Genomic DNA, 55,872 nt, shown 5'->3' with positions numbered 1-55,872 from the left:
CCTCGCCCGCGTCGACGCGCTGCGGGACCAGCTGGTCGTGCATGCCGAACGAGACCTGCACCAGCGGGTGCGCGCTCAGCCCGCGCTCCACGCCGAGCCGGGTGACCAGCTCGTCGAACGGCAGCGCGCCCGCCTCGATGCTGCGGGCCAGCGACTCCTGCACCGAGCGCAGGTAGTCCGCCGCGGCCGCGTCGTCGTCCACCTCCAGCAGCACCGGGACCAGGTTGCCCGCCACGGCCACCAGCCGCGCCAGCTCGGCGGTGTCCCGCCCGTACAGGGAGACGCCGACCAGCAGCCGCTCCACCCCAGTCCAGCGGCTCAGCGCCAGGCCGTAGGAAGCAAGCAGCAGTGCGAACGGCGTGATGCCGAGGCCCGCGGCGCGCTGCTCGACCAGCGCCGTCAGCTCACCGCCCAGGTCCAGCGGCACGCGCTCGCCCGCCGGGTCCTGCACGGCCGGGCGAGGTCGGTCGGTGGGCACCTCCAGGACGGTGGGCACGCCGTCGAGGTGCTTGAGCCAGAACTCGGCCAGGCGGTCCCACTCGCCGCTGTCGCGGTCGCGCTCGTGGCGGCGCAGCAGCGCCTCCGTGGTGGGCGCGGGTTCGGTGAGGGGCAGCGGTTCGCCCGCCGCCAGCGCCCGGTAGGAGCCGAACACCTCGTCGAGCAGCAGGCCGACCGCCCACCCGTCGAGCAGGACGTGGTGCGCCACCAGCACCACCGCCTGCCGACCGGCCGCGCCGGTGAGGAACAGGTAGCGCAGCGGCGGCGCGGCGGTGAGGTCGAAGGGGACGCGGCCCTGCTCGGCGGCCGTGGCGCGGACGAACTCGTCGAAGTCCGGTCCGTCGTGCGCGATGTCGACGATGTCGGGCACGACCTCGTCCAGCACGACCGGCACGACCTCGCCGTCCCGCTCGCGCAGCAGCGTGCGCAGGGAGGCGTGCCGGGCCGTGGTGGCCGCGATCGCGCGCCCGAGGACCTCGCGGTCCACCGACCCGGTCTCCACGGTGGCGGTGAAGACCAGGTTGTAGGTCGAACCGCCCAGCACGTTCTCGATCAGCCACATGCCGCGCTGCGTCGGCGTCAGCGAGGGCGTCCGCGCCTCGGGCTCGGTCGCGGCGGGAGCGGCGGGAGCGGCGGGAGCGGGCGCGGCGGCGACCGCGTTCGCGAGCACCGTGTCCAGCGGTGTGGACGAAAGCAGCTCCGCCACCGACAGGCGCAGCCCGAGTCCCTCCTGGGCCATGGCGGCCAGCCGCATCGCCCGCAGGGAGTCACCACCGAGCGCGATGAAGCTGTCGGTGGCGAACCCCGCCTTGCGCGTCGTGGGTCCGAGGACCGACAGGGCGTACTCGTCCAGTGACATGCCGACCTCCGGGTCTTGGTGCTGCTGTTGCTGTCGCTCGGGCGCGGTGCGGCCTGGAGGTGGTCACCGGCGGGCGGGACCGGCCCGACCCACCGGGAAAACCGCCGCTCGTTCACCGCGGGCGGCACGCGAGGAACACGTCGAGCCGTGGAGACGCACTTTCCGCGCCATTGCGCAAAATCTCCTGGCAAGTCGCACAGATCCCCCGCGTCAGGCGAGGCTAAAAGTGCCCGGCGAATGCTGTCAACGTCGTGTCCGGGCAATGCTGCGGGCACTTCGGTCCGCACGAAGCATTCCGCTGAGGACGGTGCGCGCGGTGCCGTTCGGGTACCCGAACTCGTGCCGGACGAGGGGAATCCGGTGCGCAATCGGTCACTAGCATCGGTCCGGGAAAATCGGTCGAGAGCGTTTTCCCGTTGACCTGGAGGGGGATCGCGGTGACGCAGTCGGCGACTTCGACTCGAACGGACACGCTGTACGAGCCGGGCAGCCTGCCGCCGCTGGGCGTGGTGCCCAAGCGCATGTACGCCTCGGTCATCCGGCCCGAGCGCTACGGCCAGCCGATCGACGCCTTCCGGACGGAGGTGGTGGACGTCCCGGAGGTGCCGCCCGGCTTCGTGCTCGTCGCGGTCATGGCCGCGGGGATCAACTACAACAACGTGTGGGCCGCCCTGGGCACCCCGGTGGACGTCATCGGCGCCCGCGCGGCCAAGGGTGACGACGACACCGGCTACCACATCGGCGGTTCGGAGGGCGCGGGCGTCGTCTGGGCGGTGGGCGATGGCGTGCGGCACGTGCGCGTCGGCGACCGGGTCACGCTGTCCGGCTGCCGCTGGGACGAGGAGGACCCGGAGATCCGGCTTGGCCGCGACCCGATGTTCTCCTCGACCCAGCGGGTGTGGGGCTACGAGCTGAACTGGGGCTCCTTCGCCCAGTTCACCCTCGTCGCCGAGTTCCAGTGCCACCCCAAGCCCGCGCGGCTGACGTGGGAGGAGGCCTCGTGCTTCATGCTGTCGGGCGCGACCGCCTACCGGCAGCTGGCGGGCTGGCCGCCGCACACCGTCCAGCCCGGTGACCCCGTGCTCGTCTGGGGAGGCTCCGGCGGACTCGGCTCCATGGCCTGCCAGCTGGTGCGCCAGCTCGGCGGTCGGGCCATCGCCGTGGTGTCCTCGCCGGAGCGGGAGAAGCACTGCGTGCGCATGGGCGCGGTCGGCGTCATCGACCGCACCGAGTTCGACCACTGGGGACCGATGCCCGAAGGCGGGGGACCGGAACTGGAGCGGTGGCAGCGCGGCGTGCGGGCGTTCGGCCGCCGCATCTGGGAGGTGCTGGGGGAGAAGGTGTCGCCCAGGATCGTCTTCGAGCACCCCGGCCGGGACACCCTGCCCACGTCGCTCTACGTCTGCGCGCCCGGCGGCATGGTGGTGCTGTGCGGCGCCACGAGCGGCTACATCGGCGACGTCGACCTGCGCATCCTCTGGATGCGGCAGAAGCGCTTCCAGGGCAGCCACTACGCCAACCCGCGCGACTGCCGCGCCATCGTCGACCTGGTCGACGTGGGCCTGGTCGACCCGGCGCTGGGGCGCACCTACGGCTTCGAGGAGATCGGCTTGGCCCACCAGCACATGCGCGAGGGCACCCAGGAGCCGGGCAACCTGGCCGCACTGGTCGGCGCACCGCTGCCGGGGCTGACCGACCTGGACACCTGACCCGCGACACCGGCCGCCGCCCGCCGCGGCGGCCGATCCCTTCAGCGAGGAGCCAATCTTGGAAGAAGTCCGACAGGTCGGTGTGGTCGGCTGCGGTGTGATGGGCGCGGGCATCGTGGACGTCTGCGCCCAGGCGGGCCTGGACGTGCGCGTCGTCGTGTCCGCCAGGCCATCGGTGGACCGGGCGCGGGCTCGCGTGCTGAAGTCGGTCGACAACCGGGTTCGCAAAGGTCTTCTGTCCGAACAGGACCGCGACGCCCTGCTGGAGCGCGTGTCGTTCACCGACGACTTCGCGGAGCTGCGCGACCGGCAGTTCGTCGTCGAGGCGGTGCCGGAGGACGAGGAGGCCAAGCGCCTGGTGCTCAAGGAGGTCGACGCCGTCGTCGAGTCCGACGACGCGGTCATCGCCTCGACCACCTCGTCCATCCCGATCACCGCGCTGGCCCGCGGCGTGGAGCGCCCGGAGCGGGTCATCGGCGCGCACTTCTTCAACCCGGCGCCCGCGATGCGGCTGGTGGAGCTGACCGCGGGTCTGCTCACCGCGCAGGACGCGCGCGTCAGGACGGAGGCCTTCGTCACCGAGGTGCTGGGCAAGCGCGTGGTGTGGTGCCAGGACCGCGCCGGGTTCGTGGTCAACTCGCTGCTGGTGCCGTACCTGCTGTCGGGCATCCGGATGCTGGAGTCCGGGTTCGCGGCCGCGGAGGACATCGACGCGGGCATGGAACTGGGTTGCGCGCACCCCATGGGGCCGCTGCGCCTGTGCGACCTCATCGGCTTGGACGTGGTGACGGCGGTGGCCCGCGCGATGTACGAGGAGTACAAGGAACCGCTGTACTCCCCGCCGTCGCTGTTGCTGCGCATGGTCGACGCGGGGCTGCTCGGCCGCAAGACCGGCCGGGGCTTCCACGACTACCGACGCTGAGGCCGGGAACCGGCGGCGGCGTCCGCGCGACCTCTGGAGTAGGCGAGAGGACTCGGAGGTCAGCAGTGGAGCGTCGTACTTTCCTGCGTGCGTCAGCGCTGTCGGTGGGCGGTGTGGCGATGGCCGCCCCGGTGGCGTCGGCGGCCAACCCGCTGCGGGTGCAGGTGCTGGTGTTCGAGGGGGTGGAGGAGCAGGACTTCGCGGGCCCGGTCGAGGTCCTGGGCATCGCCGGGCGCAGGAGCAACGGCGCGCTGACCAGCACGCTGGTCACCCCTGACCGGCCGGGCGGCATCACCTGCAACTTCGGCACGCGGCTGGAGGTGGCCAAGGGGTGGTCGCCGCACGAGGCGGACGTCCTGGTGGTGCCCGGCGGAGGTCTGGCCAGCCGCGAGGGTTCCGCGGTTCGCCGTCTGATCGAAGACCGGCGTTTCCTGCGGCGCCTGGCCGACGCCGACCTGCTGCACGTCGGTGTCTGCACCGGTTCCACGGTGCTCGCGGCCGCGGGGCTGACCAGGGGCCGCAACGCCACCACCCACACCAGTGACAAGGCGTACCTGGCCGCGCAGGGCGCGAACGTCATCAACGCCCGCGTGGTCGACGACGGCGACCTGATCACCGGCGGCGGCGTCAGCTCCGGCCTGGACGTGGCGCTGTGGCTGGTGGAGCGCTTCCTCGGCGCGCAACTGGCCCAAGGGGTGGAGACCATCATGGAGTACGAGCGCCGCGGCACCGTCTGGCGCGCCTGAACGCCACCCGCCGCACCGGGTCGTGCGGCGGCGGGTGGACCACGGGGAAGGCCCGTGCGGACCGGGCGAAGGGGATTCCGGTCCGCACGGGTGGCCGTGGCGGTGTCCGCGCGGTCAGGCGGCTCGTCGGTGGGCGGTGGGGTGCAGGTGTCGCGACCGCTCGCGGCGCCGGTCGGGCGGGGGCAGGACGACGCCGCCGGAGCCGCCGCGGCGGACCTGGTCCCGCTCGGCGGGGGTGCCCGGTGTCGGCTGCCCGCGGTGGGTGCGGGCGACGAGGTAGAGCAGGACCAGCCCGGCGACCAGGGGCAGGTGGGAGGCGACGCGGGCGGCGGTCGCGGTGCCGTTGAGCAGGTCGTTGACGGAGAACCCGAGCAGCACCGCGACGAACCCGCCGAGGGTGGGCAGCAGACCGGCGGCGCGGCGCGCGTTCACGGCCGCCACCAGCAGACCGATGCCCAGGGCGAGGTTCCACGCCGCGCCCTCGTTGAACAGGTGCGCGGAGACCCCGTGCCCGACGTGCTCGGCGCCCGTCCCGGCGAGCACCTGGTCCATGGCGAGCCACAACTGGACGACCGCGACGGCGGCGAGCGCCGGTCGCGGCACCAGCGCGGCGCGGCGGGGTGGGACGACCATGGGCACGGCACCGACCAGGTCCGGGTGGGCCACCGCGGGCCGGACCCGGATGCTCCTGGTCAACGCCTGTGCGCTCGCCTGCCAGCGGAGGCAGGCGGTGCACTGCGCCAGATGCGCGTCCGTCTCGGCGGCGGGTACGGGCTCGGCCTCGCCGTCCAGGCGGGCCGAGAGCGCTTCACGGCAGGTTTGGCAGTCCACGTACCACTAAGTCGGGCCATTCGGCTTACGAGTTCCCGACGTCATGTGGTTACGATCCGGAACCGTGACAACACCCGATGACGAGGTGACGCGCTGGGCGCTGGAAGCGCGTTCCGGCAACCGCGCCGCTCTGGAGCGGTTCGTCCGCGCCACCCAGCGGGACGTGTGGCGCTTCGTCGCCCACCTGGCCGACATCACGCTGGCCGACGACCTGGCGCAGGAGACCTACGCCCGCGCCCTGCCGAGCCTGCGCCGCTTCGCCGGGCGCTCCTCGGCCCGCACCTGGCTGCTGGTCATCGCCCGCCGCGTGGTGGTCGACCACATCCGCATGGTGCGGTCGCGCCCCCGCCTGTCACCGGGTTCGGACTGGGCGCAGGAGGTCGACCGCAGGGCGGCCGACTCCGGCTTCGAGGACGCCGTCGAGCTGAACATGCTGCTCGACGGGTTGGACGCGGAGCGCCGCGAGGCGCTGGTGCTCACCCAGGTGCTGGGCCTGCCCTACGCCGAGGCCGCCGAGGTCGTCGGCTGCCCCGTCGGCACCATCCGCTCCCGCGTCGCGCGGGCCCGCGCGGACCTGATCAGGGCCGTGGACGGCGGCGAGGCCACCGAGGTCGGCTGAACCGGCGCGCCGCGCGGGCAGCCCTGCCCGAACGCGGCCCTGCCCGAACGGCCGGTGATCGACGCTGGGGGCGCGCGTAGCATCGCACCGGTGGAAGGGCTCCTGCTGCGCCTTTCGGCACTCGACGCGGACGCCGAGGCCGCGGTGCGGGTCATCGCCTGCTTCGACGCGCTGGTCGAGGGGCGTGCGAGCCTGCCTGCCCTGGTGCGCTGCGCGGCGGGCCTCGCGGAATGCCCCGCGGGCCTGGTCCTGCCCGGCGTCGAGCCGATCCGGATGCGGGAGGACGGCAGCGAGCTGTCCGCGCCCGCTCCCGCGATGGAGTTCGGTGCGGTGGAGTCCGGCGCTGTCGACCTCGACGGCTCAGGGCGGGTGTGGTTGGAACGGCCGGGGCCCGCGCGACCGCTGGACGACCTCGTGCTGGAGCGGTTCGCCATGGCGGCCCGCCTGCTGGCCGACCGCCCGCGCCGGGACACCTCGCCGCACTTGGCCGATCCCGGTCTGGTGGAGCTGGTCCTGGCCGAGCGCGCGGCGGCGGAGGACCGCACGCGGGCGCTGCGCCTGCTGGGTTTCGACACCGCCGGTCCGGTCCGGGTGATCGCGGTGTCCGCGCCCGCAGGGCAGGCCGGTGCGGCGGTGGTTCGCCTGTTCTCGCGAGGCCGTGCGGGAGGGCGGCTGCGCGCGGCGGCGATCGGAGAGGTTCAGGCGGTGCTGCTGCAGCCGCGTCCCGGCGGGCCCGACGAGGTGGCCCGACTGCGGGCGGCGCTGGGGGAGCACGACCCCCGCGACGTCGGGGTGCGGATCGGCGTGGGCGGCCCGGTGGACGGCTTGGACGCCCGCTCGTCGTGGACGCAGGCCCGCACCGCGCTGCGCTTCGCCGTCGCGGGGGCCGCCGAACGGGCCGTGGTCGACCACGGCTCGTTGGGCTCGCTCGCGCTGCTGGCTGACCTGCCCGTGGAACGGCTCCGCGCCGATCCGGACGTCGCCGCACTCGACCGCCTGGCGGCGACGCCCTTCGGCGCCCAGGCCATCGCCGCGCTGGAAGCTTTGTGCCGCAACGGTTCCCTGCGGCGGGCCGCGGCGGTGCTGCACCTGCACCACAGCTCCGTCGCGGCTCGGCTGGAGCACGTCGAGGACGCACTGGGCCTGAGCCTGGACGAGCCGGACGGCCGCTTCCGCGCCCGGCTCGCCCTGACCGCGCGCGGGCTCGCGCGGTCGGCGGCGGTCACACCCCGAGGGCGTGCTTGAGCACCGCGATCTCCTCGGCGCGCTCCCGCCGGCTGACCGCCGCGTGCTCCACGAGCGAGGAACCGTGGAAGGTGCCGGGGAACAGGTGCAGCTCGACGGTGACCCCCGCGGCGAGCAGCGCGAGGGCGTAGGCGATGTCCTCGTCGCGCAGCGGGTCGAAGTGCATGGCCGAGACGTACGCGGGCGGCAGCCCCGACAGGTCGGTCGCCCTGGCCGGTGCCGCGTAGATCGGCACGTCCTCGGTGCCCGCCCGGCCGGGGCCGAGGTAGGCGTCCCAGCTCCGCACGGCGTTGGGCCGGTTCCAGGCCGGGGTGTCGGTGAACGCGGTCATGCTGGGGGTGTCGAGGCGGTCGTCGATCTCCGGGACGCCGAGGTACTGGAAGGCGATGTGCGGTCCGCCCCGGTCGCGGGCCAGCAGCGCGAGGGCCGCGCACAGACCGCCGCCCGCGCTCGTGCCGCGGATGGCGATGCGCCGCGGGTCGATCCCGAGCTCGTCGGCGTTCCCCGCCATCCACACCAGACCGGCGTACACGTCCTCCAGCGGTCCGGGATAGGGCGTTTCCGGGGCGAGCCGGTAGTCGACCGACACCACGACGACGCCGAGCTCGCGCGCCAGGACCACGTTGCGGGCGTGGCTGTACTCCAGGTCGCCCGCGACGAAGCCGCCGCCGTGGACCTCGTAGACCCCGGCGGGCGCGCTGAGCCGCTCGGGCCGGTACACGCGGACCCGGACGTCCGGATCGCCTTCGGCGCCGGGGACGCAGCGGTCCTCGACGTGGATGCCGGTGGTGTCGGGCACGGGCGCCTCGGCGATCATCCTGGCGACCTGGGCCCGCAGGGTGGCCAGGTCGAAGCCGACCGAGGGGGGCAGCATCGGGATCATGGCGGCGAGCTCGGGGTCGAACGCGTAGGTCATCGGTGCTCCAGCGGATCAGCGGGCGATGGGGCCAGCATGGGGCGCGGGGCCGCGACGCCACATCCGCCGGGCGTCGGGAAGACGGAGCCGTCCACCCGACGCCCGTGCGCGCGACGCGCTCAGCCCGTCGCTTCGGCGTGGTCGACCTCGGAGTAGACCTTCAGCACCTGGAACTCCTCGATCGCCTTCGGCCCGCACAGGTACCCGTACCCGCTGTCCTTGACGCCCGTCTGCTCGAAGTGCTCGCTGAGCAGCCCCCACGTGTTGATCCACACCCCGCCCGCGCGCACCCGGCGGCCGACCCGGCGGGCCTGGGCGGGATCGGTGGTGAAGATCGAGGCGGCCAACCCGTACCGGGTGGCGTTCGCCTTGCGCACGGCGTCGTCCTCGTCGTCGAAGACCTCGAAGGTCTGGACCGGCCCGAACACCTCTTCCTGGACGATGCGGGCATCGGTGTCGGCGACCTCCACCAGACTGGGCCGGTAGAAGGCGCCGGACGACGACAGGGGTCCTTCGGTGACCTGCCCACCGCGCACCAGCACCTCGCCGTAGGAGGCCGCCTCCTCGACGATGGCGTCGACCCGCTCCGCCGAGGCGCGGTCGATGAGCGGGCCGAGGTCGGCCTCGTCGTCGTCCCAGGCGCCCAACCGCAGCCGGGGAAGCGCTTCGGTGAGCGCCGCGCGGACCCGGTCGGCGATGTCGCGGTGGACCAGGACGCGCGAACCGGTGCAGCAGAACTGCCCGTTCATCAGGGTGATCGCGCGCAGCAGGTCGGGGATGGCGCGGTCGAGGTCGGCGCTGGGGAACAGCACGAGGGGCGTCTTCCCGCCCAGTTCCAGGCCGACGCGCTTGAGCGTGGTCGCGGCGGAGGCGGCGATCACCTTGCCCACCGGGGTGCTGCCGGTGTAGCTGAGCACGTCGACCCGCTCCGAGGCGACGAGGTGGCGGGCCACCTCGCTGCCGCTCTCGGTGACGATGTTGACCACCCCCGCCGGGATCTCCTCCACCGCGGCGACCGCCTGGGCGAACAGCTCGTTGGTCAACGCGGTCTGCGCGGGCAGCTTGACCACGACCGCGCAGCCCGCGGCCAGCGCGGGCCCCAGCGCCCGGACGGTCAGCAGCACCGGGGAGTTCCAGGGCGAGATGACGCCGACCACGCCCGCTGGTTCCGGTGTCGAGCGGAAGTACTGCCCGGGGGCCACTTCGGCGGCGCGGCCCGCGATCTGGGTGCGCGCGCTCGCCGCCGCGTAGCGCAGCCACGTCGCGGCACCGCCGACCTCCCACGTGGTCTCGCGCAGGAGTTTGCCGTTCTCCCTGGAGAGGGTGGCGGCCATCTCCGGGACGCGTGCCGCGAGCGCGTCGGCCAGCCGCTCCAGGGCGATCGCCCGCGCGGCGTGGTCGGGAGCCCAGCCGGTCGAGGCGAAGGCGTCCGCGGCGGCGTCGACCGCCGCGCGCGCTTCGGCCTCACCGCCGTCGTAGAAGGCGCCGACCACCGCGCCGGTGGAGGGGTCGACGGACTCGCCGAGCCGCGCGGATTCGGTCCACTTCCCGTCGATCCAGTGGCGAGCGGGGAGGTTCGTGCTCTGGGACACGGGTGTCCTTTCGTCGAGGTGAGCCGGTGGAGGGACGGGGGTCGTCAGCGCAGCTCCATCTGCCCGCGCGGCAGCCGGTCGGCCGCGGCGCGCCGCGGCCCGTTCACGTCCGGCGGGGTGTCCGCGGGGTCCGGTGGGTTCACAAGTCCCAGGGTCGTGCCCCGGAACGGGCGGTGGCAGCCAAGGATCTTCCTGGTACAGCTGGTACCAGGCAGCGGTGGAGGGTGGTGCGGGAGACTGTGCGCATGAACGACTTGGGTGCCGCGCTGCGCGCCTGGCGCGATCGCCTCCCGCCCAGCGCGGTCGGACTGGCGCACAGCTCACCGCGTCGTGCTCCGGGGCTGCGGCGCGAGGAGCTGGCCGTGCTGGCGGGCATCTCGATCGAGTACGTGGTCCGGATCGAGCAGGGACGGGCCGCGACCCCGTCCGCGCAGGTGTGCCTCGCGCTGGCCCGCGCGCTGCAGCTGTCCGACGAGGAGCAGGCGCACCTCATGCGCCTCGCGGGCCACGTCGCGGACCCGGCCCGCGTGCCGAGGTTGATCCCGGGAAGCGTGCACCGGATCATGGACCAGCTCGTCGGGCACCCGCTGTCGGTCTACGACGCGACCTGGCAGCTGCTGCACTGGAACCCGCTGTTCGCGGCGACCTTCGGCGACCCGTCCGCGCTGTCCGCCGACGCCAGGAACATGCTGCTGTGCCAGTTCGAGGGCGGGCCGAGCCGCGTGCGGGTCACCAGGGCCGAGCGCTCCGCGTACGAGGAATCCCTCGTCGCCGACTTGCGCGCCACCACCAGCCGCTACCCGGACGACCCGGAGCTGACGGCGCTGGTCGCGCGGTTGACGCGCAGCGCGCGCTTCCGCGAGCTGTGGGCGCTGGGGACGGTGGCCGCGCACCAGAGCGGGCACAAGGTGGTCGAGCACCCCGAGGTCGGAGCCGTCGCCCTGGACTCCGACACCCTCACCACGCAGGACTCGAACCTCCGCGTCGTGGTCTACACACCCCGTCCGGGCACCGACGCCCGGAGCAAGCTCGACCTGCTGGCCGCGATCGGCACCCAGCGACTGGCTCCACTCGCGGCGGACGGCGACAGCGGCGGCCCGGCGCACGTCTGACCACAGTGGACGGCCCGGTCGCGGTGCTCCAGGTCAGGACGTCGTCAGCGCGTGTTCCGCTCGCGCGGTCAGTAGTTGCTCGGTGTGCCGTCCGATCCAGTGGATCAGGGCGCACAGCGGCTCGGTCAGCTCCTCGCCGAGCCCGGTCAGCCGGTAGGTCACCCGCGGTGGCACCGTCGGCTCGACGGAGCGGTCCACCAGGCCGTACGCGACGAGCGTCTTCAGGTTCTGCGAGAGCATCTTGTGGCTGATCCCCGCCACCCGCGACTGCAATGCCGAGAAGCGGTGCGGTCCGGCGGTCAGCGCGGCCAGGATCAGGGTGGCCCACCGGTTGGTCACGTGGTCCAGCACCGCGCGGGTCGGGCAGTTCTGCTCGAAGGTGTCGGCCGCGAGCAGGGTCCGGGCCGTGGCGAGCCGCGGGGTTTCATCCATGGCCGCAGGTTACGAAAAAGTGCGTACTTCCCACAAGCAACGAGCTCTCCTAGCGTTACCGACCAGGTCAGGGCCATTGACGAGGCGAGAACCTGGCCGTTCACCCATGACGAGGAGTGCTCAATGCTGTCCCTGGACGGTCGTGTCGCGCTGGTCACCGGTGCGTCGAGGGGAATCGGCGCGGGCATCGCGACGGCACTGGCCGAAGCGGGTGCCGCGGTGGTCGTGAACTACGTCCACGACCAGCGGGCCGCTGATCGCGTGGTGCGCGGGATCGAGGCGGGCGGCGGCCGTGCCGTCGCGATCCGGGCCGACGTCTCCTCCCCGACCGACGTGTCCAGCCTGTTCGCCGCCGCCCGTGGGGCTTTCGGCGTGGTGGACGTGCTCGTGAACAACGCGGGCGTCTACTCCTTCGCGCCCTTCGACGCCGTGTCGCCGCAGGAGTTCCACCGCCAGTTCGACATCAACGTGCTCGGCTCGTTCCTGACGATGCGGGAGTTCGCCGCGGCGCCGGAAGCCGACGGTGGCGCGATCATCAACCTGTCCACCGCGGGGGTGTCCACCCTGTCGCCCTTCACCGCGCTCTACGCCGCCAGCAAGAGCGCGATCACCGCGGCGACCGTGGTCGTGGCCAGGGAACTGGCCGTGCGCGACATCCGCGTCAACGCCATCGCGCCGACCGGTTCGGACACCGAGGGAACCCGCGACATGGGGTTCGTCGGCAGCCCCGCCCACGAGCGGATGGCCGCCGAGATCCCGCTGGGCCGCCTGGGCGTGCCCGAGGACATCGCCCCGGTGGCGGTCTTCCTGGCCTCCTCGGCCGCCCGCTTCATCACCGGAGAGGTGATCTTCGCTTCCGGCGGGCACCGCTGACCCCCTCGCGCAGGACGGTGATCGGCTGCTGGAGCGGTACCACGCCGGTTGCCGGACCCGGACAAGAAGTGCGGTCGTGGTTGTCGGGAACGCACAAGCCGGGGGAGTGGCGCTCGCGTCATCCTGGCACTGAGAGCGGTTGAGCTCTCGAAGAGGTGTCGGCCCGGACCCGGACGGCCCGCGCGGTCGGGACCGGCCGACACCGCAGGAACGCCCGCCACGACGAACCCGGAGACGCCACGATGCCACGCGCGCCCGCACCGCAAGCCGCCCCGATCGAACGCCTCGCCCACCACCTGCCCGAGCTGAGCGCGGTGCTGGAGGACCAACGCCGGTTCCGGTTGGAGCAGCTGGCCGAGCTCGGCGCGCTGGAGGCCGCCCGCGGTCCGGCCCCCACCGCCGCCGACGCGGCGCGCCGTGAAGTCCTGGGCAAGGTCGCCGCGGCGGCCAGGCAGGCGCTGGCCGACATCGACATCGCGCTCGCGCTCATCGCGACAGGGGACTACGGCCGCTGCGGCGGTTGCCGAGCCGACATCCCGGTGCGCCTGCTGCTCGCCATCCCCACCTCGCGGTGGTGCCTGGACTGCCGCCAACGCCCCGCGCACACCGACGGTCCCGCCGGTGCGGGTTCGCGGCACCGCTCGCACGCGCGCCCGGTCTTCCGGACACCACGAGGCCACCACAGCCGCCGCCCGCACCGACCCCGCTCGGCACCCCGGCACCCGGTGTCGAGCAACCCGTGAGGAGGTGGGACGTGCTCAGCGAACGCGAGCAGGAAGCGCTGCACGAGATCCAACGCGGGCTGATCGACGACGACCCGGAGTTCGAGCGGTCCTTCCGGGCCCTCGACGCGGCCGGACCGGCACCTCGGACGGGGCACCGGTCACTCGGCGCGGCGATCATCACCATCGCCGCGCTGCTGGCCTTCCTCCTGCTGCTGACCGGGGAGCCGAGTGGGGCGCTGGCCTTCGGCGTCATCGCGGGAGCGGTCTGGGTGGCCCAGCGCTTCCCGGCCGCCCCCGCCCGGCGCGAGCACCCCGAGTGAGGGGCGCACGGCTGCGTCGACCGCCGCTCACGCCTCGCCCGCGTTGTCCGTCCCGCCGCCGGTCCCGCCGCCGGTCCCGCCGCCGGTCCCGGCGCTGTTCCGGCGGCGGTGGGCGGCGCGGGCGATGGCGTGGCTGGACACCGGCGAGGTGAGCGCCACGAACGCGATCGCGAGCACGGCGAAGGTGATGATCGTGGCGTTCTCGGTCGCGATCGAGGAAGCCAGCACGGCGATCACCCCCGGCCCGGTGGCCAGGCCCTGGGCGTGCAGCTGGTGGTAGGTGTCGGGCAGTCGCAGGACGCCGACGAGGCTGATGGTCAGCAGCAGCAGGCCCACCAGGAGCAGCACACCGCCGACCACGTCGAGCAGCACCGAGATCATCCGAACGGACCTCCCGATCCGAGGTACCTGGCCGCCGCCACGGTGGCCACGAAGGACAGCAGGGCCAGCGCCACCGCGGCGTCGAAGTAGTACGCCTGCCCCCACAGGAAGCACAGCAGCGCCAGCAGCGCGATGACGATCACCGCCAGCAGGTCCAGCGCGACCACCCGCTGGAGCACGTCACGGGCGCGGATCAGCGCCAGGCCACCGGCCACCAGCAGCAGCGTCACCCAGAACAGGGCGGGCACGACGATGAAGGCGGGCACGGCGGTCAGGGGAAGACCCGGCGCTGGCGCCGCTGGTAGGAGTCGTGCTGCGCGGCGACCACGGCCGCCGGGTTCCGCGCGTCGAGCACGTGCAGCAGCATCCGGCCCCGCTCCTCGTCGATCTCCACGACCACGGTGTCCGGCACGAACCCGACGCGCACCCCCCAGGCCGCCGCCGAGACCGGTCCACCCGGCGGTATCGGGACCTCGACGAGCCCGCCCTCGGCCGGACCCCGGCCGAGCAGCCGCACGGCGGTCTGCCACGTGCCGCTGACCAGGTCGACCAGCGTCCCGCCGACCAGCGCGGGCACCCCCGCGAGCCTGCGGCGCAGCGGAACCGGCTGCGACGGGGCGCCGCGGCCGGTGCGCCTGCTCGCGAGCACGACCAGCGTCGCCAGCAGCAGTCCGGTGAGGACGTCCCCCGGCCGCAGGCTGGTCAGCACCAGCAGGTAGATCGAGGTGAGCACGACGACGCGGAGCACCAGGGCGATCATCACACCTCCGTTGTCATGGGGAGTTCCCGGCCAGCAGGGCCTCGACCGCGTGGCCGCTGAAGGCCAGCAGCGGCTCGGGCCACACCCCCAGGGCGAGCACCAGCAGCGCCAGCGCCGCGGTGAGCAGCCGCTGGGCCAGCGGGCTCGCCGCTCCCACCGCCTGCGGGTCCGCGCGCCAGAAGCGGCGCTGGTAGACCTGGAACAGGTAGACCAGCGACAGCGCGCTGCCGACCACCAGCAGCACCACCAGGGCGGCGCTGCCCGCCACGACCCCGGTCCGGAACAGCTCCAGCTTGCCGACGAACCCCGCCGCGGGCGGCACCCCCGCCACGCTCAGCGCCCCCAGCGCGAACGCGGCCGCGACCAGCGCGCCCCGCACCCCCGAGGCCAGGAACAGCAGGGCCTTGTTCAAGGAGTTGACCGCGCTGTAGAGCACCGCGGCGGTCAGCCCGACCGGGCCGCCCACGCCCAGCGCGACCAGCACGTACCCGACCTGCCCGATCGCGGAGTAGGCCAGCATCTCGGCGGCGTCGCCGCGGGCGACCGCCATCACCCCGCCGTAGACGATCGACGCGGCCCCCAGCACCACGAGGGCGACACCGGCCAGGCGCAGCTGCTCGGGGAACAGGGCGACGCCGAAGCGCAGCAGCCCGTACGAGCCGATGTTCGCCACGGCCCCGCTGAGGATGGCCGCGACGGCGGGCCGGGCGCCCGCGTAGACCGTGGGCAGCCAGAAGTGGAAGGGGAACAGCCCGAGCTTGACGCTGAAGGCGGTGAAGAACCCGGCGGCGATCAGGACCGCGGCGTTGGGGTTGACGGTGAGCAGGCGCTGGGCGACCTGGTCCATCGCCAGCGCCCCGGTCACCCGGTAGGCACCCGCCACCGACAGCAGGAAGATGAACGAGCCCAGCAGGTTGACCGCGGTGAACACCAGCGCCGCCCGCAGCTGGCGGCGCTTGCCGCCGTAGGCGCTCAGCGCGTACGAGGCGGTCATGGCCAGCTCGAAGAAGACGTAGAAGGAGAACACGTCGGCCGTGACGAACAGGCCGGTCAACCCGGCGGAGAGCAGCACGACCAGGCCGGGGAAGGTCCGCGACCGCACCCCGCCGATCGCCTCGTGGGCGGCCGCGGCCAGCAGCACCAGCACCGAGAGCGCCGCGAAGGCGACGCCCAGTGCGTCGGCCCGCAGCACGATGCCCACCCCGACGGGCCACCCGCCGGTGACGACCTGCGCGACGCCCCCGGTGGACACCTCGGCGGCGAGCACGCCGAGCACCGCCAGGTTCGCCGCGAGCGCGACGACGGCCAGCCAGGCCACGGCACGTCGGCGCCCGTCCAGGGCCACCAGCAGGGCGCCCGACACCCAGGGCACGAGCAGGGCGATCGACAGCAGCATCAGCGCGCCCGCCCCCCGTCGGCAGGCTCCTCTTCGGCAGGCCCCGCCTCCTCCGGGGCGGGACCGACCTCCTCGCGGTCGGCCCGCCGCTCCCGCTCCAGCGCCGCCTCGTGGGCGGCCTCGGTCGCGGCCAGCCGGTCCTGCTCGGCGGTCCGGAACACCACGACCGCCCGGTGCACCAGGGCGAGCAGCAGTGCCACCGTGGCCAGGCCGATGACCAGCGCGGTCAGCGCCAGGGCCTGCGGCAGCGGGTCGCTGACCGGGTCACCCGGCGCCACCGCGATCGCCGCCCGCCCCCGGCCGAGGCTCGCGGCGATGATCGTGACCACGGCGCACTGCGAGATCAGCATGATGCCCGCGACCATCCGGATCAGGTCCCGCTTGAGCAGCAGGTAGGCGCCCGAGCCGAACAGGAAGGCCGCCGCGAGGGCGAAGGCGAGGATCACCGCCCGCCCTCCCGCCGAGGTCGGCCGAACTGGTGCAGCAGCACCGTCAGCACTCCGACGACCAGCAGGAACACCCCGATGTCGAGCAGCAGCGGGGTGAACAGCTCCAGCGCGCCGATCTTGACCACGTGCTCGCCAGGAGCGGGGCGGTGGCTCACCGGCGGTTCGCCCAGCAGCAGCGGGAAGAACCCGCTCGCCAGCGCGAGGAGCAGTCCGCCGACCGCCACCGCCGGAGCGTGGCGCAGCACCGGCAGCGCCGCCTCCACCCCCTCGGCGCCGAGCGCCACGTAGCTCGGCGCGATCGCCAGCGCGACGATCACCCCGGCGGCGAAGCCGTCGCCCACCTCGGCGTAGCCCTTGGCGATCAGGCCCGCGGCGACCATCAGGCTCGGGCCGGGCAGCAGCCGGGCGACCACGCGGACCACCGCGTCCGGGGCCCCGTCCCGGCCGCCGGGCCTCACCACAGCCTCCGCCGCGCCAGCGTCGCCACCCCGACCACGGCCACCAGCAGCACCGTGATCTCGACCAGGGTGTCCAGGCCGCGGAAGTCGGCGACGATGACGGTGACCACGTCGCTGCCGTGCGCGGCCGGGGTGAGCCGGATGTGCTCGGCGGAGACGCTGTCGGGCGCGGGCTGGGACAGGAACCCCCACACCGAGGCGAAGACGGCCACCCCGGCGACGCCGCCCGCGATCGCGTCGCGCCGCCGCCTGCGCACGCGGGCGGGGGCACCCGCGTCCCGCTCCGGGGCCGCGCGCGGCATCCGGGCCAGCGCCGCGACGAAGACCAGGGTGAGCATGGTCTCGACCACGACGGCCACCAGCGCCACGTCCGGCGCGCCGACCAGCGCGTACACCGCCGCCAGCGCGAAGCCGACCACCGACAGGGCCAGCGCCACGGCCAGCCGGGCCTTGGCCACGGCGATCACCACGGTCGCGATGACGACCAGCGCCAGCAGCGGCAGGATCAGCCAGTCGGCCCCGACCACCGCGCCGACGACGTAGGCGCCCGCGGTCGGGGTGGCGGCGAACGCCAGGCCGATCAGCACTCCGGCAGGCACCAGCACCGCGGCGATGCTGGTGCGCAGGTCCCGCACCTCCCGGTCGTGCAGCGCGGTCGAGGCGCGGTTGAGCGCGTGCACCGCCATCTCGTAGGCCCGCCGCGGTCCCGCCCGCTCGCCCGCCACGGCCACGGCCCGCGACACCCGGTCCACCACGCGCGGCAGGGCCAGCAGCGCCCCGCCCGCCGCCCACGCGGCCAGCGCCATCAGGTTCTCCGCTCGGGCGTCGAGGTGGTAGGCGGGGGAGAGGGCGACCGGGCCGCCCGCCGAGACGCCCGCCGCGTCCTCGGCCAGCCGGGCGAACGGCTCCACCACCAGACCCCCGGCCACCGCGATCACCGCCAGGACCACCACCGGGGCGACGAGCAGGACCGGGGTCGAGCCCACCCGACCGCGCGGCGGTCCCAGGAACAGCGCCCCCCAGAAGCGGCCGACGTAGGCGAACGTCAGCGCCGCCGCGACCACGGCCAGCACCGCGGTCGTCGGGCCGTGCCGCAGCGCCGCGGTGAACAGCAGCTCGTCCTTGAAGAACCCGACCGTCAGCGGCAGCGCGGCCAGCGTCGCCGAGGCCACCCCGGCCGCCACCGCGAGCACCGGCGCGCGGCGGCCCAGCCCGCCCAGCCGGGACAGCCGGTCCTCGCCGGTGGCCATCGTCACCGCCCCCGCCGTCATGAACAGGGCGCTCTTGGCCACGCCGTGCGCCAGCACGTAGAACGCCGCGGCGCCGTTGCCCGCCGCCCCGCCCATCCCGTACATCATCACCACGTAGCCGTACTGCGAGATCGTGGAGTAGGCGAGCACCTGCTTGAGCACATCCCGCCGCAGCGCCAGGACCCCGCCCACCACCACCGACGCCGCCCCCACGACCAGCAGCCCGGTCAACACCGCCTCGCTGCGGGCCAGCAGCGGGTGCACCCGCCCGATCACCAGCACGCCCGCCGCGACCATCGCCGCCGAGTGCAGGTAGGCCGACACCGGTGTCGGCGCCGCCATCGCCCTCGGCAGCCAGAAGTGCAGCGGGACCTGCGCGCTCTTGGCCAGCGCGGCCACCGCCAGCAACGCCGCCGCCAGGGTGGTGGTCGCCGAGGGGGCCGCTCGCGCCAGCAGCTCGGGGATGGAGAACGTCCCGTGGGCCGCGTAGAGCAGCACGGCGGCCACCAGCATCGCCACCGCGGCGACCACCGTCACCAGCAACGCCATCAGCGCCGAGGTCCGCGCCTCGCGCTCGGCCCGGTCGAAGCCGATGAGGAAGTACGAGCACACCGCGGTCAGGTCGAAGAACACGAACACCAGCACCAGGTCCTGCGCGGTGGCCAGGCCCACCATCGCCACCGCGAACAGCGCCATCCACGGCCAGAACCGCCACCGCTCCACCGCCTGCCGCCGCTGGTGCTCCAGGTGCAGGCTCAGGTAGCGGGTGCCGTAGGCGAAGACCAGGGCGCCCACCCCGGTGGCCAGCAACCCGTAGAGCACGGCCAAGCCGTCGAGCGCGAAGCTCAGCTCCAAGTCCAGGCTCGGCGCCCACGGCAGCGCGAACGCGCCGCCGCCCGCCAGCCAACCGAGCAGGCACAGCGCGAACCCCGCGAGCGCGGCCGCGCACGCCAGCCACCCCGGCCAGTCCACCGCAGACCCCCGGTGCCGCTGCCCCGCGCCGGGGGGCGCGGCACCACCGCGAATGACGACCACGGGCGACTCCTCCCGTCCGCTTCCCGGTCGCCGCGGTCAGTTCGGGGTGCTCCGTGGCGGCCGAGGGCAAGTCCCGTCGTTCGGCCTTGCGCTCTCCTCGACGACTTGGCCAGGGATCACCCTCCTGGGCGCCGCGCTGATCGAATGCCTCCGCCCAGGCACGCTACCGGCCCCGATCGCATCCTGCTCATCGCCGCGTGCCGACGGCCCGGCGCGCCCCCGGCACCGCCACTTCAGCGGTCGGCTGCGTTGAGCCGATGTGATGACACCCGAGTGGGGTGGTCGGTCGTCGGGCGGGCTACCGCCTCGCCCTCTCGCGAGCCGGCGTCATCCCCGGAGGAAGCTCAGCAGCTCGTCGGTGACGAACTCCGGGTTCTCCTCGACCAGCCAGTGGCCCGCGTTGGGCACGTCGACCGCTCGCACGATGTCGGTCATGCGCGGTGCCGCGGTGGCCCGGACCGCGTCGATCTGCCCCTGGGCGGCCATGAGCAGGGTCGGGACGCGCACCGGTGCGGCGGCGAGGGTGTCCTGGACGTCCTTGCCGAGGGCGCGGTACAGCTCGAAGCCCCCGGCCAGCGCCTCGGGCCTGCGGTAGGTCCGCGCGTACTCGTCGATGTCGGCGTCGGTGAACGGGGACCGGTCCGAGGTGCCGCCGAACGCCGTCCCGCCGAAGGAGACCTGGGGGTAGAACAGCGCCAGGTACTCGCGAACGTCGTCGCCGACCACGGTTTCGGGGACCTTCGGCTGGGAGTGGAAGGCGATGTGCCAGCTCAGCGAGCGGTAGGTGGCCGCGTCGATGCCGGGGCCGGGCAGCGGCAGGTCGAGGTAGCCCAGCCGCGCGGTGTCGGCGGGGAACTGGGCGGCGTACTGGAACGCCACGGCGGCGCCCAGGTCGTGCCCGATGACGCGGGCGTCCCGGATGCCGAGCCGGTCGGCCACCAGGGTGTGCACGTACCGCGCCAGGGTCGCCTTGTCGTAGCCGGTCGGGGTGCCGGTGCTGTCGCCGAGCCCTGGGAGGTCGATGGCGTAGACGGTGTGGTGCTCGGCCAGTGCGGGCATGATCGGCCACCAGCCGAACCACGTCTGCGGCCAGCCGTGCAGCAGCACCACCGGGGTGCCGCTGCCGCCGGTCACGTAGTGCATCCGGACGCCGTCGACGTCGGCGAACTCGTGCCGGAAGGTGTCGGTGAAACGCGGGTCGTCCTGCGTGGCCGCGGTGTGGGCGTGGGCTTGCGCGGAGGCTTGCGCGGGAGTGTCGGGGGTGGGCGATGGCGAGCAGGAAGCGGTACCGGTGAGCAGCAGGGTCAGTGCGGCGGCCACCGCCGCGCGTGGTGCGGAGATCATGCGGGCAGTCTCGCCACGGGGCCGCGGTGGCAACAACAGATCTTGCTGTTTTCGCAAGACGCGCCGAATTCGTCCACAGAGACGTGAATGAGCTGGGCCCACGGGACTGTGCTGAGTGGACAGATCAGGCGCGGCGCAGCGGGGCGACGCCGGGTGCGCCGCCCTCCTGGCCGATCTCGGGCACCCGTCGCACGGCCAGCGCGCCCGCGATGCCCAGCAGGGCGAGGAAGCCGAAGAACGCGGTGTACCCGCCCAACCCCAGCAGCAGCGGCGCGGCCAGCGGGACCAGCGACTGCGGCAGCGTGTTCGCGATGTTGACGATGCCGAGGTCCTTGCCCGCGTTCGCGCCGTCCGGCAGCACCCGCACGCACATCGCCATGTCCACGGCCAGGAAGGTGCCCATCCCGATCCCCATGACACCCGCGGTGACGAACACGACCGTTGTCGAGGGCGCGAACGCCAGCAGCAGCATCGACACCACGCCGATGAACGCCGACACCGCGACGAACGGCTTCTGCCTGCGCAGCGCGTCCGACAGGTACCCCGCGCCGAGGCTCGCGACGACCGCGGCGGGCACGTGGATCACCGACCACAGCAGCACCAGGCCGCCGACCTCGGCCTGCCCCACGCCGAACCGCTGGATCAGGTACAGCGAGACGTAGCTGCCCGCGGCGTAGGTGGCGGTGATCAGGAACCGCACCAACCACGCCCAGCCGAAAGCCGGGTGGCGGCGCGGGTTGAGCCAGAACGTCCGCAGCACCACGCCCAGCCCGTCGCGCTCGCGCCCGCCCGGCGCGGGCCTGCCCTCGCGGATCAGCAGCACCGCCGCGATGCCCGCCGCGGCGGCGATCACGGCGATGGCCTGCCACTGCGACGCGGACCCGGCGGGCAGCGCGTTGACGATCACCAGGCCGAGCATCGGCGCGAACGGGATGACCAGGCCGAGCAGCCCGGAGGCCAGGCCGCGCCGCCGCGCGGGCACCTGGTCGGCCAGCACGGCGGCCGTCGCGGACTGCTGGAAGCTGAACAGCGCTTTGACCAGGCACCACAGCAGGACCACCTGCCACACCGCGGTGGTCTCGCCGAGGGCGACCAGCGTGACCGCGCCGCTGAGCGAGCCGAAGAGGATCCACGTGCGGCGGCGGCCCAGGGCGAACGGCGTGCGGTCGCTGATCCGGCCCGCGATCGGGGTGAACACCAGCACCACGACGGCGCCGAGGCCGGTGACCACCCCGAAGGCGTCGGTGGCCGCCGCGTGGTCCTCGGCCAACCCGGTCAGCCGCAGCGTCAGCAGCAGTTGCAGCGGGGTGATGACGGCGATGTAGACACCGAACTGGGAGGCCAGCAGGGCGGCGGCGACCTTGCCGAACCGCGTGGTGGCGCCTGGTCGGCTGCTCGGGGCGTCGACGCTCATTTCCGTTCCTCCTTCGCGGGCGCCCGGCCGGGCGCGGGGAGTCGCGGTCGGGTGGGCGGTCAAAGGGGGACGGCACGTCACCGTACGGCCGCGCGGCCCGGATTGTCACTGCCCGATCGGGCAATCGGAGCGGCGCGTTCGCGTATTGACCGGTGTCGCGGGAACGGGAATCCTGGTCGGCAAACCCCTATCGGTCAACCGCTGATGCGGTGAATACCGGAGTCGTTAATTTCCGGTTAAAGGTGCGCCGCTTCCCGCTCCGGACGGAGGTCTTGACGTGATCGGCTCGTGATCGTTAGCGTGCCAATCGATCTGCCTGCGCAAAAGTTCGACCGATTGCGCTTCGCCGCACCGGGAAAGGCTGGCCCCGTGACCCGGATCGTCCATCAGCTGTCCCTGAACGAGAACTGCTCGCCGCCGTTGCCGGGGGTGCGCGAGGCGTTGCTGGGCTCGGTGGACCAGGTCCACCTCACCCTCGACGCGCTGGCCGACGGCCTGGCGGCGGAACTGGCCGGGCACCTGGGGGTCGCCGCCGAGCGGGTGGTGGCGGGCGCGGGATCGGGGGCGCTGCTGCAGCAGTTCCTCGCCGCCCACTGCGGTCCGGGCTCGGAAGTGGTGCACACCTGGCCCTCCTTCGAGATGTACCCCCTGCTGATCCGCAACGCGCACGCGCGACCGGTCGCGGTGCCCGCGCCCGACGACCGGCAGGACCTGGCCGCGGTGGCCGCCGCGGTCACCCCGGAGACCAAGGTCGTCCTGCTGTGCAACCCGAACAACCCCACCGGTGAGGTGCTCGGCGCCGACCGGCTCCGCGCGCTGCTGGAGGCACTGCCGCCGCACGTCCTCGTGCTCGTCGACGAGGCGTACCGGGAGTTCGCCGACCCGGCCGCGGTCGCCGACGCCGTGGAGCTGGCCGCGACCGACGACCGCGTGGTGGTGGTCCGGACCTTCTCCAAGTCGCACGGCCTGCTCGGCCTGCGCGTCGGCTACCTGGTGGGAGCGGCGGACGTGGTCGCGCCCGTCCGCCGCACCACGCCGTTCTACCGGGTGCCGACCGTCGCCCAGGCGGCGGCGGTGGCCGCGCTCGCGGCCGGGCCGAGGATGCGGCGGCAGTGCGAGCGGGTGGCCGCCGAGCGCGACCGCGTCCGGGCGGGGCTGCTGGAGCTGGGCTTCGACGTGCCGCCCAGCGGCGGCAACTTCCTGTGGCTGCGGCTGGGTGCGCGCAACCAGGAGTTCGTGGCCCACCTGGCCGAGCACGGCATCGCGGTGCGCGTGCTGGCGGGCGGCGCGGGCGTGCGGGTCAGCACCGGCACCCCCGAGGCCAACGACGCCGTCCTGCGGGCGGCCGCGCTGTTCGCCTCGGCGCCCGCGCCCGCGCCCGCGCTCGCCGCGACCAACGACCGGTGACCCCCGGCCGCCGCGCTCCCGCCGACCAGTTCCCGGTCACCTCGGCCGGGGGAGAGGACTCCGCATGACGTCGGTGCACGTCGACCCCGACCCGTTCACGGGCGTGCTGGACGAGGCGATCGCCGAGGGCGCGGAGGCGCTGTTCCTCGCCCAGCGCCCGGACGGGGTGTTCGACTACAGCCAGGACAACCTGACCTCGACGCTGGGCACGGTCGGCGCGCTGGCCGCGCTGCACCACGCCGACCCGGCGGGCAGCGCCGACCTGATCGCGGCGGGCGCCGGGTGGCTCAGGCGCACCCAGAACGCCGACGGCGGCTGGGCGATGGTCCCCGGCCTGGCCAGCGAGGCCGGGACGACGGCGGTCGCCTCCGCCGTGCTGCACCTGGTCGACCCCGGCGGGAGCGCGGCCCAGGTGGCCTCGGGGCAGCACTGGATGGCCGAGCACGGCGGCCTGGAGGCGATCCCGCACCCCGAGGTCGTCGCCTGGTGCAGGCAGTACTACGGCTTCGTCGGCTGGCTGGCCCCCGAGGACATGCGCCGCTTCCCGCTGGAGCTGGCGCTGTGGCCGGGGCTGTACCGCAGGCTGTTCGACCTGCGCCTGCCGATGGTCTCCGCGCTCGGCCTGGCCCAGGTCCGGCACAAGCCGCTCAACCCGGTGCAGCGGGCGCTGGCCCGCCTGGCCGAGCCCAACGCGCTCAAGGTGGTCCGGCAGGTCTACGAGCACGAGGGCTCGACCGGCGCGTGGTGCGAGAACGCCTGGGTCACCGGCCTGGTCTGCACCGGCCTGGCCCGCGCCGGGCTGGCCCCGGACATGGTCGAGGCCGCCGTGCGGTGGTTCCGCCGCACGATGCACCCCGACGGCTGGTGGCAGACCGGTCCGCTGGACGCGGCCTGGACGATGTACGCCGTGCGCGGCCTGACCGAGGTGGGCTACGCCGCGGACCCGCGGCTGACCGCCTCGGCCGAGCTGTTCGTGCGCCTGCAGCAGCACCGCCCGTTCCTGGCGTTCGGGTGCCCGCCGGGCTACTGGGGCTGGGCGGGCACCGAGGGCTGGCCCTCGACCCTGGAGACGGGCGAGATCCTGTCGGTGCTGTGCAGGCTGCCCGGTGACCAGCAGGCGGACGCCATCGCGCGGGGCGTGGAGTGGCTGACCCGCGTGCAGGACACCCGAGGGTCCTGGGGCCTGTGCGTGCGCAACACCAAGGTGGCCAACAGCGGCCCCTGCCCGATGACCACCGTGCAGGCCGTCGACGCCCTGCTGGACGCGGGCGTGCCCGCCGACGACCGCCGGGTGCGCCGGGCGCTGCGCTGGCTGGCGTCGGCCCAGCTCCCGGACGGCGCCTTCGAGTCGGTGTGGTACCGGCACCACACCATGGCCACCGCGGCCGTGCTGGAGACCTTCGTCAGGGTGGGGCGGGCGGACGACGCCACGGCCCGCCGGGCGGTGGCGTGGCTGGAGCGCGCCCGGCTGGCCGACGGCTCGTGGGGTGACGGGGCGGGCGCGCCGGGCACCGTCGAGGAGACCGGCTACGCGATCTCGGCGCTGCTGGCGGCGGGCGCCGACCCGGCCGGGCTGCGCTCCGGGGTGGACTGGCTGCTGCGGCGCCGCGAACCCGGCGGCGGGTGGCCGTGGGAGGCCGTCCACGAGTACGTGCGGTTCGTCAGCCGGTACGCCAACCCCGCGTTCGCCCAGGGGATGGCGCTGCGCGCGCTCGGCCGCTACCGCGACGCGATCCGCCCGTCCGCCACGACGTCGTGAGCGGCACCGACCAGTCCAGCTCGACGCTGCAGGAAGCGGAGGACCTCATGACGGGCACGGTGCGAGGGGACTCGTTCACCGACGACTACTGGCGCGACCCGCACGCGGCGCTGGCCTGGGCGCGGGAGCACTCGCCCGTCCGCGAGGTCGACTTCGAGGGCGGCCGGACCTGGCTGGTCACCCGCTACGCCGACGTGCGCGCGGGACTGGTCGACCCCCGGCTGGCCAAGGACTGGCGGTCCACCCTGCCCGAGGCGGAGCGGGCGGCGGCGCCCCCGGCGCTGCCCGCCCCCATGTCGCACATGCTGACCTCGCTCGACCCGCCGGAGCACACCCGCCTGCGGGCCCTGGTCACCCAGGCGTTCACCGCCCGCCGGGTGGCCGAGCTGCGCCCTCGGGTGGAGGCGGTCGCGCACGAGCTGCTCGACGCCCTGCCCGAGGACGAGCCGGTCGACCTGGTGGCGCGGTACGCGATCGTGCTGCCCATGGTGGTGATCTGCGAGCTGCTCGGCGTCCCCGAGCTGGAGCGCGACGAGTTCGCCCGGCTGTCGACCGTGCTCATCGACGAGTGCCCCGAGCCCGAGCTGCGGCGCGCCTCCGCGCAGATGGCCGACTACCTGGAGGGGCTGGTGGCCGCCAAGCGCGCCGCCCCCGACGACGCGCTGCTGTCCGCGCTGATCACCGCCTCCGACGAGGGGGACCGGCTCTCCGACGTCGAGATCGTGGCGATGGCCATGCTGCTGCTCATGGCAGGCCACGAGACCACCGCCGTGTTCATCACCAACAGCGTCCGCGCCCTGCTGGCCGACCCGGCCGCGCGCGAGCGGCTGGCCTCGCCCCCGGAGGTGCCGTCGCTGGTCGAGGAGCTGCTGCGCTGGCTCTCGCCCGCCCTCAACGCCTCGCTGCGCTTCGCCACCGAGGACCTGGAGATCGGCGGGGTGCCGATCCCCAGGGGCGCGTCGGTCATGCTGTCCACGGGCGGGGCCAACCGCGACCCGGCGCAGTTCGCCGACCCCGCGCGGTTCGACCCGGACCGCAGCACCGCCGGGCACCTCGCCTTCGGCCACGGCATCCACCGGTGCCTGGGCGCGGCGCTGGTCCGCCTGGAGGGCGAGGTCGCGCTGGCCGCCCTGTTCGCCCGGTTCCCGCACCTGCGCGCGGCGGCGGACCCGGCCGAGCTGACCTTCCGCCGCAGCGTCCACGTGCACGCTCCGCGCACGTTCCCGGTCGTGCTCGGCCCCCGCGCGAACGGCTGAGGTGGTGGTGGCGGGCCGCCGCGGCCCGCCACCACCGGCCCCTCAGTCCTTGACCGCCGTCGCGGACATGCCGGGCTCCTGGTACCTGGCCCAGCGGGGCTCCGCGCCGCGCGGCTCGTCGCCCAGCACCGTCACGCGCTGCCCCACCCGGCGCCCCTGGTAGTCGTTGACCGCGTAGTGCTGGGTGGCCCGGTTGTCCCACACCGCCACCGCACCGGGCGCCCACCGGTAGCGGCAGGTGCGCTGCGGGCTCTCCGACACCGAGAACAGGTGCTCCAGCAGCGCGTCGCTCTCGCCCTTGCTCAGCTGCAGGATGCGGCGGGTGAACATGCGGTTGACGTACAGGCTCTTGCGGCCGGTCACCGGGTGCGTGCGGACCACCGGGTGCTCGGCCTCGCCGCGGAAGGTGCCCTGCGGGTGCACGAACAGGTGCGACGCCGTCGTGCCCTCCAGCATCTCCCGCACCGGCTCCGACAGCGCCTCGTAGGCCAGGTACTGGTTGCTCCACATCGTGTCGCCGCCCGTCTCGGGGGTCTGCGTGATCTGCAGGACCGAGGCGATCGGCGGACTGGGGTTGAACGTCACGTCGGTGTGCCACACGTCCGCCCGCGCACCCTGGTCGGAGTCCAGCACGACGATCTCGTCGTGGCCCGCCAGCTTCGGCAGGAAGGGGTGGACCTCCAGCTCGCCGAAGCGGCTGCCGAACGCCTTGTGGGCCTGCGGGGTCAACCCGCCCGCGTCCGGGAAGAACAGCACCAGGTAGCGCATCAGCAGGTCGTGGACTTCCTTGAACTGCTCGTCGTCGACCGCGCCGAGGTCGACGCCGTACACCTCCGCACCGAGCGAACCGGCGACCGGGCGAACCTGGAAAGGCATGGTGTCCCTCTTTCTTCTGATGCGCGTCGCTGAATTCCGCGCACGTGTCGCACGGCGCGGTCCGGGTTGGTGTTTAATGTTTTCCGGTGCTGTTGACCCCACTTGTCCCTTGCTGTCAGGATCGAGTCGGACGAATTTTTTCCCGTGCTACCGAGGGGAATTCACCGGAATGACCGCACAGGACGAGTTGGCCAGGATGATCGACCTCGTGACGCCGTTCGCGGTGCGGGCCGCGGTCAGCCTGCGCCTGCCCGAGCTGATCGACGGCGGCACCCGAGGGCTCGACGCGCTGGCGCGCGCGGCCGGAGCCGACCCCGACGCCCTGCGCAGGCTGCTCAACCACCTCACCTCCATCGGCTTCCTGGCCGAGCCGGAGCCCGGCGCCTACGCGCTGACCGACGTCTCGCGCGTCCTGCTGCGCGAGGACCACCGCTGGGCGCGCGCCTGGCTGGACGGCGAGGGCCCCGGCGCGAAGATGGACCTGGCCTACGCGGGCATGGCCCACTCGGTGCGCACCGGCGAATCCGCCTACGGCACCGTGCACGGCGTCCCGTTCTGGGACGACTACGCCGCCGACGAGGGGCTGCGGCGGTTCTTCGGCGGCATCATGGCCGTGCACGCCTGGCAGACCGGTCCGGTCGTGGCCGCCGAGTGCGACTGGTCGTCCACCCGGCGGGTGCTCGACGTCGGCGGTGGCACCGGGGCCCTGCTGATCGAGGTGCTCAAGGCCAACCCCCACCTGACCGGAGCGGTGCTCGACCTGCCGCCGGTGGAGCCGGACGCCACCACCGCGCTGAAGGAGGCCGGGCTGGAGGACCGCGCCTCGTTCGTGCCCGGCAGCTTCTTCGACCCGCTGCCCACCGGCTACGACACCTACGTGATCTCCCGCGTCATCACCGACTGGGGCGACGAGGACGCGCTGCGGATCATGACCCGCGCCGCCGAGGCCGTCGGCCGGGGCCGCCTGCTGGTCGTGGAGGTGCTGGCCGGAGCCGAGCACGCGAAGAACAACTCGTCGTTCGACCTGCAGTCGTTGACCCTGCTGGGCGGTCGGGAGCGCTCGGCGGAGGACTTCTCGGCACTGGCCGCCCGCGCCGGGTTCGCCACCGCCACCGCCCGCCACTGGGACAGCGGCCTGGTCGTCGTGGAGTGCCGCCACTAGCCGCGCCCCCACCACCCGCGGGGCACCTCCACCCCAAAGCGCGTCGGCAAGTACTACCCGAGGTGCCCCCGCGGGCCGGTAACCACCACCCGGCTCCCCGAACGCGCGGTTCGTGGTGCGCGAACGCGCGATTCGCGGTGTCCGAACGCGCGACTCGCGGACCCGGCGGGTCACCGCGCCCAGCCCGGCAGCCGCCCACCCCTGGGATCGGGCAGCACGCCGAGCTGGTGCAGGCGGTCCAGCGGCTTGAGCGGGTGCTGCCCCAGCCCGGCCATGTTGTGCATGATCGTGTAGCTCAACCGCCGGTTCCCACCGGTCTTGCGCAGCGCCCGGCGGCCGATCGCCCGGCCGAACGGCGACAGGTCGGTGATCATGCGGGTGGCGTTGTGGCTGGTCGTCCCGACGTGCACCAGCGCCCGCCTGCGCTCCGCGCTCCACGCGCGCAGCCGCGGCCCCAGCAGCTCCGGTGACAGGTCGCCGTCGAGCGCGCGCAACCGCGCGCCCAGGCTCGCCGCGTCCACAATGGAGCTGTTCATGCCCTGGCCCGCCGCCGGGTGCACGGCGTGCGCGCTCTCCCCGATCAGCACCAGCCCGTCAGCGGTCAACGACGCGCTCAGCGCGCGGCTCACCGGCAGCACCTGCCGCGTCGGCCAGGCCCGCACCACGTCCTCCCGCAGCGAGGCGAACGCGGGCACATCGCGCACCAGGCCGTCGACCCACCCTGCCGCGGCGTCCACGCCCACCCGCCGCAGCTCGTCCGGTCCTACTTGGACGTACAGCCGGGCGCGTCCGCCGGGCAGCGAGTACCGCATCGCCAGGCCGCGCGAAGTCGCGTAGGTGGACACGTCCTCGGTCAGCGGCTGGCCGGTCAGCTCGAACGCCGCCAGCCGGTGCGGGTAGTCGGTGCGCTCGATGCCGATCCCGGCGTCGCGCCGCAACCGCGATGACACCCCGTCGGCCGCCACGACCAGCCCGGCCGTCACGTCGCCGCCGTCGGTGCGCACACCGGCCGCGCGCCCGTGCTCGTCGCGCACCAGCTCCCGCACCACCACGCCACGCCGCAGCTCCACCGACGCGGGCAGCGCACGGGCCAGGGCGGCCAGGATCACGTGGTAGTCGTGCACCAGCAGCCACGGCCGCTCGGTGGGAAGCACCCGGTAGTCCATCGTCATCAGCGGCGCGCCCCGCGCGTCGCGCGCCACCAAGGCGGACAGCCGCAGCGCGCCGTCGGCGGCCAGCCCGTCGGCCACGCCCCAGTCCGCGAGCACGTTCGTCGCGCCGGGCTGCAGCAGCTCGCCCTTCGGCACGGCGCGGATCTCGCGCTGCTTGTCCAGCACCAGCACGCGCAGACCGAGCCCGCCCAGCGCGTGCGCCGCCGCGAGCCCGGCGACCCCGGCCCCGCTCACCACCACGTCCACGTCGGTGCTCACGCCCCGCCTCGTCCCCGGTCGTCGATCGCGGTCATCGGACGCTCGCCTTCCTCAGCTCGGCAGGGGGGATCTCGTGGCGGACGCGCATGGCGTTCTGGGACACCACGCTGAACACCAGCACCGGCAGCAGCACCGCGACCGCGAACGCCACACCCGCGCCCGCCGCCGTCACCGCGCACGCCAGCACCAGCCGTTCTGCCACCAGCACCTGGTGCGCCCGCAACGCCGACTCGCGGGTGATGGCCTCGCCCTGGGTCAGCAGCCCGCCGAACGCCCACGCGCCGACCGCGGTGGCCGCCAGCAGCAGCACCAGGTAGGACGTGCGGTCGGGCAGCGGGGTCAGCACCGCCGCCACGGCCGTGGTCAGCGCCAGGCCGTAGAGCGCCTGGGCCAGCCGCGCGCTGTAGGCGACACCCCGCCGCACCGGCACCGAGCGGTACCCGCCCGCCCGGTCGCCCGCCACGTCCCGCACCGCGCCGACGAGGTTGGACGCCGCGTCGTGCAGCAGGAACACCACCGCGAACGGCGCCGCCGCCCACAGGTGGCCGCCGGGCACGCAGGCCGCGCCCGCGAGCACGGCCAGCGAGGTCAGCGCGCCGCGCACCAGGTTGCCGGAGATGCCGCGCCCCTTGCACACCCGGCTGTAGGCGGCGATCCCCAGCACGCCGAGCACCAGCAGCGCCAGCACCCGCCAGCCCGCGGCCAGCGCCACCGCCGCCGCGCCCACCTCGCACGCCACCGCCGACAGCAGCGCGGCGCGCGGGCTCAACCGCCCCGACGGGATGGGCCGCTGCGGTTTGTCGATCGCGTCCAGCTCCCGGTCGAACCAGTCGCCCAGGTAGTGCCCGCCCAGCCAGACCAGCACCGGGATCACCACGGCCGCGAGCAGGTGTCGAGGCTGGGGGGTGCCTGCGGCGACGGAGGCGCCCGCCAACCCGACGACACCGGGGTAGGCCAGCGTGTACGGCCGCCACGTCTGCACGTGCGCCTCGACAGTGCCCCGCCAGGTCGCCACGGCTACCGGCTCCGGTCCACGGACAGGTCCGCGACCTCGGCGAGTATCGCGGTGTGCTCGTTGGGCGGCAGGTCGGCCAGGCAGGACTTCGCGGCCACCACCTCCGCCTCGGCGTGCTCCACCGCCCGCTTCAGCGCACCGGTGTCGTCGAGCACCTCCCGCAGCTGCGCGAACGCCTCCTGCGCGGGCAGCCCGCCGCTGAGCGCGTCCACCAGCCGCGCGCGCTGCTCCGGCGCGCCCATCTCGTGCGCCAGCAGCACCGGGTAGGTGGGCCGCAGGTTGCGCAGGTCGCTCAGCGCGGACTTGCCGGTGGTCGCCGGGTCGGACAGGTAGGGCAGCAGGTCGTCGTAGATCTGGAAGGCCAGGCCCAGGTGCTCGGCGTAGCGGCTCGCGACGTCGACCGCGGCCGGTCCGGCCCCGCCGAGCAGCGCGCCCGCCCGGCAGGCGCCGCGGAACAGCGCCCCGGTCTTGAGCGCCATCACCGTCAGGTACTGCGCCAGCGGGCGCGTCGGATCGGCGGCCATCCTGCTCTCCAGCACCTGGCCGCGGCAGACGTCCACCCCGGCGTCGGAGATCGCGCGCACCGCCTCCAGCGCCGCCGTCGCCCGCACACCGCGCTCGACGCAGGCGGCCACCGAGCCGAACGTGCGCATCATCAGCGCGTCGCCGGTGGCGATGGCGTCGGGCACGCCGTAGCGGTGCTGCACCGACGGCCTGCCCCGGCGGGTCTCGTCGCCGTCGATGATGTCGTCGTGCACCAGCGACCCGACGTGCAGGTACTCCACCGCGAGCGCGGCGGGCAGGACCCGCTCCACGTCACCCCCCACCGCACCCGCCGCGGCGGCGAGCAGCAGCGGGCGCAGCATCTTGCCCGGCGTGAGCAGCGCGTAGCGGGAGATGTCGAGCACCGGGTCGGTGTGCTCGGGCCACTCGTCGCGCAGGGCTTCGCGCAGTCGGGCCACCAGCGCCCTGGCGCCGGAGGACAGGCCCTTGCGCGTGTACTCCGCCACCAGGGCGATCACCGCGTCGTTGGCCTCCCGCGTCCCCACGGTCACCCGCACGCCCAGCCCGCCCATCTCGCGGACCGCGACGCCGTGCCGGGCCAGGAACTCCACCAGCGGGGGACCGTCGGCCCCCAGCGGCAGCCACAGGTAGTTGCCCGCGCTCGGCGGCACCGTCAGCCCGCAGTCCACCAGCGCCGCGCGCAGCCGGTCGCGCTCCGCGCGGACCGCCTCGCACTGCGCGCGCATCTGCTCCTCGGCGGCCAGCGCGGCGGTGGCCGCGGCCTGCGCGACGGTGCTGACGCGGAAGAACGCCGCGGTGGTGCGCAGCGGCTCGACCACGGACGCCGCGGCCACCAGGTAGCCCACGCGCAGGCCGAGCAGCCCGTGCGACTTGGAGAACGTGCGGACCACCACGACGCGGGGGTCGTGGCGGTAGAGGGCCAGCGCGTCGGCCACGTCGCAGGGGTCGGTGAACTCGCGGTACGCCTCGTCCACGACCAGCAGCACTTCCGGCGGCAGCACCTCGAGGAACCGCTCCACCTCGGCGTGCCCCAGCACCGACCCGGTGGGGTTGTTCGGGTTGCACAGCAGGACCGCCCTGGTGCGCGACGTGACCGCGGCGGCCATCGCGTCCAGGTCCGCGGCGTAGCCGTCGGCCAGGGGCACGGCCACCGGCGTGGCGCCGCTGTTGCGCACCAGCAGGCCGTACCCCTCGAACGACGGCGAGGCGTGCACGACCTCGGTGCCCGCCCCGGCGATGCCGTGGAACAGCTGCTGGAGCACGGCGCTGGACCCGGCGCCGACCAGCACGTCGGAAGCGGGCACCGCGAGGTGGTCCGCCAACGCGGCGGTGAGCCCGTCGGAGAGCGCGTCCAGGGTCAGGTGGGCGCGGTCGGCGGCGTCGATCACCGCTTCCCGGACTCCGGGCAGCGGTGGGGCGAAGTTCTCGTTGAGGGAAAGCTGGTGGACGATGTTCGGCACGCTGGGTCCCCGTTCACCGGTCGAGCCCGTCGTAAACGTTAAAACTGCTCCGAACAACCCTTACCGAATTCCCCGTCAGTTGGGAAGGGGCGTAAGGGCAGGTCGGCCCGGCGGTCCGGCAACCCCCGCGACATGTCGCCTGGTAGTGCGTTTACCTGCGGACAACGTCCTGTCTCGGGGGTGTAACGGGTGGCGTGCTAATGCAGGCGGTACACGTTGGCGCATTCGGCGCAGCGCACATCAGGACGATTGGCGCTGTACGTCTCGGATCGTTTCCGGGCCGAACGTTGACGCTGTTAATGAATACTGTGAAGCATTTCTTCTCGCGGGAAATGGCGGCGTGGTGTAGGGCGCGGTCACGCGGGCAGGTCCGCGGTGATGTGCGGGGAGAGCGCGCGGAGGAAGTCGGGCGCGTCGAAGATCTCGCCCGCGGAGACGACGCCGACCGCCTTGGTGCGCCCGGTGAGCACGCGGTCGACCGCCTCCACCACGAGCGGCGCGGTGACGGCGTAGATGTCACGCCCCCTCGCCACGGCGCGCCGCTCCCGACCGCCGGAGCGCACGACGACGTCGACGAGGAAGGTCTGCTCGGACCGCCCGAGTTCGTCGACGGGGGTGGGCGCGGGCGTGTCCGGGGCGGACAGCTCCCTGGCCGCCTCGACCGCCATGTAGGTGCGCACCTCGGGGATGGGCAGGTGGCTGGGCACGGTGACCACGTCGGCCATGCTGAACTCCCCGATGACGGTGCGGGGCCCCATCGGCTCGGGGAAGGGCCACACCAGGGTCGGCGGGTCGTCGTGGCGGTACTCCAGGCCGCCGTTGGTGTAGCGGACACGCCTGCCGCCCCGCCGCTGCCGGGAGACCGCGCCCGCGGCGCGCGTCCCGGCGGTGGGGTGCCACCCGCTCAGCCCGTACGCGACGTGCGCCTCGTCGGCCTCCGCCCAGTCGCCCATCGCGGCGGTGGCCAGCAGGTCGCCCAGACCGCCGAAGAACGCCATCGCGGGCACGACCACCGCCCCCTCGGCGCGGGCGCGCTCCGCGAAACGCGCGAACGTGTCGGCGTTGGCCTCGATCTCGGCCGCCACGTCCAGGTAGGGGATGCCCGCGCGCAGCGCCGCCTCGACCACGGGCGCGGCCGTCGTGGCGAAGGGGCCCGCGCAGTTGACCACCGCCGCCACACCCGCCAGCGCGCGGTCGAGCGAAGCCGGGTCTTCCACCGACGCCGGGCGGACCTCCAGTCCGGACTCGGACGCCATCGCCGCCAGCGCGCCGGCGTCGCGCCCGGACAGCACGGGGACGTACCCGCGCTCCCGCAGTTGTGCCACCACGAAGCGCCCGGTGTGCCCGTAAGCGCCGTACACCGCCACCGCGAGCCCTGATGCCATGGTCTTCTCCCCAGTTCGAACGATTCGTCGCGGTGATCCGCTGTGATCATCCTGACTGGACTCGGCGCTCGTCACGAGTGTCCGGAACGCCATGATCCGTACACTTCCGGACATGCACCCGGACGCGCACGCAGTCGCCCTGGCCGTCACCGACGGGATGCTCCACTTCGAGCTGTCCCTGGCGCACGAGGTGTTCGGGGCGCGGCCCGCGACCGTGCCCGGCCCCTGGTACGACCTCGTGGTCTGCGGTCAGGGCGACCTGCGGCTGGACAGGTTCCGGCTGGAGCCCGACCACGGCCTGGACCACCTCCCGCGCGCCCGCACCGTGATCGTCCCCGGCTGGGCCGACGTCGACGTGGACCCGCCCGCCGACCTGGTCGACGCGGTGCGCGCGGCCCACGAGGCGGGCGCCCGCGTGGCCTCCCTGTGCACGGGCGCGTTCGTCCTGGCCGCCGCGGGCCTGCTGGACGGGAAGCGGGCGACGACGCACTGGGCGCACACCGAGGCCCTGGCCGCCCGCTACCCGCGCGTGGAGGTGGACCCCGACGTGCTGTACGTGGACAGCGGCAGCGTGCTCACCTCGGCGGGCAAGGCCGCGGCCATGGACCTGTGCCTGCACCTCGTCCGGCTCGACCGCGGGTCCGCGGTGGCCAACGCGGTCGCCCGCCGCCTGGTCGTGCCACCGCACCGGGACGGCGGACAGGCCCAGTTCGTCACCACCCCGGTGCCCTCGGCGGACGACCACCCGCTGGCCGGGTTGCTCTCCTGGGTGCTTGCCCGGCTGGACCGCCCGCTGACCGTGGCGGACCTGGCCCGCCAGGCCCGGATGAGCCCGCGCCACCTCGGCCGCCACTTCCGCTCGGTGACCGGCACCACCCCGCTGCGGTGGCTGCTCACCCAGCGGGTCCGCCACGCCCAGGAACTGCTGGAGACCACCGACGACAGCGTGGACGCCATCGCGGAGGCCACCGGTATGGGCACCGCGACGACGTTGCGCAGGCACTTCAACCGCACGGTCGGCGTGCCCCCGGACACCTACCGCCGCACCTTCCGCTCGCGGATCGGTCCCGGCGGCGCTCAGATCACCGCGGTCTCCTCGGTGACCAGCACCCGCACCGAGGCCAGGTCGATGAACCTGCCCTCGTCCGGGCTCACCCGCTCCCGGTAGTTCTCGGAGGCGAAGAAGGCGTCGTGGTCCGCCCAGTTCTCGAACCAGATCTCGGTCAGGCCGTCGTAGGCGGGAGCGGGGTAGGCCGCCGCCGGGACGGGGTGGGAAACGGTGTACTTCCGCACGTACCGCCGTGCTTCCGGAATGGAGGTGAACAGCGGGGCGTGCCGATTCCGGTGGTGGTCGACGAACTCCTCGAAGGACATCCCGTCGACGCGGTTGATCAGGAAGGCGAACTTGATCACGTGCTTCTCCTCTGCGTCGCGCCTGCCGGGAACCTAAACGCTCACATCGATGTGAAGAGCAAGTCGCTGTGACCGGGTGCACAAGAGGTGGGAATGAGGATCGGTGAGCTGTCCGCGCGCACGGGGGTGAGCCGCCGACTGCTGCGCTACTACGAGGAGCAGGGCCTGCTGGCCAGCACGAGATCGCCCAGCGGCCAGCGGTGCTACGACGAGGAGCACGTTCAGCGGGTGGGGATGATCCGGACGTTCCTGGCCGCCGGGATGCCCAGCAGGACCATCGCCCGGATGGTTCCCTGCATGGCGGAACCCAACGCGGACCGGGCCCGGCTCGCCCTTGCCGCCATGGACCGGGAACGGGCGCGACTTTCCGCCGCGATCGACGACCTGGCCGCCGCCAGGGCGATGCTCGACCACCTGATCGAGGTCAACCGAGCCTTCCTGGCGAACGCGGGAGAAGGCGGGCAGGAGGCGGAAGTCGCGAGTCGAACGCGCAGGACCCCTGAGTTCACCACCCGGGTCTCCCCACACGGCCATGGAGCGGGCGTCCGGGACGCCGGGTAGCGGTTACCGGCCCGCACGAGAGCCTCGGGTAGTACTTGCCGACGCATGGTGGGGGTGGCGGTTCGGCTACCGGATGGGCAACACGCCGAACTCGCCCGCCCGCCGGACGTGCCGCTGCGCGGGCGGTGAGCCGCATCGGGGAGGTTCAGTAGCCTCCGCCGTGTGACCAACGATTCCTGCGGTGCCGGTGTCGCCGGGGTCAGCACGCGATCGGTGCTCGTCGTCCTGTTCGACGGCGTGCAACCCCTGGACGTGGCGGGCCCCTTGGACGTGTTCTCGGTGGCGGCGCGCTTCGCCGGCACCGAGGAGGCACCTCCCTACGTCGTCCGCACGGCTTCGCTCGGCGGCGGGGCGGTCCGATCCGCCGGCGGGCTGCGGCTGGTCCCCGATTTCGACCTGACCGGTGTCGAAGACCCCGACCTGCTCCTGGTGCCGGGTGGGCCGGGCGTGGAGCACGCCGACGCCGGGCTCGTGACGTGGCTGCGCGAGCGCGCTCCCGGCCTGAAGCGAGTGGTGTCGGTGTGCACCGGGGCGTTCCTCCTGGCCGAGGCCGGACTGCTCGACGGCCGCCGGGCGACGACCCACTGGGAGGCATGCGCTTACCTCGCGGGCATGTACCCGCGGGTGCGGGTGGACTCGACGCCCATCTTCGTCCGGGACGGCCCGATCGCCACGTCGGCGGGCGTCACCGCGGGGGTGGACCTCGCCATCGCCCTGGTCGAGGAGGACTTCGGTCGCGCGGTGGCGCACGAGATCGCCAGGCTCCTGGTGGTCTTCATGCGCAGGCCCGGAAACCAGGCGCAGTTCAGCGTGCAGCTCTCGGCCCAGGTCGCCCGCTCGGACCCGCTCCGCGAAGTCCAGGACTGGGCCGCCGCGAACCCCGCGGCCGACCTGTCGGTCCCCGCGATGGCGCAACGCGCGGGCCTGTCCACCCGCCAGTTCGCCCGCGCGTTCAGCGAGCAGGTCGGGGTGACCCCCGGACGCTACGTGGACCTCCTCCGCCTGGAGGCGGCGCAGCGCATGCTGACCGACACCCGTGACGGGGTGATCCGCATCGCGCGCCGCTGCGGGTACGGGACTCCGGAGGCGATGCGTCGCGCCTTCCTGCGCGAACTCGACATCTCGCCCACGGAATACCGCCGCGTGTTCGCCAACTCCTCGTCGGTCGGCTCCGATCCCCGACAGCCGCGAGTACCGCGCATCTCGGTCCGGCGCTGACCCACCTTGCCGCCCCCACAACGTCTCACCCGGCCCCGCTCTCACCACCTCGGGTAGTAGTTACCGGCCCTCCCACCCCGTCGGGTAGTACTTGCCGACGCAGTGGGGGACAGGGGCGCCTCCCCAGCCCCACCGGATGGCAGATTTTTTGGTCTGCACGGCACAGGGGGTGCACCCGACCGCCCCTACGCTTGCGATCAGGCGGGGCGCGCTCGCCGAAGTCCTGACGTCGGACCTGGTGCACGCGGTGTTCAGGGTGCGCGCCATGCCCGACACCCACCCGACGATTACCCAGCTCGACGACGAACGTCATCGAGCGCCGAAAAATCGGAGAGGCGCCGACATGCTGGCAGCCATCGTGCTCTACCCCGGGTTCACCTCGTTGGATGTCATCGGCCCCTACGAGATCCTCGGCCGCCTCCCGGACGCGGAAGTCGTCTTCGTCGCCGAGGAGCCGGCCCTGGTCCGCAACGACCTGGGCAGCCTGGCGGTCAACGTCGTGGCGACCCTCGCCGATGTGACCGAACCCGACGTGGTGCTCGTCGGCGGGGGTCCGGGACAGATGAACCAGATGTTCAACGGCAGGTTGCACGAGTGGCTGCGGACGGTGGACAAGACCAGTGCGTGGACGACCTCCAGCTGCACCGGGGCCCTCATTCTCGCCGCCGCGGGCGTCCTGCGCGGCCGCCGGGCGACCACCCACTGGGCCGTACTCGACCTGCTCGCCGAATTCGGTGTCACACCGTCGAAGGAGCGGGTCGTCATCGACGGCCACTACGCGACCGCGGCGGGCGTGTCCGCGGGCATCGACATGGCGCTGACCCTGGCCGGCCTGATCGCGGGCGACGACGTCGCCCGGGAAGTCCAGCTCCTCGTCGAGTACGCGCCGGAACCGCCGTACGACGCGGGCTCCCCGGACTCAGCTCCGGCGGCCGTCGTCGAGAAGGTGATGAAAGCGCTGTCGGCGTGACGTCCGCCCGACCACTGGGAGCAGTCGGCGCGGAGTGGTCCAACCACGCGCCACCGGCCTCACCCCACGCTGATCCAAGCGGTGGCAGCACGTCCCCACGGCGTCGCGCGACGCCGTGGGGACGTAATCCCGTTCAGCTGATGCGGCGGCGGGTCCAACGCAGGGCGAACCAGGCCAGCAGGGCGGCCAAAACCAGGTAGAAAGCGCTTTCCGCCCCCTGCAGAGCCCAGAAGCGGCTGTTCGGGTGGTGGCTGACGAGCTGCTGGTACCCCTCGGCGTTGAGGCGGTCGAAGCACTCGTCCCGCCTCTTCACGGACTCCTCCGCCGTCTCCGGAGTCCTCCGCGCGCCCAGGTTGTCCGTGGAGACGTCGGGGAACACGCAGCCCCCGAACCAGGCCGGGAACTGCACGGGGTTGCCCGCCCGGTCCACGGTCTGCTGCTCCAGGACCCAGGAGTGGGTGGGGTCCGGCACCCGCAGCTGGTACGGGGACTCGCTGCCCGCGTAGTGGAAGAGCGAGGTGCCGGAGGCGAAGTGGTGGGTCTCCCGCACGGGCGGGATCAGGTTGGGGCGGACCAGGTTCAGGGTCATCACCTGGAAGGCGGTGAAGACCACGAGGGTGACCGCGATGGCCGGGACCGTGCGGCGCAGCAGGGCGCTCGCGGTGATGCCGAGGGCGAAGGCGAAGATGGCGTAGGCGAGGGGCACCACGCCCCTGGCGCCGAAGACCATGGGAGCGATCGGCAGGCCCGCGGGGCCGTTCTCGGTGGCGATGGTGTCGATGGGGCTCGACCACCACATGACGAGCACGCTGAGCAGCCCCATGGCGACCACCGCGGCCAGAGCGCCGATGCCCATCTTGTTGAGCAACCAGCGGGTGCGCGTGACGCTCTGGTTCCACACCAACCGGTGGGTGCCGTTCTCCACCTCGCGGCTGATCATCGGCGCGCCCCAGAACGCGCCGATGATGGCGGGGAGGAGGTAGAGGGCGATGATCGCCATGTAGTAGTAGGTGCTGTAGTCGGGGGTGAGCCCAGGGGGCTCCGGCGAGGCGATCGGCCTGCCGACGACCACCAGCACGGCGGCGACGACGGTGAGCAGCGCGGCCACCGAGATGGCGGACAGGCGGAATTGGCGCAGGGTCAACCAGGTCACCGGAGGACCTCCAGGGCGGGGCGCGGCGTCGCGGCGTCGGGCGATTCCAAGTAGGCCAGGACGAGGTCTTCGAGCCCGACCTTGCCCACCGTCCAGGCGGGGTCGATGATCGGCGACTCCGCGCGCACCAGCAGCGTGGTCTGCCGGTCGGTGTGGCTGGCCGTGATGACGTGCTGGTCGGCGGGCAGGGTCGCGGGATCGCGCCGCGGCCCGGTGAGCCGGTGGTGAGCGGCGAGCAGGTCCTCGATGTCCCCGGCGAGGACCACGCGCGAGGAGACCAGGGTGATCAGGTAGTCGCAGACCCGCTCGACGTCGGTGACCAGGTGGGAGGAGAGCACCACGCTGACGCCCTGCTCGGCGACGGTCTCCATCAGGTCCTGGAGGAACCCGCGCCGGGCCAGCGGGTCGAGCGCGGCGACCGGTTCGTCCAGCAGCAGCAGTTCGGGGCGCTTGGCGATGCCGATGGTCAGCGCGAGCTGGGCCCGCTGGCCGCCGGAGAGCTGCCCGGCCCGTTTCTTGGGGTCCAGGCCCAGCCGCTCGACGCGCTTCCGCGCCAGGGCGGCGTCCCAGCGGGGGTTGAGCGCGGCGCCCAGGCGCAGGTGCTCGGCGATGGTCAGGCCGGGGTAGGTGGGGGTGTCCTGGGCGACGAAACCGACCTTGGCCAGCTGGTCCGGCCCGCTGCCCGGCTTCCCGCCGCACACCTCGATCTCGCCCGTGGTGGGGGTGTTCATCCCGGCCGCCAGGCTGAGCAGGGTGGACTTGCCCGCGCCGTTGGGGCCGACCAGGCCGACCACCCGGCCCGCCGGGATGTCCAGCGCGCAGTCCGACAGCGCCCACTGCTGCCGGTACCTCTTGCCCAGTCCCCTGGCTCGTAGTACCGCGGTCACGCTATGTCCTCCGTCGTCGTCTCCCGAAAGGTGTCCGCGATCAGCGCGGTGATGCCCTCGTCATCCAGCCCGGCCAGCCGGGCTTTGGCGATCCAGCGCCGCAGGTCGCGGCGCAGCGGGCCGAGCACCGCTGGCGTCACGCCGGGCAGGGTCGCCGAGACGAAGGTGCCGACGCCGGGGCGGGCGGAGACCAGCCCCGTGTTCTCCAGTTCGCGGTACGCCTTGAGCACCGTGTTCGGGTTGATCGCCAGCTGTGCGGCGACGTCCTTGACCTTCGGCATCTGGTCGCCTTCGCGCAGCAGTCCGAGCCGCAGGGCGTGGCGGACCTGTTGGACGATCTGCTGGTACGGCGACAGGCCGGACCCGCTGTCCAGGTAGAACTCGATCACGCCTTCCTCCATTTAACTAGCTACCTAGCACTATAGACATATGGATGTGCGGTGGACAACGCCGTCGTCCGCGGTTCCGCTGTGGGGTTGGTTCCCGGAGAATGCAATAGCAACCTAACGAGAGACTATTGACCGTTTTGCTATAGCATCACTACGGTGACTTCGGCGCGTCGCGACGAGGCGGCCCGCGACTCTCCGGAGGACTTGCCATGACCACAGCGGACACCGGTGTCCCCATCAAGGGGCACCGAGGACGCCGCATCACCTTCTTCGTGGCTCTCGCGGTGTTCGCCCAGGAGTCGACGTGGAACTTCTACGAGGCGCAGGTCCCGCCGCTGCTGGCCCAGCACGTCGCCAACGCGGCGCTGATCGGCCTGATGATGGGGATGGACAACGCGCTGGGCGTGTTCATCCAGCCCTGGATGGGCAACCGCTCGGACAACACGCGCACCCGCTGGGGCAGGCGGATTCCCTACCTGGCCGTGGGGATGCCGCTGGCCGCGGTCCTGTTCGCCACGATCCCGCTCGCCTCGTCCCTGCCCGCGCTGGTCGTGCTGATGTTCTCCTACGCCTTGGTGGCCAACAGCTTCAAACCGATCGGGGAGGCGCTGCTGCCGGACTTCATCCGGCCCGCGCGCCGCAGCCGCGCCAACGCCGCGGTGAAGATCGCCTCCAGCCTCACCGTCATCGTGTCGGCGCTGATCAGCGTCCTGCTCGTGGACAGCCACCCGGAGCTGGCGTTCTCGGTGCCGTCGGCGCTGATGCTCGTCGCGGCCGCCGTGCTGGTGCTGCGGGTGCGTGACAGCACCTCGCCCGCCTACCAGGCGGCGGTGGCCGAGGAGCGGCAGGCCCCGCCGGGAGCCCGGAGCGGAACGCGGCTGCGCGAGGTGGTGCTCGACATCCTCCGCGACCGCGACCGCAGCAGGCTGCTGGTGATCCTCGCGGTCCTGCTGTTCGGCGGCGCGTGGGCGGCTTCGCGCTCGCTGATGACCAACTACGGCATGGAGGTGCTCGGGCTGTCCAGGGGTAGCGCGGGTGGGCTGACGCTGCCCAGCGGTGTGGCGTTCCTGCTCGCGGCCTACCCGCTGGCGCTGCTGTCGGAGCGGTTGGGGCGGCTGCGGGTGATGGCGGCGGGCATGGCGCTGCTCGTGGTGGCCCTGACTGCCGCGACCGCGGTGCAGACGGCCGCCGTGACCGTGGCGGCGTTGTGCGTCACGGCGGTGGGCGGCGCGGCCTTCGTCATCAACGGCGCGGTGGTCCTGTGGAACCTCGCCCCCTCGTCGAAGGTGCTCGGCGCCTACACCGGGCTCTACACGGTCGGCTGGGCGACCGGCGGGTCACTCGGCCCCGCGGCGGTCGGCGCGATGGTCGACCTCAACGGCTGGCGCTTCATGCTGGTCGACGCCGCGCTGCTGGCGGTGCTCGCGATCGTGGTCGTGCTGCGCATCGACGTCATCCAGCGCCGTGCCGCGGCGCAGCGCCGCACTGTGAGCGAGAGGACATGAGCGAAATCCTGATCACGACGGACTACTCCCGTCCCGGTGACGAGGCCGACGCGCTCCTCACCCGCGCCGGGCATCGGACCCGCTACGTCGTCGGCGCCCGCGGCGACGACCTCGTGGCGGCACTGCGCGGCGCGACCGGGGCGATCGTGGCGAACGACCCGCTGACCGCCGAAGTGCTCCATCAGGCCACCACGCTGCGGGCGGTCGTGCGCTCGGGTGTCGGGTACGACTCGGTGGACGTCGCCGCCGCCACCCGGCTCGGCATCCGCGTCAGCAACCTGCCGGGGATCAACAGCAACGCCGTCGCCGAGTACACGATGGGCCTGCTGCTGGTCGCCGCGCGCGGGCTGGTCACCTCGGCGGTGGGGGTGCGCGCGGGCTCGTGGCCGCGGCGCAGCGGTCACGAGCTGCGCGGCGCGACGCTCGGCCTGGTCGGTTACGGCCCCTCGGCCCGAGCGGTGGCACGACTCGCGCGGGCGTTCGGGATGCGGTTGCTGTGCACCACGAACCACCCCGGCCGGTCCGAAGTGGACATCGAGTTCGTCGCGCTGCCCCACCTGCTGCGCGAGTCGGACTACGTGTCGCTGCACACCGCGCTGACGCCCCGCACGCGCCACCTGCTCGACGCCGACGCGCTCGCCCTGATGAAACCGGAGGCCGTCCTGGTCAACACCGCGCGCGGCCAGATCGTCGACGAGCTCGCGCTCGCCGACGCGGTGCGCGGCGGCCGGATCGCCGGAGCCGTCCTGGACGTGGTCGGGACGGAGCCGCTGCCCCCGGACAGCCCGCTGCGCGGGATCGAGGGCATCACCGTCTACCCGCACATGGCCGGGCAGACCGCCGAAGCCCGCCGGGCGGCGGCGCTCGGCGCGGCCCGCGAACTGCTCGCCGCGCTGCGCGGCGAACCGCGCACGCCGGTCAACCACCCCACCAACGGAGAAACCCCATGACCACCTACCGCATCGCCGTGATCCCCGGCGACGGGATCGGGAACGAGGTGATCCCGCCCGCGCTCAAGGCGCTGGACGCACTGGGCCGACGAGGCGGGTTCTCCCTCGCCTACGACGAGTTCGACTGGTCCTGCGCGCGCTACGAGGCGACCGGCGCGATGATGCCGCCCGACGGGCTGGACCACATCGCCGGGCACGACGCGATCCTGCTGGGCGCCGTCGGCAGTCCGGGGGTTCCCGACCACGTGTCGCTGTGGGGCCTGCTCATCCCGATCCGCCGGGGGTTCCGGCAGTACGTCAACCTGCGCCCCGTCAAGGTGGTGCCCGGCCTGCCCAGCCCGCTGCGGCTGTCGTCCCCGGTGGACCTGGTCGTGGTCCGCGAGAACGTCGAGGGGGAGTACAGCGAGATCGGCGGCAGGCTCAACCGCGGCTTCCCCGAGGAGATGGCCGTGCAGGAAGCCGTGTTCACCCGCGCCGGGGTCACCCGCGTGGTCGACTACGCCTTCGAGTTGGCCCGCACCAGGGGCGGCCACGTGACCTCGGCGACCAAGTCCAACGGGATCGTGCACACCATGCCGTTCTGGGACGAGGTCGTACGGGAGCGGGCCGCCCGGTTCCCCGGCGTCGGGTGGCGGCAGGAGCACATCGACGCCCTGGCGGCCAAGCTCGTCCTGCGGCCGGGGGACTTCGACGTGATCGTCGGGTCGAACCTGTTCGGCGACGTCCTCAGCGACCTCGCCGCCGCGATCGCGGGCGGCATCGGCGTCGCCCCCGCGGCGAACCTCAACCCGGAGCGGCGGTTCCCGTCGATGTTCGAACCCGTGCACGGGTCCGCGCCCGACATCGCGGGCAAGGGCGTCGCGAACCCGCTCGGCTCGCTGTGGTCCGCGGCGATGATGCTGGACCACCTCGGCGAGGCCGAGGCGTCGGCCGCGCTGCGGCACGCCATCGAGGCGGTGCTCGCCGAGGGCTCGGTCCGCACGCCCGACCTCGGCGGCACCGCCTCGACCACCGAGTTCGCCGACGCCGTCGTCGCGGCACTGCCGAGCCCCGCCCCCGCAGCCCGAAGCAACGCTAGGAGCGACCAATGAACGACGACTCGGTGCGGATTCTGGTGCCCGCGGGCATGATCGGCGCGGGTTTCAGCCAGGAGACGGTCGATCGCGGACTCGCGCTGGGCGCCGACGTCATCGCCGTCGACGGCGGCTCGACCGACTCCGGCCCCCACTACCTCGGTTCCGGCATGCCGAAGACCACCGCCGCGGCCGTGTCGCGGGACTTGCGCATCCTGCTGCGCGCGGCGGCGCAGGCGGGCATCCCGCTGATCGTGGGGTCGTGCGGCACCAGCGGCGCCGACAGCGGTGTGGACTGGGTCGCGGACCTGACCGCCGCGATCCTGGCCGAGGAAGGGCTGGACCTCACCGTCGCCACCATCTACAGCGAGCAGGACCCCGGCTACCTCAAGCGGCGGCTCGCCGAGGGGGCCGTGCACCCGCTGCCGCCGCTGGGCCCGCTGACCGAGGAGACCATCGACGGCTGCGCCCGCGTCGTCGGGATGATGGGGCACGAGCCCATCGAGGCCGCGCTGCGCGCGGGCGCCGACGTGGTGCTGGCCGGGCGCGCCACCGACACCGCCGTCGCCGCCGCGCTGCCCCTGATGAGGGGGATGCCGCCGGGACCGACCTGGCACGCGGCGAAGATCGTCGAGTGCGGCGGGCAGTGCACCACCAACCCGCGCGCGGGCGGCGTGTTCGCGGTGGTCGACCGGACCGGGTTCACCATCGAACCGCTGGACCCCGAGGCGGCGTGCACCCCGACCTCGGTGGCCGCGCACATGCTGTACGAGACCGCGGACCCGTACCGGATGCGGGAGCCCGCGGGCACCCTCGACGTCAGCAACGCCACCTACCGCGCGATCGACCACCGCGTCGTCCGCGTGGAGGGGTCGGTGTTCGAACCCGCCGAGCAGCACACCGTCAAGCTCGAAGGCGCCCGCGTCACCGGCTACGAGACGATGTCTTTCACCGCCATCCGCGACCCGCACATCCTCGCCAACATCGAGCAGTGGGCGGCGCTGCTGGGGAAGGTGCTGGTGGACCGGGTCGGCCAGACGCTCGGGCTGACCGAGGGCGAGTACGACTTCGACATCCGCCTCTACGGCCACAACGCGATCCTCGGCGACCTCGACCCCGCCACCCACCCCGCCCGAGAGGTCGGGGTGATGCTCCTGGTGCACGCGGCCGACCAGACCACCGCGACCGCCGTCGCGAAGATCGCCAACCCGCTCATGCTCCACCTGCCCACACCGGACATGCCCTACCTGCCCAGCCTGGCCTTCGCCACCTCGCCCGCGGAGACCGAGCGCGGCCCGGTGTACGAGTTCGTCCTCAACCACGTCGTGGACTCCCAGACCCCCACCTCGATGTTCCGCACCACCATCCGGAAAGGCGGACTGCGATGACCGCGACGCTGCAGGACCTCGCCATCGAGGTCCGCTCGAAGAACGCGGGGCCGTTCTGGGTCACCATGGAGCTGTTCATGCGCGACGAGGCCGGGTACGCGGTGGTCGCGGACGAGGCGTTCATCAACGAGCGGCTGATCGAGCAGCTCTACGACGTGCCCGCGGCCGACGTGCGGATCTTCCGCATCCCGTCGCTCAACGTCGTCAAGATCTCCTACCCGCGCCCGGTCCCCCAGGGCGGCTTGAGGGACCGCGACATCCACGCCGGGCAGCACCACGTGCCGCTGGCGGTGCTCGCCGTGCCCGAGGACAACTGCTGAGCGGTGTCCAAACGGGCACACCGCCGCGCTTTCCGGGCAGTTGATGTGGAACTGCTGCCCGTTCGGGCGGTTCACTTGCCCGGTGAGGAATTCCGCGCGCAGGGCAGCTGAGCAGGTACCAGTCGTGCTCCCCGGCGCGTCCGGTGTCCCCGCCGTCCCCGCCCGGCGGGGACCCGTCCGCGCCGGCGTCACCCGGCTCACCCTCTCCCGCACCGCTTCGGTGCGGGAGAGGGTGTTCGTGGACGCCCCGGCGGTCGGCGATCTCGCCGCCCCGGCTGCTGCCCGTCCGCGCGATATGGCCTGCGATATCGCAGAGGTGCGCGGTTCCCGCGGCAGTCCTCAGCACGCTCGTGCCTGCGGTGGCGCGACCTCCTCCGTGCGCCTGTGAACGACCCGCGTCCATTCCGCGTGATCACCACGCGAGGACGCCCACCGCGCGGTGACGATTGCAGGCCGTCGAATCCGCGATCTCCGCGGGGCGGCCGTGCGGTTTTCGAAGCGGCCGAGGCCGCGGTGACCGTTCCGGGTGGTGCGCGAGCGCTCGACGCGGCGGACACCCGAGTTACTCTCAAGTATTGTGTGCTGTGTGGTCACCTTACGTGGTAGCGTTGTCACGAAAAGTGCTTGCGGAGCACGGGGGAGGTGAGCGGGATATCACGTTCTCCCCGTTCCCGGGTTGACCGGCTACCTCGGACCACGGAAGGTGCAATCTGTGCCCACGCGTTTTCCTGCTGAACGCGGTCGATTTCCTCACCTGTGCTCGACGCCTTGGTCGCGAGTGTTCCGGAGGCCGGGGCGGGTCATTGTCCACGACTACCGCCGTCGGGTCGCTCGCCATTGACCCCGCGGAGGACCCGCCGCCTCCCCGCGCCGGGCCGCCTGAGCGGCTTCCGGTAGCAGAATCCGTCTGACCTGGGTGGACCCGCCGTCACGCCCCCGTTTGCTGATCACCGTCGTTGACCGACCCGGTCCCGTGCCAGGGGCCTGACCCACATGGTGCATCACATGACTGCGGTAGACGAAGTTTTGTCGTGGAAATCGATGACGGCCGAACGGCAGGCCGCCCCGGTCGGGCGCAAGAGTCTGCTGTACCGGGTGTCGGACGAGTGGCTCGCCATCATCACCCCCTTGTCCGGGGCGTGTCAGGTGGAGTGCTGGGACGGAAGTTGCTGGCAGCACAGCACGGTGATGCAGGGCGAGGTGTGCCGGATCGCGCCGGGCAGTCTGGTCCGGGTCCGCCGGGTGCCGCCGAGGAATTCACCCTTCGAACTCGGATACGTTCGACTCCCCACCGGGATTTTCGAGCGATTCGCACGAACGGGCTGCGCGGACGCTGTCCAGGAAATCTTAGCGCTGAACGCCCTGCGATCGCTGGACACCCACTTGGCGTCGGTGTTGTCCGCACTGGTCCGGGCGAAGGAGAACGGGGCGGGCGATTACTACGCCTACAGCGCGTCGTTGTACTTGGTGACCTGCCTGATCTCGCCGCACACCGCCGAACCGCAGAGCGCCGGGGGGCTCAGCCCGGCCCAGTTGCTGACGGTCGTCGACTACATGAAGGACAACCTGCAGGAGAACATCACGCTCGACCAGCTGGCCGGGGCCGCCGGGGTCAGCCGGTACCACTTCCTGCGCCAGTTCTCCGAGTCCACGGGCGAGACACCGCTGCAGTACCTGACGCGGATGCGGGTCAGCACCGCGCGGCACCTGCTCGCGGTGGACGCCGAACCGATCTCCCAGGTCGGCAGGCGATGCGGCTTCCAGACCCCGGAGAACTTCGCCAGGGTCTTCCGCAAGTGGGTCGGGTGCTCGCCCTCGCAGTACCGGAAGCGGGCACAGGAGAACGCGGGCGACTGAGAGCGCGGGAGCGTCAGGAGCCCGATTCGGCACGCCGATCCGCGCGACCTCCCAGTGCGGCGCTGGAGCGGCACCCTCAGATGAAGGTGCCGCTCCACGGTTCCGAACCGGTGGCGAAGAGCCGGTCGGCCGCTTCCAGCGCACGCGGTTCGTGCACGCGCAGAGCCCCGGCCGCCGCCAGCGCCGATGGCTTGACCACGCCGAGGTAGGCGGCGGACCACGCCGCCACGGGACCGGAGATCTGCGCGGAGGCCCGCGTGCCGCCGACCTCCTCACCGCTGACGTGGTAGCAGCCGGAGTTGGTGGGCAGCAGCGCGTCCTCCACCCCGATCACGACGCTGTCGCAACCGCCGAAGTGGCGGGCGCGGAGCGCGGAGCCGACATCGGTCAGGCGCAACCACGTCTCGTCGTGGACCGCGCTGGTCCGGCACACCCTGGGATCGGTGAACAACCACTCCACCGGCTCGTCGAGCGGTCGCAGCCGGACGCGCACCTCGTCCACGAGCTCCACCCCCAGCAGGGCACGCCACAGCCCCGCCCACGCCTGCGACGAGCGGTAGTGCATGTCGTCCACCTGCAGCACGACCCGCGCCGCCGCGGTCTCCGCCGCGACGCGGCGCACGACGTAGCGGGCGAACCCGTCCTCACCCGTCGGGCCTCTGTGGACGATCACCCTGCCGAACAGCCCAGCGCAGGCGAGTTCGTACCCGTACAACGCCTCGTACCACGGCGGTCTGCTCACCGTTCCCGACCTCCCTCGGGTCTCCTCGTACAGCTGGGGGAGGCGTTGGACGAGCTCGCGCGGGCTCGACGCGCACGTGTGGTGGCTCGCGGGCACGTGGGGGGACAGGCGAGCGCGGTGCCGGTCGATCACCAGGTCCCGGCCGCGGGTCCCCACGGCGAAGCCGAAACGCCCGTAGATGCCCCCTTCGCTCGCCCGGAGCATCGCGAGCGGGGCCTGGGCGCTCCGCAGCGCCGCCGTCATCAACGAGGTCCCCACGCCCCGCCGCGTGTGACCGCTGCGGACCGCGAAGCGGTGGTGGAGGACCACAGGCACCCGTGCACCACCGGGCACGACGACGTCGCCGAGCACGCTCTGGTGCATACCGACCAGTCGGCCGCCGCTGAACGCGCCACGCACGCCGGAAGGCTCCAAAGAGCCCCGCAGCACCGACCAGTCGGCGTCGGTGGCGGGCGGTTGGTGGTGACTGTCCCGGAAGAGGTCCAGGGCCGCTCTGTGCTCATGGGGTTCGAGGAGGCGGGTGGTCACCCGCGCCTGCGGGCCTCCGGGGTCACTCATGGACCGCTCGCAGTGCCCTGGTGCTCGTGGTGTGCAGAGCCAGCGCCGCCAGCGGCACGGCGAACGCGGGCAGGACGACTTGGACGGGGAGGAAGGTCAACAGGACTCCGGCGCAGGAGGACCCACCCGCGGCGACCAGGCGGGGCGCTGTCTGGAAGATGGTCTGCACCCGGCCCAGCAGGTGCGCGGGCGTTTCCCGCAGGATCGTCGTGTTCGTGATGACCGCGACGATGGAGGCGGCCAGGCACGCGATCCCCAGCAGGAGCGCGCTCCAGGGCATTCCGGCCTGCGCCGCCACGGCCGCGGCCGTGGCGGCGGTGGTCCACACCGACAGGACCACCGGTTCACGGGAACGCGCCCACCGCATGACCGGCACGGCCAAAGCGCTGCCCAGCGCGTTGCCCGCGCCGGAGGCCGCCATGATCACCCCCGCGCCCATCGCGTTGCCCTCGGCGGACGAGGTGACCACGAGCACCAGGACCAGACCGTTGAAGCTGAAGTCGGTGACGCAGATGTTCAGCGCCATGTAGCGCAGGAAGGGGTGGCCGCGCAGGAAGCGCCAGCCCGCGCCGAGGTCCCGCCACCCAAACCCCGGTTTGCCCGCTGGTGTGCGGGCCCTGGTGCGCAGCGTGCACACGCAGAGCGCCGAGAGGAGGAACGAAAGCGCGTCCACGGCGAAGGGGAGCGCGGTCGAGTCGTCGTAGAGCGCCGCACCGCCCACCGGTCCCAGGATGCCGACGACCGCGGTCCGCCCCTGGTTCAGGGCGAGGGCCGCGGGCAGTTGCCCGGCTTCGACGGACGCGCGCAAGGCGGCCCCGGTGGCGGACAGGAAGGGGACGCTCAACGCGCTGTTGACCACCGTGACGGCGAGCACCAGGGCGAAGGTGACCCGATCGCCCGCGATCGCGGCGGCCAGCAGGGCCAGCGCGGTGGCGCGGAGCAGGTCGCAGGCGACCATCACCGCCCGCCAGCCCGTCCTGTCCACGAGCAGGCCGGTCCACGGCATCACGAGCAGCAGCGTCGCGGCCCCGACGAAGCTCACCAGCCCGACCGCGGCCGGACTGTGGAAGGAGTCCAGGATCAGCAGCGGCAGCGAGACGAACGACGCCAGCGTGCCGATGAGCGACAGCGTGTGGGAGATCCACAGCCGTTGGTAGACGTGGTTGTGGCGCAGGCTCACTACCGCCACGGCAACTCCTCCGATCCGGGTGCCGCTCCCCGGTGGTGCGTGCGCCACCGCCGGGGAGCGGCCGTGCCCGCTACGCCCCGATCAAGCCGGTGCAGTGGAGGCTGATGACGCTCGGCAGTTCCAGTTCGGCGTCGACCGCCTGCGCGGGCAGCTCCTGCAGTTCAAGAACGTTGTTCATGTGCTCTCCTGACGTAGCTGGTCGTTCAGCCGGTACCGGGAACACCCGGCAGCCGTCGGAGTGGCCGCGGTGGCGTGCCCCCTCGCGGCGGGCGCGCGATCGCGCGCCCGCCGGGCGGAGGTCGTCACTCCGCGATGAAGCCGGTGCAGTGGTTGCTGAAGGTGCTGCTCAGCTCCAGCTCGGCGGCGGCGTCGACCGCCGGGGTGGGCAGCTCCTGCAGTTCGAGAACGGTGTTCATCTGATCTTCCTCCCTGTTTCGTCTTCTCCGGTCGTTTCCAGGGGCCGTCCCGGGAGTTCCGGTGGCGTCAGCGCGACCGTGGCGGTGTGCCTTCGAGGCGCACCGGTCCCAGGCCCGCCGGTTCGCGGAACGGCCGTCACAGCTCCACGAGGTGGGTGCACTCCAGGCTGATCGTGCTCGTCAGCTCCAGCTCGGGGACGACGTCCATCGCGGGGGTGGGCAGCTCCTGCAGCTCGAGGATGGGGTTCACGTGTTCCTCCTGCTCCTGTTCATCTCCGGGACCCCTTGTCCCGGACGTCTGGGCAGCCGTCAGCGCGGCTGCGCCGCGGTCAGCGGCAGACCGGTCGATTCGCGCCAGGTCGCGGTGCCCCCCGCCGGGTGGGCCGCGGGCTGTGCCGCACGGGCGCTGCTGTGCAGCGCCAGCAGGACGCCCGCGGTGCCGCTGGCCAGGTCCATCGACAAGCGCAACAAGCGGTGACCGGGGAAAGCCACGGTCCTGCCCGCGCCGGGGCCGCCGTCGCGGGGCACGGCGTGCCAGGCCAGTCGCCGGACGTGGCTTGCGAGGGCGTCCGTCGACCCCGGCGACGCGGCGTGCGCGGCCATCGTCATCATCAGTCCGGCCCGGCCCATGAGCAGCCCCGGTTCGATGGTGAAGGGGACCTCGCAGGCGCGGAGAATCCCGGTCCGCCACGCCGCGAGGCGCTCGTCGGGCACGTGCCGCAGGTAGAGGTCGATCGCCTCCACCAGCCCGCCGCTGCCGATGCCCAGGTACGGCATCAGCCGGGCGCCCTGGGCCATGACGACCTCTCCGCTGTCGCGGAGGCGGCAGCGCTCGAGGTCGATCTCCAGCGCGCGCAGCGCCACGTCCAGGTACGCGTTGTCCCGCGTGTCCTGATGACGGCGGAGGAAGAACAGGGCCGCACCCGTGAAGCCGTGCATCAGCCCGCTCCTCGCGTCGTCCTCGGAGGCCCTGGCGTCCCCGTCGAGGGCCGACACGGTGCCCGCGAGCCGGTCGGTGACCGCGTCCAGCGCGCTGCGCCAGTGGGGGTCCCCGGTGGCGACGGCCATGTAGCGCAGTGCCAGGGCGATGCCCGCCAGCCCGTCGTAGAGGGCGGGGGAGGTGACGGCCCGCGCCGCCGGGGCCGCCCTGTCCAGGGCTTCGCACGCTTCCCGCTCGTGCCCCAGACCGTGCAGGACGAGGGCGGCGCCGTGCAACCCGTCCCACAACCCCGCGCGGGCCGGCACGCGGCGGGTCGCCGACGAGAGCCACGCCACGTGGGACCGGTCAACGGGTTGGCCGGTCGAGTGCAGCGCGTACAGCACTCCCGCCGCGCCGTGCGCCAGGGTGTACCCACCGTCCTCCAGCGCCTTGGGGTCGCCGGGGAACAGGCGATCCGCCCGCCGGGGTGTGGCGGAGGCCGCGATGGCGCGGGTCATGGAGTCCAGCAGGGCCCGCATCCCCGCCCCGCCGGGGTTCCGCGCCGCGGCGGCGAACTCGCCGCCGTGCCGAGGTCCGGCGGCCTCCCGTGCCGAGGCCGGGCGCAGCCGCTCGACCAGCGCTGCCGTCATCAGGTGGCGAACCGGGAACAGCTCGGCCACCGCTTCGGGCAGCTCCTGCGCCTTGCCCGCGTCCAGGTCCAGCATCTGCGTCAACGGCAGGAAGGCCGCCACGCGCAGGCAGTCGAGCGCGTAGGTGTCCCGCGACCTGCCGGACTGGGCGTGCTTGGCGACGAATCCGGGACAGGCGATCGTCGGTTCCGGGTCCACCCCCGGTCGGTAGGCCACTTCGAAGTCCACCAGCGCGATGCGGCCGTCGGGGCGCACCAGCACGTTGCGCGGGTGCAGATCGCCGTACACGTAACCGCGGTCGTGGATGGCGGAAATGGCGTGCTCGATTCGGTCGAGGATGTCCGACACGGTGCGCGCGTAAGCTGCGAAGTCGTCCGGACCGGAAGCGCCGCGGACCGCCGGATTGCGAGTGGCGAGGAAGTCCCACAGCGTCTGCCCTTCAATGTGCTCCTGTGCCAGGAAGTGGTGTTCCCAGCACACGAAAGTACCTTTGAAGGTGGGCACGAAGTCGAGATCGCCGAGTTCCCGCAGCGTCTCCGCTTCGCGCTGCAAACGCGCCACGGCGTCGTCGCCCGCGCCGTCCAACCCGGCGAGGGGGCGGGCTTCGCGGAGCACGACGGGTTCGCCCGTGACCGGATCGGCGGCCAGGTAGATTCCACCTCCGTTCGAGAAGTGGAGCGCTTTCCTGGTGACGTAGGGCATGACCGCCGGGGTGGCGGTGGCCGCGCGCTGCTGCTCGGCCAGGAAATCCGGCAGCTCCACCCACGACGGGGGGCGGAAGGAAGGCCCGCGGACGTCCGGGACAAAATTGCCGTCCGGTCCGCGCAGCGCGAGCACCCGGCGTCCCCGCTCATCGACCGTGTGCATTTTCTTGAATGCGCCGTAGCGCACGTAGAGAGGGCCCTCGCGCCAGCGCAGGTCGCTGAGCACGTATGGTCCTCTCCGACCCTCCAGGGCGATGTCCAGCTCGTCGAGCGCGCAGCGCAGCGCCGCCCGCGTAGCGGGGTAGATGGTGATCAGCTTCCCGCTGCTGCCCCTGGGGGCGTACTTGCCGTTCATGCGCAGGTGCGTCCGCGGGTCGGTCAGCACCTTGAACGGGGTGCGGTGCGCGAAGCAGTGCTTGGCCACGATGTCGATCGTCTCCTCGGCGTCCGCCGCGGTGACCGAGACGTGCACTTTCCAGCCTTGCTCCGCCAACTCGGCGCCCACTGGCTGGAAGAAGGTCCAGGAGCCCTCGTTCGCCTTCCGCCAGTCGTCGGGCTCGTCGCGCTCGACGAGAGCGAAGCGGGCCGCCTCGCCGGATCCGGGGTGATCGTAGAAATCTTGGCCTGCTTGGCAGTACCAGACGTAGTCTTCCATTTGCGCACCACACCTGTCGCGTTGCCGTGGACGTGGCACCCGGAACCGCTCGTGGTGCGGTCCGGTCGATTGTGCGGAAACCCGTTTCCTGTCGGGCGCGGCCCGATTCCCGCCTCGCTTCCGCGGCCCCGGCCGGCTCGCTGCGGTTCCCCTTCGCTGTGGCTGTCCGGTCCAGGAACTCCCTCTGGGAAAAGATTAGTTCTATACGGCAAGCAGTTGGTTGACCGACCTTGCGCAGTGCATGGCCGATATTGCGCGCGCTGCCCCGTCCGGCTGGGGCCGTTCATCGTGGACAACGGCAGGCGCCAATGCGGCGCGGTGCGTTGTCCGATCGGCCACCTTTCGCGTGTGGATTCGGAGCGCGGTGGAGCAGGAGTGGGCGCACTCGGCTCGCGCCGCGTCGGGAATCGCGGTCGTCCGCGTGCGACTGCTGGAGCGCACCACGCCGCCCTCAGGCCACCAGTGCGCTGTAGACGAGCTGGCGGAGCCGCGCCCTGATCGGGTGCGCCTCCGACGGCACCAGGTGGGAGCCCGCGAGGTGGAGCAGCTGCGTCATGAACACGACGGTCAGCTCCTCCACCGGGTCCACCCAGAACACCGTGCCCGCCGCGCCGCCCCAGTGGTGCTCACCGGGGCTGGTCGCGGTGCGCGCCTTGACGGGGTCCACCACGACGGCGAAGCCGAGCCCGAAGCCCACGCCGTCGAAGACCGCGTTGGTGAACCCGCCGGTCGACAGCGCCCGCAGGTCGGCGGCGAGGTGGTTGGCGGTCATCAGCCGCAGCGTCCGCGGCGCGAGCACCCGGACGCCGTCCAGCTCGCCCCCGCCCGCGAGCATCCGGGTGAACCGCACGTAGTCCGGCAGCGTCGACAGCATCCCTCCGCCCGCGGACAGCACGGCGGGCGGGCTGAGCGCCCGGTCGCCGATGGCGTCCGCCCGCACGGCGAGCCCGGTCACCGGGTCGGGGACGTACAGCGCGGCCAGTCGGTTGGCACGCGCGTCGTCGGCGTGCCAGACCGTGTCGGCCATGCCCAGCGGCCGGGTCACGCGGTCGGCGATCGCGGCGTCCAGGCTCTGCCCGCTCCAGATCTCGACGAGCCTGCCCAGCACGTCGGTGGAGGCGCCGTAGCCCCACGCGGTGCCCGGCTGGAACAGCAGCGGCAGCCGGGCGAGGTCGTCGCACAGCGAGGCCAGGGTGGTTCCCTCGGGGGAGCCCATGTCGTAGCCCGCGCGGCGGTACAGGGCGTCGACCACCGACGTGCGCAGGAACCCCGCCGTCAGGCCGGAGGTGTGGGTGAGCAGGTGCCACACCCGCACCGGCTCGATCGCCGGGACCGTCACCACGTCGTCGACCGAGCCCCGGTGGTAGACCCGGACGTCGGCGAACGAGGGTATCCAGCGGCTGACCGGGTCGGTGAGGGCGAACGCGCCCTCCTCCCACAGGGTCATCGCGGCCACCGAGGCGATCGGCTTGGTCATCGAGTAGACGCGCCACAGCGTGTCGTCCGCGACGGGCGAGCCCGCTTCGCGGTCCCGGAAGCCGCAGGAAGACAGGTGGGCCGTCGCACCGCGCCTGGTGATCGCCAGCTGCCACCCGGCCAGCCTGCCGTCCTCGACGTAGCGCGCGAAGTGCCGGTCGAGGCGGTCGAGCCGCGCGCGGTCGAAGCCGAGCCCACCGCTCATCGGGCCACCGCTGCGCCGATGATCGCGGCCGCCTCGGCCATGCCCGCGGCGTTGGGGTGGTAGGGGTAGGCCGGGGAAGCCGGGACCAGGCCCTCCAGCCAGCGGCGCTCGGGCGGCTCGCACAGGCCGTGGTCGGCGCTGGGCGTGCGGATGTCCACATAGGACGCCCCGTGCCGGGACGCCTGGTCGGCCAGCATCGCCATCAGGCGGTCGAACGTGGTCTGCAGGTAGTCCGCGTCCACGGCGGTGAACGGGTCGGTGGGGTAGCAGCCACCGGGGCGCCAGTACGTCAGGTACCCGACCACCACCACGTCGGCGTCCGGGGAACGGCGGTGGATCTCCTCCAGCGCGGCGCCCACCTTCGGCGCGGTCGCCTCGATGCGGGCGACGAACTGGTCGACCCCGCCCACCGTGTAGCGCTCCTGGCAGGTCGGTCCGGTGGGGGTGCCGGAGCTGGCGCAGGCGGTGAACGCCGAACTCAGGTCGATGTCGTTGGCCGCGATCGCGAGGGTG

General features: G+C 73.1%; 53 protein-coding genes and 1 pseudogene (1 of these 54 only partly in view). 23 read left to right on the top strand and 31 right to left on the bottom strand.

Features of this window, described 5'->3' with window-relative positions:
* Nucleotides 1-1,357: the beginning of a non-ribosomal peptide synthetase gene (locus IEZ00_RS30780; protein WP_189226867.1), read on the bottom strand. 2,003 nt of this gene lie to the left of the window's left edge; the window shows 1,357 of its 3,360 coding nt (coding positions 1-1,357); the start codon lies at nt 1,355-1,357; the stop codon falls past the left edge of the window.
* A gap of 437 nt (nt 1,358-1,794) precedes the next feature.
* On the opposite strand from IEZ00_RS30780, the gene ccrA reads away from it, so the two are divergent.
* The 3 genes from ccrA (at nt 1,795) to IEZ00_RS30765 (ending at nt 4,734) form a co-directional block, all read left to right on the top strand.
* Complete coding sequence (gene ccrA, locus IEZ00_RS30775) at nt 1,795-3,066, top strand: crotonyl-CoA carboxylase/reductase (protein WP_209617621.1); 1,272 nt, start codon at nt 1,795-1,797, stop codon at nt 3,064-3,066.
* Nucleotides 3,067-3,124: 58 nt separating this feature from the next.
* Entirely contained in the window at nt 3,125-3,988 is an 864-nt protein-coding gene (locus IEZ00_RS30770) for a 3-hydroxybutyryl-CoA dehydrogenase (RefSeq protein WP_276515675.1), read from the top strand.
* A gap of 119 nt (nt 3,989-4,107) precedes the next feature.
* On the top strand, nt 4,108-4,734 hold the full coding sequence (locus IEZ00_RS30765) for a DJ-1/PfpI family protein (protein ID WP_189226866.1): 627 nt from the start codon (nt 4,108-4,110) through the stop codon (nt 4,732-4,734).
* Nucleotides 4,735-4,848: 114 nt separating this feature from the next.
* On the opposite strand, the gene IEZ00_RS30760 is transcribed toward IEZ00_RS30765, so the two are convergent.
* Both IEZ00_RS30760 and IEZ00_RS38225 read right to left on the bottom strand, forming a co-directional pair.
* Nucleotides 4,849-5,430: a hypothetical protein gene (locus IEZ00_RS30760; RefSeq protein WP_229796263.1), complete on the bottom strand. Its 582-nt coding sequence runs from the start codon at nt 5,428-5,430 to the stop codon at nt 4,849-4,851.
* A 39-nt stretch (nt 5,431-5,469) separates the two neighbouring features.
* Nucleotides 5,470-5,565 (bottom strand): annotated as a pseudogene (locus IEZ00_RS38225) (zf-HC2 domain-containing protein); the annotation flags it as partial.
* A gap of 43 nt (nt 5,566-5,608) precedes the next feature.
* On the opposite strand from IEZ00_RS38225, the gene IEZ00_RS30755 reads away from it, so the two are divergent.
* Together IEZ00_RS30755 and IEZ00_RS30750 are read left to right on the top strand one after the other, a co-directional pair.
* Nucleotides 5,609-6,184 (top strand): sigma-70 family RNA polymerase sigma factor, encoded by a 576-nt coding sequence (locus tag IEZ00_RS30755; RefSeq protein WP_189226864.1) that lies wholly within the window; start codon nt 5,609-5,611, stop codon nt 6,182-6,184.
* Nucleotides 6,185-6,274: 90 nt separating this feature from the next.
* On the top strand, nt 6,275-7,429 hold the full coding sequence (locus tag IEZ00_RS30750) for a PucR family transcriptional regulator (protein WP_189226863.1): 1,155 nt from the start codon (nt 6,275-6,277) through the stop codon (nt 7,427-7,429).
* On the opposite strand, the gene IEZ00_RS30745 is transcribed toward IEZ00_RS30750, so the two are convergent.
* Both IEZ00_RS30745 and IEZ00_RS30740 read right to left on the bottom strand, forming a co-directional pair.
* Nucleotides 7,407-8,345, bottom strand: a complete 939-nt coding sequence (locus tag IEZ00_RS30745) for an alpha/beta hydrolase (protein WP_189226862.1) — start codon at nt 8,343-8,345, stop codon at nt 7,407-7,409. The two genes, IEZ00_RS30750 and IEZ00_RS30745, sit on opposite strands and share 23 nt — an antisense overlap.
* A gap of 119 nt (nt 8,346-8,464) precedes the next feature.
* A complete protein-coding gene (locus IEZ00_RS30740; protein WP_189226861.1) occupies nt 8,465-9,937 on the bottom strand; it encodes an aldehyde dehydrogenase family protein in 1,473 nt (490 codons plus the stop codon).
* A gap of 245 nt (nt 9,938-10,182) precedes the next feature.
* On the opposite strand from IEZ00_RS30740, the gene IEZ00_RS30735 reads away from it, so the two are divergent.
* A complete protein-coding gene (locus IEZ00_RS30735) occupies nt 10,183-11,049 on the top strand; it encodes an MmyB family transcriptional regulator (RefSeq protein ID WP_189226860.1) in 867 nt (288 codons plus the stop codon).
* Between the two features lie 33 nt (nt 11,050-11,082).
* Here IEZ00_RS30735 and IEZ00_RS30730 read toward each other — a convergent pair whose 3' ends face one another.
* On the bottom strand, nt 11,083-11,481 hold the full coding sequence (locus IEZ00_RS30730) for a winged helix-turn-helix transcriptional regulator (protein WP_189226859.1): 399 nt from the start codon (nt 11,479-11,481) through the stop codon (nt 11,083-11,085).
* Nucleotides 11,482-11,604: 123 nt separating this feature from the next.
* Between IEZ00_RS30730 and IEZ00_RS30725 the strand changes: the two genes are divergently transcribed.
* The 3 genes from IEZ00_RS30725 (at nt 11,605) to IEZ00_RS30715 (ending at nt 13,399) form a co-directional block, all read left to right on the top strand.
* The gene (locus IEZ00_RS30725) at nt 11,605-12,354 is read left to right on the top strand and encodes a glucose 1-dehydrogenase (RefSeq protein WP_189226858.1); all 750 of its coding nucleotides are present in this window, start codon (nt 11,605-11,607) and stop codon (nt 12,352-12,354) included.
* Nucleotides 12,355-12,596: 242 nt separating this feature from the next.
* Complete coding sequence (locus IEZ00_RS30720) at nt 12,597-13,097, top strand: TraR/DksA family transcriptional regulator (RefSeq protein ID WP_189226857.1); 501 nt, start codon at nt 12,597-12,599, stop codon at nt 13,095-13,097.
* 11 nt (nt 13,098-13,108) lie between these two features.
* A complete protein-coding gene (locus IEZ00_RS30715; RefSeq protein ID WP_189226856.1) occupies nt 13,109-13,399 on the top strand; it encodes a DUF3040 domain-containing protein in 291 nt (96 codons plus the stop codon).
* A gap of 27 nt (nt 13,400-13,426) precedes the next feature.
* On the opposite strand, the gene IEZ00_RS30710 is transcribed toward IEZ00_RS30715, so the two are convergent.
* The 9 genes from IEZ00_RS30710 to IEZ00_RS30670 form a co-directional block, all read right to left on the bottom strand.
* Complete coding sequence (locus IEZ00_RS30710) at nt 13,427-13,780, bottom strand: monovalent cation/H(+) antiporter subunit G (RefSeq protein WP_189226855.1); 354 nt, start codon at nt 13,778-13,780, stop codon at nt 13,427-13,429.
* Nucleotides 13,777-14,046 (bottom strand): MrpF/PhaF family protein, encoded by a 270-nt coding sequence (locus IEZ00_RS30705; protein ID WP_229796261.1) that lies wholly within the window; start codon nt 14,044-14,046, stop codon nt 13,777-13,779. The genes IEZ00_RS30710 and IEZ00_RS30705 overlap by 4 nt, the downstream gene beginning before the upstream one ends.
* A gap of 5 nt (nt 14,047-14,051) precedes the next feature.
* Entirely contained in the window at nt 14,052-14,540 is a 489-nt protein-coding gene (locus tag IEZ00_RS30700; protein WP_189226854.1) for a Na+/H+ antiporter subunit E, read from the bottom strand.
* A 13-nt stretch (nt 14,541-14,553) separates the two neighbouring features.
* Nucleotides 14,554-15,936 carry a complex I subunit 5 family protein gene (locus tag IEZ00_RS30695; RefSeq protein ID WP_189226853.1) on the bottom strand — a complete coding sequence of 461 codons (1,383 nt, stop codon included), beginning with the start codon at nt 15,934-15,936 and terminating at the stop codon, nt 14,554-14,556.
* Nucleotides 15,936-16,382 carry an NADH-quinone oxidoreductase subunit K gene (locus IEZ00_RS30690; RefSeq protein WP_189226852.1) on the bottom strand — a complete coding sequence of 149 codons (447 nt, stop codon included), beginning with the start codon at nt 16,380-16,382 and terminating at the stop codon, nt 15,936-15,938. Before IEZ00_RS30690 ends, IEZ00_RS30695 begins: the two co-directional genes overlap by 1 nt.
* On the bottom strand, nt 16,379-16,843 hold the full coding sequence (locus tag IEZ00_RS30685; protein WP_229796260.1) for an MnhB domain-containing protein: 465 nt from the start codon (nt 16,841-16,843) through the stop codon (nt 16,379-16,381). Before IEZ00_RS30685 ends, IEZ00_RS30690 begins: the two co-directional genes overlap by 4 nt.
* Nucleotides 16,840-19,128: a hydrogen gas-evolving membrane-bound hydrogenase subunit E gene (mbhE, locus tag IEZ00_RS30680; protein WP_189226851.1), complete on the bottom strand. Its 2,289-nt coding sequence runs from the start codon at nt 19,126-19,128 to the stop codon at nt 16,840-16,842. The genes IEZ00_RS30685 and mbhE overlap by 4 nt, the downstream gene beginning before the upstream one ends.
* A 327-nt stretch (nt 19,129-19,455) precedes the next feature.
* Complete coding sequence (locus IEZ00_RS30675) at nt 19,456-20,472, bottom strand: alpha/beta fold hydrolase (RefSeq protein WP_189226850.1); 1,017 nt, start codon at nt 20,470-20,472, stop codon at nt 19,456-19,458.
* A gap of 124 nt (nt 20,473-20,596) precedes the next feature.
* On the bottom strand, nt 20,597-21,886 hold the full coding sequence (locus tag IEZ00_RS30670; protein WP_189226849.1) for an MFS transporter: 1,290 nt from the start codon (nt 21,884-21,886) through the stop codon (nt 20,597-20,599).
* A gap of 369 nt (nt 21,887-22,255) precedes the next feature.
* On the opposite strand from IEZ00_RS30670, the gene IEZ00_RS30665 reads away from it, so the two are divergent.
* The 3 genes from IEZ00_RS30665 to IEZ00_RS30655 all read left to right on the top strand — a co-directional run bounded on the left by IEZ00_RS30665 (nt 22,256) and on the right by IEZ00_RS30655 (nt 26,308).
* Nucleotides 22,256-23,293, top strand: coding sequence for an aminotransferase class I/II-fold pyridoxal phosphate-dependent enzyme (locus IEZ00_RS30665; protein WP_189226848.1), 1,038 nt, complete (start codon nt 22,256-22,258; stop codon nt 23,291-23,293).
* Between the two features lie 64 nt (nt 23,294-23,357).
* Nucleotides 23,358-25,052 (top strand): prenyltransferase/squalene oxidase repeat-containing protein, encoded by a 1,695-nt coding sequence (locus IEZ00_RS30660; RefSeq protein ID WP_189226847.1) that lies wholly within the window; start codon nt 23,358-23,360, stop codon nt 25,050-25,052.
* Nucleotides 25,049-26,308, top strand: coding sequence for a cytochrome P450 family protein (locus IEZ00_RS30655; RefSeq protein WP_229796259.1), 1,260 nt, complete (start codon nt 25,049-25,051; stop codon nt 26,306-26,308). The genes IEZ00_RS30660 and IEZ00_RS30655 overlap by 4 nt, the downstream gene beginning before the upstream one ends.
* Before the next feature lie 42 nt (nt 26,309-26,350).
* Here IEZ00_RS30655 and IEZ00_RS30650 read toward each other — a convergent pair whose 3' ends face one another.
* On the bottom strand, nt 26,351-27,184 hold the full coding sequence (locus IEZ00_RS30650) for a TauD/TfdA dioxygenase family protein (RefSeq protein WP_189226846.1): 834 nt from the start codon (nt 27,182-27,184) through the stop codon (nt 26,351-26,353).
* A 169-nt stretch (nt 27,185-27,353) separates the two neighbouring features.
* On the opposite strand from IEZ00_RS30650, the gene IEZ00_RS30645 reads away from it, so the two are divergent.
* A complete protein-coding gene (locus IEZ00_RS30645; protein ID WP_189226845.1) occupies nt 27,354-28,346 on the top strand; it encodes a methyltransferase in 993 nt (330 codons plus the stop codon).
* 170 nt (nt 28,347-28,516) lie between these two features.
* On the opposite strand, the gene IEZ00_RS30640 is transcribed toward IEZ00_RS30645, so the two are convergent.
* The 4 genes from IEZ00_RS30640 to IEZ00_RS30625 all read right to left on the bottom strand — a co-directional run bounded on the left by IEZ00_RS30640 (nt 28,517) and on the right by IEZ00_RS30625 (nt 34,161).
* Nucleotides 28,517-29,776, bottom strand: coding sequence for an FAD-dependent oxidoreductase (locus IEZ00_RS30640; protein WP_229796258.1), 1,260 nt, complete (start codon nt 29,774-29,776; stop codon nt 28,517-28,519).
* A 31-nt stretch (nt 29,777-29,807) separates the two neighbouring features.
* The gene (locus IEZ00_RS30635; RefSeq protein WP_229796257.1) at nt 29,808-30,791 is read right to left on the bottom strand and encodes a UbiA family prenyltransferase; all 984 of its coding nucleotides are present in this window, start codon (nt 30,789-30,791) and stop codon (nt 29,808-29,810) included.
* 2 nt (nt 30,792-30,793) lie between these two features.
* Nucleotides 30,794-32,776, bottom strand: coding sequence for an aminotransferase class I/II-fold pyridoxal phosphate-dependent enzyme (locus tag IEZ00_RS37400; RefSeq protein WP_229796256.1), 1,983 nt, complete (start codon nt 32,774-32,776; stop codon nt 30,794-30,796).
* A 356-nt stretch (nt 32,777-33,132) separates the two neighbouring features.
* The gene (locus IEZ00_RS30625) at nt 33,133-34,161 is read right to left on the bottom strand and encodes a saccharopine dehydrogenase family protein (protein ID WP_189226844.1); all 1,029 of its coding nucleotides are present in this window, start codon (nt 34,159-34,161) and stop codon (nt 33,133-33,135) included.
* Between the two features lie 91 nt (nt 34,162-34,252).
* On the opposite strand from IEZ00_RS30625, the gene IEZ00_RS30620 reads away from it, so the two are divergent.
* Entirely contained in the window at nt 34,253-35,329 is a 1,077-nt protein-coding gene (locus IEZ00_RS30620; RefSeq protein ID WP_189226843.1) for a helix-turn-helix domain-containing protein, read from the top strand.
* Here IEZ00_RS30620 and IEZ00_RS30615 read toward each other — a convergent pair.
* A complete protein-coding gene (locus IEZ00_RS30615; RefSeq protein ID WP_189226842.1) occupies nt 35,239-35,574 on the bottom strand; it encodes an EthD domain-containing protein in 336 nt (111 codons plus the stop codon). The two genes, IEZ00_RS30620 and IEZ00_RS30615, sit on opposite strands and share 91 nt — an antisense overlap.
* 93 nt (nt 35,575-35,667) lie before the next feature.
* Here IEZ00_RS30615 and IEZ00_RS30610 point away from each other — a divergent pair, with 93 nt between their 5' ends.
* The 3 genes from IEZ00_RS30610 (at nt 35,668) to IEZ00_RS30600 (ending at nt 38,323) form a co-directional block, all read left to right on the top strand.
* Entirely contained in the window at nt 35,668-36,135 is a 468-nt protein-coding gene (locus IEZ00_RS30610; RefSeq protein ID WP_189226841.1) for a MerR family transcriptional regulator, read from the top strand.
* Nucleotides 36,136-36,297: 162 nt separating this feature from the next.
* Nucleotides 36,298-37,353: a GlxA family transcriptional regulator gene (locus tag IEZ00_RS30605; protein ID WP_189226840.1), complete on the top strand. Its 1,056-nt coding sequence runs from the start codon at nt 36,298-36,300 to the stop codon at nt 37,351-37,353.
* Nucleotides 37,354-37,489: 136 nt separating this feature from the next.
* Nucleotides 37,490-38,323, top strand: coding sequence for a DJ-1/PfpI family protein (locus tag IEZ00_RS30600; protein WP_229796254.1), 834 nt, complete (start codon nt 37,490-37,492; stop codon nt 38,321-38,323).
* Nucleotides 38,324-38,456: 133 nt separating this feature from the next.
* Here the strand turns inward: IEZ00_RS30600 and IEZ00_RS30595 are convergent, their stop codons facing one another.
* The 3 genes from IEZ00_RS30595 to IEZ00_RS30585 are packed head-to-tail and all read right to left on the bottom strand — an operon-like array spanning nt 38,457 to nt 40,752.
* Nucleotides 38,457-39,476 (bottom strand): ABC transporter permease, encoded by a 1,020-nt coding sequence (locus IEZ00_RS30595; RefSeq protein ID WP_189226839.1) that lies wholly within the window; start codon nt 39,474-39,476, stop codon nt 38,457-38,459.
* Nucleotides 39,473-40,363: an ABC transporter ATP-binding protein gene (locus tag IEZ00_RS30590; RefSeq protein ID WP_189226838.1), complete on the bottom strand. Its 891-nt coding sequence runs from the start codon at nt 40,361-40,363 to the stop codon at nt 39,473-39,475. The genes IEZ00_RS30595 and IEZ00_RS30590 overlap by 4 nt, the downstream gene beginning before the upstream one ends.
* Nucleotides 40,360-40,752, bottom strand: a complete 393-nt coding sequence (locus IEZ00_RS30585; RefSeq protein ID WP_229796253.1) for a GntR family transcriptional regulator — start codon at nt 40,750-40,752, stop codon at nt 40,360-40,362. Before IEZ00_RS30585 ends, IEZ00_RS30590 begins: the two co-directional genes overlap by 4 nt.
* A 209-nt stretch (nt 40,753-40,961) precedes the next feature.
* On the opposite strand from IEZ00_RS30585, the gene IEZ00_RS30580 reads away from it, so the two are divergent.
* The 6 genes from IEZ00_RS30580 to IEZ00_RS30555 all read left to right on the top strand — a co-directional run bounded on the left by IEZ00_RS30580 (nt 40,962) and on the right by IEZ00_RS30555 (nt 47,845).
* Nucleotides 40,962-42,257: an MFS transporter gene (locus IEZ00_RS30580; protein ID WP_189226836.1), complete on the top strand. Its 1,296-nt coding sequence runs from the start codon at nt 40,962-40,964 to the stop codon at nt 42,255-42,257.
* Nucleotides 42,254-43,207, top strand: coding sequence for an NAD(P)-dependent oxidoreductase (locus IEZ00_RS30575; RefSeq protein ID WP_189226835.1), 954 nt, complete (start codon nt 42,254-42,256; stop codon nt 43,205-43,207). Before IEZ00_RS30580 ends, IEZ00_RS30575 begins: the two co-directional genes overlap by 4 nt.
* Nucleotides 43,204-44,298 (top strand): tartrate dehydrogenase, encoded by a 1,095-nt coding sequence (locus IEZ00_RS30570; RefSeq protein WP_189226834.1) that lies wholly within the window; start codon nt 43,204-43,206, stop codon nt 44,296-44,298. The genes IEZ00_RS30575 and IEZ00_RS30570 overlap by 4 nt, the downstream gene beginning before the upstream one ends.
* Entirely contained in the window at nt 44,295-45,668 is a 1,374-nt protein-coding gene (locus IEZ00_RS30565) for an acyclic terpene utilization AtuA family protein (protein WP_189226833.1), read from the top strand. The genes IEZ00_RS30570 and IEZ00_RS30565 overlap by 4 nt, the downstream gene beginning before the upstream one ends.
* Nucleotides 45,665-45,988 (top strand): DUF4387 domain-containing protein, encoded by a 324-nt coding sequence (locus IEZ00_RS30560; protein ID WP_189226832.1) that lies wholly within the window; start codon nt 45,665-45,667, stop codon nt 45,986-45,988. Before IEZ00_RS30565 ends, IEZ00_RS30560 begins: the two co-directional genes overlap by 4 nt.
* 1,005 nt (nt 45,989-46,993) lie before the next feature.
* Nucleotides 46,994-47,845, top strand: a complete 852-nt coding sequence (locus IEZ00_RS30555) for a helix-turn-helix domain-containing protein (RefSeq protein WP_189226831.1) — start codon at nt 46,994-46,996, stop codon at nt 47,843-47,845.
* A gap of 76 nt (nt 47,846-47,921) precedes the next feature.
* On the opposite strand, the gene IEZ00_RS30550 is transcribed toward IEZ00_RS30555, so the two are convergent.
* The 7 genes from IEZ00_RS30550 to IEZ00_RS37395 all read right to left on the bottom strand — a co-directional run.
* On the bottom strand, nt 47,922-49,145 hold the full coding sequence (locus IEZ00_RS30550; protein ID WP_189226830.1) for a GNAT family N-acetyltransferase: 1,224 nt from the start codon (nt 49,143-49,145) through the stop codon (nt 47,922-47,924).
* On the bottom strand, nt 49,138-50,334 hold the full coding sequence (locus tag IEZ00_RS30545; protein WP_189226829.1) for an MFS transporter: 1,197 nt from the start codon (nt 50,332-50,334) through the stop codon (nt 49,138-49,140). The genes IEZ00_RS30550 and IEZ00_RS30545 overlap by 8 nt, the downstream gene beginning before the upstream one ends.
* 70 nt (nt 50,335-50,404) lie before the next feature.
* The gene (locus IEZ00_RS30540; protein WP_189226828.1) at nt 50,405-50,512 is read right to left on the bottom strand and encodes a class III lanthipeptide; all 108 of its coding nucleotides are present in this window, start codon (nt 50,510-50,512) and stop codon (nt 50,405-50,407) included.
* A 124-nt stretch (nt 50,513-50,636) separates the two neighbouring features.
* A complete protein-coding gene (locus tag IEZ00_RS30535; RefSeq protein WP_189226827.1) occupies nt 50,637-50,750 on the bottom strand; it encodes a class III lanthipeptide in 114 nt (37 codons plus the stop codon).
* A 309-nt stretch (nt 50,751-51,059) separates the two neighbouring features.
* On the bottom strand, nt 51,060-53,678 hold the full coding sequence (gene lanKC / locus IEZ00_RS30530) for a class III lanthionine synthetase LanKC (protein WP_189226826.1): 2,619 nt from the start codon (nt 53,676-53,678) through the stop codon (nt 51,060-51,062).
* A gap of 451 nt (nt 53,679-54,129) precedes the next feature.
* Nucleotides 54,130-55,359: a serine hydrolase domain-containing protein gene (locus IEZ00_RS30525; RefSeq protein ID WP_189226825.1), complete on the bottom strand. Its 1,230-nt coding sequence runs from the start codon at nt 55,357-55,359 to the stop codon at nt 54,130-54,132.
* Nucleotides 55,356-55,872: GDSL-type esterase/lipase family protein (locus tag IEZ00_RS37395; protein ID WP_229796252.1), on the bottom strand; the 517-nt coding region annotated here is incomplete at its 5' end. The genes IEZ00_RS30525 and IEZ00_RS37395, both read right to left, overlap by 4 nt.

This window comes from Saccharothrix coeruleofusca (assembly GCF_014648515.1).
In the GTDB taxonomy this organism is placed as follows: domain Bacteria; phylum Actinomycetota; class Actinomycetes; order Mycobacteriales; family Pseudonocardiaceae; genus Actinosynnema; species Actinosynnema coeruleofuscum.
This window is presented reverse-complemented; position numbering and strand designations above follow the sequence as displayed.

What these genes read in the sequence shown, in the direction of transcription:
- IEZ00_RS30660 (WP_189226847.1), top strand. Translation starts at nt 23,358, where the DNA reads ATGACGTCGGTGCACGTCGACCCCGACCCGTTCACGGGCGTGCTGGAC.
- IEZ00_RS30610 (WP_189226841.1), top strand. Translation starts at nt 35,668, where the DNA reads ATGAGGATCGGTGAGCTGTCCGCGCGCACGGGGGTGAGCCGCCGACTG.
- IEZ00_RS30625 (WP_189226844.1), bottom strand. Translation starts at nt 34,161, where the DNA reads ATGGCATCAGGGCTCGCGGTGGCGGTGTACGGCGCTTACGGGCACACC.
- IEZ00_RS30710 (WP_189226855.1), bottom strand. Translation starts at nt 13,780, where the DNA reads ATGATCTCGGTGCTGCTCGACGTGGTCGGCGGTGTGCTGCTCCTGGTG.
- IEZ00_RS30695 (WP_189226853.1), bottom strand. Translation starts at nt 15,936, where the DNA reads ATGCTGCTGTCGATCGCCCTGCTCGTGCCCTGGGTGTCGGGCGCCCTG.
- IEZ00_RS30765 (WP_189226866.1), top strand. Translation starts at nt 4,108, where the DNA reads ATGGCCGCCCCGGTGGCGTCGGCGGCCAACCCGCTGCGGGTGCAGGTG.
- IEZ00_RS30725 (WP_189226858.1), top strand. Translation starts at nt 11,605, where the DNA reads ATGCTGTCCCTGGACGGTCGTGTCGCGCTGGTCACCGGTGCGTCGAGG.
- IEZ00_RS30730 (WP_189226859.1), bottom strand. Translation starts at nt 11,481, where the DNA reads ATGGATGAAACCCCGCGGCTCGCCACGGCCCGGACCCTGCTCGCGGCC.
- IEZ00_RS30720 (WP_189226857.1), top strand. Translation starts at nt 12,597, where the DNA reads ATGCCACGCGCGCCCGCACCGCAAGCCGCCCCGATCGAACGCCTCGCC.
- IEZ00_RS30675 (WP_189226850.1), bottom strand. Translation starts at nt 20,472, where the DNA reads ATGATCTCCGCACCACGCGCGGCGGTGGCCGCCGCACTGACCCTGCTG.
- IEZ00_RS30575 (WP_189226835.1), top strand. Translation starts at nt 42,254, where the DNA reads ATGAGCGAAATCCTGATCACGACGGACTACTCCCGTCCCGGTGACGAG.
- IEZ00_RS30670 (WP_189226849.1), bottom strand. Translation starts at nt 21,886, where the DNA reads ATGAGCGTCGACGCCCCGAGCAGCCGACCAGGCGCCACCACGCGGTTC.
- IEZ00_RS30735 (WP_189226860.1), top strand. Translation starts at nt 10,183, where the DNA reads ATGAACGACTTGGGTGCCGCGCTGCGCGCCTGGCGCGATCGCCTCCCG.
- lanKC (WP_189226826.1), bottom strand. Translation starts at nt 53,678, where the DNA reads ATGGAAGACTACGTCTGGTACTGCCAAGCAGGCCAAGATTTCTACGAT.
- IEZ00_RS30700 (WP_189226854.1), bottom strand. Translation starts at nt 14,540, where the DNA reads ATGATCGCCCTGGTGCTCCGCGTCGTCGTGCTCACCTCGATCTACCTG.
- IEZ00_RS30600 (WP_229796254.1), top strand. Translation starts at nt 37,490, where the DNA reads ATGGCAGATTTTTTGGTCTGCACGGCACAGGGGGTGCACCCGACCGCC.
- IEZ00_RS30570 (WP_189226834.1), top strand. Translation starts at nt 43,204, where the DNA reads ATGACCACCTACCGCATCGCCGTGATCCCCGGCGACGGGATCGGGAAC.
- IEZ00_RS30550 (WP_189226830.1), bottom strand. Translation starts at nt 49,145, where the DNA reads ATGAGTGACCCCGGAGGCCCGCAGGCGCGGGTGACCACCCGCCTCCTC.
- IEZ00_RS30755 (WP_189226864.1), top strand. Translation starts at nt 5,609, where the DNA reads ATGTGGTTACGATCCGGAACCGTGACAACACCCGATGACGAGGTGACG.
- IEZ00_RS30525 (WP_189226825.1), bottom strand. Translation starts at nt 55,359, where the DNA reads ATGAGCGGTGGGCTCGGCTTCGACCGCGCGCGGCTCGACCGCCTCGAC.
- IEZ00_RS30580 (WP_189226836.1), top strand. Translation starts at nt 40,962, where the DNA reads ATGACCACAGCGGACACCGGTGTCCCCATCAAGGGGCACCGAGGACGC.
- IEZ00_RS30555 (WP_189226831.1), top strand. Translation starts at nt 46,994, where the DNA reads ATGACTGCGGTAGACGAAGTTTTGTCGTGGAAATCGATGACGGCCGAA.
- IEZ00_RS30745 (WP_189226862.1), bottom strand. Translation starts at nt 8,345, where the DNA reads ATGACCTACGCGTTCGACCCCGAGCTCGCCGCCATGATCCCGATGCTG.
- IEZ00_RS30650 (WP_189226846.1), bottom strand. Translation starts at nt 27,184, where the DNA reads ATGCCTTTCCAGGTTCGCCCGGTCGCCGGTTCGCTCGGTGCGGAGGTG.
- IEZ00_RS30565 (WP_189226833.1), top strand. Translation starts at nt 44,295, where the DNA reads ATGAACGACGACTCGGTGCGGATTCTGGTGCCCGCGGGCATGATCGGC.
- IEZ00_RS30620 (WP_189226843.1), top strand. Translation starts at nt 34,253, where the DNA reads ATGATCCGTACACTTCCGGACATGCACCCGGACGCGCACGCAGTCGCC.
- IEZ00_RS30645 (WP_189226845.1), top strand. Translation starts at nt 27,354, where the DNA reads ATGACCGCACAGGACGAGTTGGCCAGGATGATCGACCTCGTGACGCCG.
- IEZ00_RS30535 (WP_189226827.1), bottom strand. Translation starts at nt 50,750, where the DNA reads ATGAACACCGTTCTCGAACTGCAGGAGCTGCCCACCCCGGCGGTCGAC.
- IEZ00_RS30540 (WP_189226828.1), bottom strand. Translation starts at nt 50,512, where the DNA reads ATGAACAACGTTCTTGAACTGCAGGAGCTGCCCGCGCAGGCGGTCGAC.
- IEZ00_RS30560 (WP_189226832.1), top strand. Translation starts at nt 45,665, where the DNA reads ATGACCGCGACGCTGCAGGACCTCGCCATCGAGGTCCGCTCGAAGAAC.